This window comes from Candidatus Cloacimonas sp., from assembly GCA_039680785.1.
GTDB lineage: Bacteria > Cloacimonadota > Cloacimonadia > Cloacimonadales > Cloacimonadaceae > Cloacimonas.
In genome coordinates, this window is the sequence record JBDKSF010000099.1 from 1 (window position 1) to 41138 (window position 41138).

35 protein-coding genes, 1 tRNA gene and 1 other RNA gene are annotated in these 41138 nt (G+C 39.9%); 24 read left to right on the plus strand and 13 right to left on the minus strand.

Translation table 11 applies throughout. The annotated features are described in order from the left end of the window. From ABFC98_07240 to ABFC98_07255, 4 genes are all read right to left on the minus strand, one after another. On the minus strand, window positions 1–423 hold a 423-nt coding region (locus ABFC98_07240; protein MEN6445821.1), incomplete at its 3' end, for a DUF362 domain-containing protein. Continuing rightward, window positions 416–1582 carry a hypothetical protein gene (locus tag ABFC98_07245; protein ID MEN6445822.1) on the minus strand — a complete coding sequence of 389 codons (1167 nt, stop codon included), beginning with the start codon at window positions 1580–1582 and terminating at the stop codon, window positions 416–418. The genes ABFC98_07245 and ABFC98_07240, both read right to left, overlap by 8 nt. 6 nt (window positions 1583–1588) lie before the next feature. Continuing rightward, entirely contained in the window at window positions 1589–2857 is a 1269-nt protein-coding gene (locus ABFC98_07250) for an adenylosuccinate synthase (GenBank protein MEN6445823.1), read from the minus strand. Between the two features lie 424 nt (window positions 2858–3281). Next, window positions 3282–8075 carry a S8 family serine peptidase gene (locus ABFC98_07255; GenBank protein ID MEN6445824.1) on the minus strand — a complete coding sequence of 1598 codons (4794 nt, stop codon included), beginning with the start codon at window positions 8073–8075 and terminating at the stop codon, window positions 3282–3284. A gap of 703 nt (window positions 8076–8778) precedes the next feature. On the opposite strand from ABFC98_07255, the gene rpmF reads away from it, so the two are divergent. The 11 genes from rpmF to ABFC98_07310 all read left to right on the plus strand — a co-directional run bounded on the left by rpmF (window position 8779) and on the right by ABFC98_07310 (window position 20411). Further along, window positions 8779–8958 carry a 50S ribosomal protein L32 gene (gene rpmF, locus ABFC98_07260; protein MEN6445825.1) on the plus strand — a complete coding sequence of 60 codons (180 nt, stop codon included), beginning with the start codon at window positions 8779–8781 and terminating at the stop codon, window positions 8956–8958. Window position 8959: 1 nt separating this feature from the next. Next, window positions 8960–9955, plus strand: coding sequence for a phosphate acyltransferase PlsX (gene plsX, locus ABFC98_07265; protein MEN6445826.1), 996 nt, complete (start codon window positions 8960–8962; stop codon window positions 9953–9955). A gap of 2 nt (window positions 9956–9957) precedes the next feature. Next, complete coding sequence (locus ABFC98_07270; protein MEN6445827.1) at window positions 9958–10950, plus strand: beta-ketoacyl-ACP synthase III; 993 nt, start codon at window positions 9958–9960, stop codon at window positions 10948–10950. A 79-nt stretch (window positions 10951–11029) separates the two neighbouring features. Then, window positions 11030–11962, plus strand: a complete 933-nt coding sequence (fabD, locus tag ABFC98_07275) for an ACP S-malonyltransferase (GenBank protein MEN6445828.1) — start codon at window positions 11030–11032, stop codon at window positions 11960–11962. 35 nt (window positions 11963–11997) lie between these two features. Beyond that, window positions 11998–12747 (plus strand): 3-oxoacyl-[acyl-carrier-protein] reductase, encoded by a 750-nt coding sequence (fabG, locus tag ABFC98_07280; protein MEN6445829.1) that lies wholly within the window; start codon window positions 11998–12000, stop codon window positions 12745–12747. A gap of 45 nt (window positions 12748–12792) precedes the next feature. Then, the gene (locus ABFC98_07285) at window positions 12793–13026 is read left to right on the plus strand and encodes an acyl carrier protein (GenBank protein MEN6445830.1); all 234 of its coding nucleotides are present in this window, start codon (window positions 12793–12795) and stop codon (window positions 13024–13026) included. A 164-nt stretch (window positions 13027–13190) separates the two neighbouring features. After that, on the plus strand, window positions 13191–14432 hold the full coding sequence (fabF, locus tag ABFC98_07290) for a beta-ketoacyl-ACP synthase II (GenBank protein ID MEN6445831.1): 1242 nt from the start codon (window positions 13191–13193) through the stop codon (window positions 14430–14432). Window positions 14433–14466: 34 nt separating this feature from the next. Next, a complete protein-coding gene (rnc, locus tag ABFC98_07295; GenBank protein ID MEN6445832.1) occupies window positions 14467–15234 on the plus strand; it encodes a ribonuclease III in 768 nt (255 codons plus the stop codon). Window positions 15235–15659: 425 nt separating this feature from the next. Beyond that, the gene (locus ABFC98_07300) at window positions 15660–17162 is read left to right on the plus strand and encodes a hypothetical protein (GenBank protein ID MEN6445833.1); all 1503 of its coding nucleotides are present in this window, start codon (window positions 15660–15662) and stop codon (window positions 17160–17162) included. 1 nt (window position 17163) lies between these two features. Continuing rightward, window positions 17164–18414, plus strand: a complete 1251-nt coding sequence (locus ABFC98_07305; GenBank protein MEN6445834.1) for a DUF5723 family protein — start codon at window positions 17164–17166, stop codon at window positions 18412–18414. Beyond that, entirely contained in the window at window positions 18414–20411 is a 1998-nt protein-coding gene (locus ABFC98_07310) for a hypothetical protein (protein ID MEN6445835.1), read from the plus strand. Before ABFC98_07305 ends, ABFC98_07310 begins: the two co-directional genes overlap by 1 nt. 194 nt (window positions 20412–20605) lie before the next feature. On the opposite strand, the gene ABFC98_07315 is transcribed toward ABFC98_07310, so the two are convergent. The 4 genes from ABFC98_07315 to ABFC98_07330 all read right to left on the minus strand — a co-directional run bounded on the left by ABFC98_07315 (window position 20606) and on the right by ABFC98_07330 (window position 23939). Beyond that, the gene (locus tag ABFC98_07315) at window positions 20606–20779 is read right to left on the minus strand and encodes a zinc-ribbon domain-containing protein (GenBank protein ID MEN6445836.1); all 174 of its coding nucleotides are present in this window, start codon (window positions 20777–20779) and stop codon (window positions 20606–20608) included. Between the two features lie 141 nt (window positions 20780–20920). Next, window positions 20921–22195: a metallopeptidase TldD-related protein gene (locus ABFC98_07320; protein MEN6445837.1), complete on the minus strand. Its 1275-nt coding sequence runs from the start codon at window positions 22193–22195 to the stop codon at window positions 20921–20923. After that, on the minus strand, window positions 22192–23634 hold the full coding sequence (locus ABFC98_07325) for a TldD/PmbA family protein (GenBank protein ID MEN6445838.1): 1443 nt from the start codon (window positions 23632–23634) through the stop codon (window positions 22192–22194). Before ABFC98_07325 ends, ABFC98_07320 begins: the two co-directional genes overlap by 4 nt. 14 nt (window positions 23635–23648) lie before the next feature. Beyond that, window positions 23649–23939, minus strand: a complete 291-nt coding sequence (locus ABFC98_07330) for a hypothetical protein (GenBank protein MEN6445839.1) — start codon at window positions 23937–23939, stop codon at window positions 23649–23651. Between the two features lie 514 nt (window positions 23940–24453). Between ABFC98_07330 and ABFC98_07335 the strand changes: the two genes are divergently transcribed. Together ABFC98_07335 and ABFC98_07340 are read left to right on the plus strand one after the other, a co-directional pair. Further along, the gene (locus ABFC98_07335) at window positions 24454–25788 is read left to right on the plus strand and encodes a DUF4139 domain-containing protein (GenBank protein MEN6445840.1); all 1335 of its coding nucleotides are present in this window, start codon (window positions 24454–24456) and stop codon (window positions 25786–25788) included. A gap of 18 nt (window positions 25789–25806) precedes the next feature. Then, the gene (locus ABFC98_07340) at window positions 25807–26247 is read left to right on the plus strand and encodes an Hsp20/alpha crystallin family protein (GenBank protein ID MEN6445841.1); all 441 of its coding nucleotides are present in this window, start codon (window positions 25807–25809) and stop codon (window positions 26245–26247) included. 934 nt (window positions 26248–27181) lie between these two features. Here ABFC98_07340 and ABFC98_07345 read toward each other — a convergent pair. The 5 genes from ABFC98_07345 to ABFC98_07365 all read right to left on the minus strand — a co-directional run bounded on the left by ABFC98_07345 (window position 27182) and on the right by ABFC98_07365 (window position 31985). Further along, window positions 27182–27712, minus strand: coding sequence for a DUF4411 family protein (locus tag ABFC98_07345; GenBank protein ID MEN6445842.1), 531 nt, complete (start codon window positions 27710–27712; stop codon window positions 27182–27184). Continuing rightward, window positions 27709–28866, minus strand: coding sequence for an ImmA/IrrE family metallo-endopeptidase (locus ABFC98_07350; protein ID MEN6445843.1), 1158 nt, complete (start codon window positions 28864–28866; stop codon window positions 27709–27711). Before ABFC98_07350 ends, ABFC98_07345 begins: the two co-directional genes overlap by 4 nt. Window positions 28867–29757: 891 nt before the next feature. Next, on the minus strand, window positions 29758–30903 hold the full coding sequence (dxr, locus tag ABFC98_07355) for a 1-deoxy-D-xylulose-5-phosphate reductoisomerase (protein MEN6445844.1): 1146 nt from the start codon (window positions 30901–30903) through the stop codon (window positions 29758–29760). Next, on the minus strand, window positions 30897–31841 hold the full coding sequence (locus tag ABFC98_07360) for a hypothetical protein (GenBank protein ID MEN6445845.1): 945 nt from the start codon (window positions 31839–31841) through the stop codon (window positions 30897–30899). The genes dxr and ABFC98_07360 overlap by 7 nt, the downstream gene beginning before the upstream one ends. Window positions 31842–31909: 68 nt before the next feature. Further along, window positions 31910–31985: transfer RNA gene (locus tag ABFC98_07365), tRNA-Ile, on the minus strand. 245 nt (window positions 31986–32230) lie between these two features. Here ABFC98_07365 and nadC point away from each other — a divergent pair. The 11 genes from nadC to ABFC98_07420 all read left to right on the plus strand — a co-directional run bounded on the left by nadC (window position 32231) and on the right by ABFC98_07420 (window position 40712). Beyond that, window positions 32231–33052, plus strand: a complete 822-nt coding sequence (gene nadC / locus ABFC98_07370; protein MEN6445846.1) for a carboxylating nicotinate-nucleotide diphosphorylase — start codon at window positions 32231–32233, stop codon at window positions 33050–33052. A gap of 3 nt (window positions 33053–33055) precedes the next feature. Then, window positions 33056–33787, plus strand: a complete 732-nt coding sequence (locus tag ABFC98_07375; GenBank protein ID MEN6445847.1) for a C4-type zinc ribbon domain-containing protein — start codon at window positions 33056–33058, stop codon at window positions 33785–33787. Window positions 33788–33842: 55 nt separating this feature from the next. Continuing rightward, window positions 33843–34204, plus strand: an RNA gene (rnpB, locus tag ABFC98_07380) — RNase P RNA component class A. 92 nt (window positions 34205–34296) lie between these two features. After that, window positions 34297–35148: a hypothetical protein gene (locus ABFC98_07385; protein ID MEN6445848.1), complete on the plus strand. Its 852-nt coding sequence runs from the start codon at window positions 34297–34299 to the stop codon at window positions 35146–35148. A 238-nt stretch (window positions 35149–35386) separates the two neighbouring features. Beyond that, window positions 35387–36379: a serine protease gene (locus tag ABFC98_07390; protein ID MEN6445849.1), complete on the plus strand. Its 993-nt coding sequence runs from the start codon at window positions 35387–35389 to the stop codon at window positions 36377–36379. Continuing rightward, complete coding sequence (locus tag ABFC98_07395; protein ID MEN6445850.1) at window positions 36369–36626, plus strand: hypothetical protein; 258 nt, start codon at window positions 36369–36371, stop codon at window positions 36624–36626. Before ABFC98_07390 ends, ABFC98_07395 begins: the two co-directional genes overlap by 11 nt. 1 nt (window position 36627) lies before the next feature. Next, window positions 36628–36897, plus strand: a complete 270-nt coding sequence (locus ABFC98_07400; GenBank protein ID MEN6445851.1) for a type II toxin-antitoxin system YafQ family toxin — start codon at window positions 36628–36630, stop codon at window positions 36895–36897. A 42-nt stretch (window positions 36898–36939) separates the two neighbouring features. After that, the gene (ygeW, locus tag ABFC98_07405) at window positions 36940–38112 is read left to right on the plus strand and encodes a knotted carbamoyltransferase YgeW (GenBank protein MEN6445852.1); all 1173 of its coding nucleotides are present in this window, start codon (window positions 36940–36942) and stop codon (window positions 38110–38112) included. Window positions 38113–38180: 68 nt separating this feature from the next. Further along, the gene (locus tag ABFC98_07410; protein MEN6445853.1) at window positions 38181–39626 is read left to right on the plus strand and encodes a pyridoxal-phosphate dependent enzyme; all 1446 of its coding nucleotides are present in this window, start codon (window positions 38181–38183) and stop codon (window positions 39624–39626) included. A 31-nt stretch (window positions 39627–39657) separates the two neighbouring features. Next, window positions 39658–40182: an NTP transferase domain-containing protein gene (locus ABFC98_07415; GenBank protein ID MEN6445854.1), complete on the plus strand. Its 525-nt coding sequence runs from the start codon at window positions 39658–39660 to the stop codon at window positions 40180–40182. Beyond that, window positions 40164–40712 (plus strand): nitroreductase family protein, encoded by a 549-nt coding sequence (locus ABFC98_07420; GenBank protein ID MEN6445855.1) that lies wholly within the window; start codon window positions 40164–40166, stop codon window positions 40710–40712. The genes ABFC98_07415 and ABFC98_07420 overlap by 19 nt, the downstream gene beginning before the upstream one ends. Window positions 40713–41138 lie beyond the last annotated feature (426 nt).

Below are 41138 nucleotides of genomic sequence, written 5' to 3' on the forward strand. Positions count from 1 at the left end.
AATGACTATTCCGCATTGAAACAATGCTTCACTTACTTTGTAGGTTCGCTTTCCGAAAGTAACTTCCCGAAAACCTGCAGTGGAGAAATTTACCATTTTCACAGGATATTTTTCCGCCAAAGAAGAATATCCACAGCTCTGCCAAACTGTTTCAAAACCTAAAGAGCCACCGGGGCTGTCTCCAATCCAGATCTCTTTTTTCTTATTCAGAAAATAGCGTATAACTGCTTCCAAAACAACTGGATGAGTGGTTACGGCTCTTTCCGGAGCATAAGCGCCCAGAGCATTGGGTTTTATCAATACCCTTTTACTGTGGCTAAGTTTATGGCTATTGATAGCAGAGAAATAAGCAGCCACTGCCTCTTCTATTTCGGGCAAATTGTAACTGTCAATTTTCCGAATTTGAACCTCGGGACTAATCATACAGATAGAGTTCCTTTTTACTGAAAATATACTTCAAATACAAACTGAGCGAAAGGTTTAACTGCGTTTTAGTTACTTTTCCGGAAATAACTTGCATAATGGCAAGATTTAGAACTCCATATTTATGATAATAGCTCAAACCCGCGGTGAGAGAATGCTGAGCGTTATCATCAATATAAACGGTTTCCGGCACCGAATCCCAAGCATTGGAAGTATCAGGAAGAGCGTAATTCTTAGCCAAATAGATATTTCCACTATAGACATTGGATGCGTAATGATAACCCAAACGGTAAATTAGATTGTCTTTTTTCTTTTCCAGCCCTGCTTTGAAGGTGTAACGATCATCAAAACTATCGGATATATCACTACATTGTTCCCACTCGGCATCAAAGGCAAATCTTAAATCTGGTTTGCCAAATTGCACCCCAGCAGTCATCCACATAGGCAAAACTGCCTCGTAAACGGCATATTTCAAATCCCAATCAAAATTAGATGCGGGCATCATACTGAAGCCAATATTGGTGGAACCAAGCTGATAAATTATACCGGGTTGAATGCGCCAATTATATTGATAGTCATTTATTCTTTCGTAAGTCCGTAAAAATATGGGATCATCAATATAGTGGATTTGATTGTGCAGATTCAATCCCAAATGCAGTGGTCCATTATGATAAGAAAGCATAGCCGTAGCTTGATGTAGATTATAAGTGGGAAAGCGTTGCAAAATACTTTGTCCTTGATTGGTGTAAAAAGAAAAGTCCTTTAGAGTTATGGATTTGGGATTATTATATAGCAAGGCCCAAGATAATTTATCACCCATTTTTGCACTCAGGACAAACATACCCAAAGGGGCGGATGATACATAATTAGCATACATAGGATATCCTACTGCTTCCAGAGATGGTTTCACATTCATTTCCAGATAAACCAATGCAGAGTCCGGAATTACCGAAGCAGGATTTAGCAACGCATTTTCAGCTGAACCTAAAATTGCTGCGCCAGTATAACCTCTTCCGGCAGCAGTTGTTCCATTATAATTTCTGCTGAAGGAATCATAATAGGGGCTGGCAAATTGAGGTAGATATAATGAATCCGCTTGAGCCAGTAAAAAACCAAACATCAGGCAGAAAATAAGGGTGGATAATATGCGTCGTAGCATTTGCAGTTACCTCTTTTTTCCTTTTATGATAAATGTTTGTTCTCTCTCTCTGCCAACCGAAACAAGAGAAACAGGCGTGGCTAAAAAGTCCTCGATTGCTTCCAGATAAATCCTGGTTGACTGAGGTAATTGATTTTTACTTTTGCAATTGCCAAGTTCCACATCCCATCCTGCGAAATTTTCATAAACAGGTTCAATTTTTCCTTGCAGGAAAGGAGGCAAGTTTAAGCTTTTGTATAATTTGCCATCATATTCATAAGCGACACAGATTTTAACTTGTTCTATGCCTTTCAGCACATCCAAACAGGTTATTACGGCAGAATCCAAAGCATTTATCCGAGCGGAATATTTCGCCGCCACACCATCAAACCAACCAATTCTTCTGGGTCTTCCTGTCGTGGAACCATATTCATTTCCGGTGGTTCTGATTTTTTCAGCCGTTTCATTCTTAATTTCCGTTGGGAAAGGACCTTCTCCCACCCTTGTAGTATATGCCTTAAAAACTCCGTAAACATTATTTATACGCCGCGCGGAAAAACCAGTGCCAATGCCAACGGCATCGGTCATCACCCGCGAAGATGTTACATAAGGATAGGTTCCGAAATTTAAATCCAAAAGAGTTCCCTGCGCCCCTTCAAAGAGAATGTTTTTAGCGTCATCCATTTCGTTCAAGAGGGTTTCCACATCACCGGCATATTGTTTTAAATATTTCCAAGCAGTTTGCAGTTCAGCAATTTGTTCGTTCAGTTCCACTGAGTTGATTTTTTGATGATGATAAGCATAAATATGTTTTAAGCGTTCAGCCAAATAATCTGGGTATGCAAGGTCTTCCAATCGAATTCCAATTCTGGCAGTGAGATCACTATAAGCGGGACCTATGCCTTTGCCGGTGGTGCCAATTTTGGCTTTTTTCAGCTTTTGTTCCGTTACCCTGTCCAGTTGTTTGTGCAAAGGAATTATTATCCCGGCGCGTAAATCAATGAGCAAGCGATTTTTAAAACTGATACCCGCTTTTTGTAAGTTGGCAATTTCTGCCAAGACCGCCTCCGGATCTATCAAAACACCCGCCCCGATTAAACATTTAGCTTTGGGATATAATATTCCGGAAGGTATGGTGTGCAAGATATATTTCTGTTTTTCATAAACAATGGTATGACCGGCATTGCTGCCACCCTGAAAGCGGACAACATAATCTGCCTGGGAAGCTAAGTAGTCAACTATTTTAGCTTTGCCTTCATCACCCCACATACATCCTAAAACAAGTGTTGACGCCATTCTAAACTCCTTTTATTCATAGAATCATACTTCTTCTTTAGGGTCAATTCTGTCAATCGATTTATTTTACGGAAGTGCCTCAATTTTGGGTGGCTATCATATTAAAAATGTTTGGTTTTGGCTCTTTTCCTTGCCTCAATTTCGCCAGCAAAGAGCGAAGCGGAAAGTATTTCACTACTTCCTCAGGTTTTGTTTAATGCCAAGATGCAAGCGGTTTAAACAATATTCAGCCCAAGCACTATTCTTTTGTGCCAAAGTAACGCATCAGTTACATTTCCGTAGCGGCATAACGGCAGTGTTACGGATGCGTTACTGGGTCGTTAATGATTCCTCTGTGTCACAAGCATTTAACTACGCTCCAATAAGGGTGTGTTGAGGAGGTAGTTAATAGCCCTTGGGAAGATTTTTAACTTCCTCGTTGCCTTTACTTTGTCTTCACCATTTTGTGCACGAAGGTCTTATTGCCAACTTTCATATAAAGGATATAAAGTCCGCTGGCTAAGTCCCTGCCTTTGCTGTTATGGCCGTTAAATTCGTAAGTATAGATGCCGGGAGCTGAATGTGACTGGGAAAAGCTATTTACCAGCTGGCCTTTATAGTTATAGATTTTAAATTCTACTTTTCCTGCTGCTTTGATGGAATACTCAATCTTAGCAAGCGGTTTGAAAGGATTGGGATAAATGCCAATTAAAGCTGTTTCCGGAGGGGGTGGAAGAGGTGGATCATTTGAAGTGGTAATTAAAACCGAACCCCAAAAAGCGGCTGATTCGTCTATATTGGTAATTTTCAGCCAATAATAATAACGAGTGTAAGCCACTGTGGTTGAATCCGTATAAGTATAATAATTTTCTTGGGTTTCACTCTCCGGAATAAAATCGCTTACCTGAACGGCTGAACTGAGGAGATGAGAGCTTCCACGCCAGATTTGATACGAAGAAATGCCCCCTCCGAAGTTATTTTTCCAGGAGAGAACAACTTTATTTCTATCATTCAGAGCCGCAGTAAAATCGGGTTGATAGGGCGACACCAAATTATTTTGTTGCGGAAAACAGAAAGAAATCTGAGTGGTGTTTCCATAATAAACGGGAATGGTAAAATGAGCGGTAGAAGTAGTCCAATCAGGATCCGCACTATGAGTCATCCATATACCTTTTCCGTCAATTTTATAGCCAAGATAACTTGGAATATAGCCCCAATCATAATTAAAGGTTATTTCCGCTCCGCTAAAATTGGCTCCGCTAATGGTAAAATCCAATCCCGTATCGGAAAAGGGTTCATTGAGAGAGGCAAAACCGGAAGTAATCCACAAATGCTCTGAGGGATTGGTAATGCCAGAAATAATTAAATTGGTGTGAAATGTATGCCCCAAAGTATCGGAAACGGCTGGAATATTAACTGTAGCTAAACTATCGGAAACGAAAGCATAATCAGTATAGCTATTTAAAAGCACGCGCATATTATCAATTGCGGCTGGAGGTTGATTTCCTCCCGAGGAATCATTTCTCCAAGCAAAAACGATTCTTTTGGCTCCTCCGGAGATTGTTTGGGGAAGATCAACATCGGCTTCCTTCCAAACATTGGAAAGATTCAAAGTTCCTCCGAGGTGTTCATTGCCAAGCATAATTCCCGCTTGCGGAATTACATTGGGATCCACACAAAAAACCCTAAGGAAATCAAAATAGGGTCCTGTTCCTTCTCCCACGCATTTCCAAGAGAAACGCAGTTTGGCATTTTCGGTTCCTTCCGGAATTTGAATGTCTCTATAAGCATAACTGATGGATGCTCTGTTGGTAAGATAAGTATTATTATTGCCTCCGTCGCCGCTAATGAAAAGTCCATTGGTTCCCGCTTGCGGAGCAGTTGAGCCAAAAAACCATTTATTCGTTTGCTCTTCATTGGCAAAACACCAATTGCTGAAGCCGTTTTCAAAGCCATCAATGAACGGAGTGGTTTGAGCAATGAGTGAAACAGCGTTCAACATAATATATCTTGTTTCACTTTCTGCATTATGAGAAATTTCTATGTTACCATCATAAACCCCGGGAGAATCGGGCGCGAAAAGAACGGTAAAAACAGAGGTGCTATCGGCATTAATGGCATAGGTCATTGAATTTAATTGTTCGCCATTGACGGAAAGATAAAATCCATTCGGCATTGTAATTTCGCCACTCAAATAACCCGTTCCGCTATTGGTGATATTGAATGTTTTGCTTGTTTGAAATCCAGCAAGAACATTGCCAAAAGAAAGAGAAGTGGTGTTTAGGGTTATTTCCGGCTGAGTTAAAATGGATAACTTCAAGTTAGGCCGAGCTGTCACTAAAACTCCGTCCGTGAATTCATCTGTCTGATCGGCTGTATTACTGCGAGTATAAAGATATCCGTTTGCAACTTCAGAATAGAAAACCGTTCCGGAGGCAGAAGTCGCCGGAGTTAAATTAAAAGCCGTGTCTATAACAATATTATCAATTCCATTCCAGAGAAAAGGAGTTGATAAAGTAAGCATATCATAATTGCCGGCTACGGGTCTGTAATTATCTGTCTGATAGCAAACAACCAGATTTTCCGAATGCCATTGCGCTGCATTTTCCGCAGTTGTATGTGCTATCCTAATTTTGAAATTGGGCAGTGCATACAGCGGTGCTGAATCTACATAAAAACCCAAACGCGTAATGTTTGTGGGACCAAAAACGCCCTGCAAATTTAGTTCTCTGGCAGTATAAACCATCTGACCATGCAAACTTTTGCGATAATTATTGATGGGACAACCTCCATTATTGGATGTAGCAGTTGTTCCAACGCCAATTATTGTTTCAGTTATAACTTCAGAAGTTGGCGTGGCAGTTTGACTTTCCGTGGATTCCGATTCGCCATTGGCAAATACAGCTACAATTCTATATGTATAAGAGGTTCCGTTAACAACATCGGTATCCGTATATCTGTTGGAGGGATAATTAGTTAGCAGCACATCATTGCGGTAAATATTATAACTGATGGGATTTCCAGCTTCCGGCGCTTGCCAATAAATCAACACAAATCCATAACCACCTGCAGCCGTAAGATTTTGGGGGGGCCAAAAATAAGGTGTGTTGGCAGGCAGTATAATATGATCTATCCAGCAGCAATCATCGCCTCCTGCTCCATTGGCATTTTTTTCATATTTCCAAGAGAAAGTTCGTAAAACAATTTCCACCGGTAAACTAATCAAAGACCAGTCCTTTTCTCCACTCCATTCACCTTGAAGTTCTCCATCTATATAAAAACGCAAAAAACCGCCATTCGTCAGAGAAGACACCTTCCGATAAAAATTGATGTCTCCCTCTTGCGTTATATTAACTTTTAGCTTTAGTTCCGTTATGCTGCCTATGTCTATGGAACCAGAACGCGCTGAATAAGACCCTGAAAAATAAGCATCGTTTTGCACAGTCCAAGGTGAAGAGCTTTGATTATGCCAGTTCAGACCGGAAAAATCACCACTCTCAAAACCATCATTTGCCGGATTTAACAGAGAAACGATAACTTGATGTTGGCGATGATTATTGTCATTATCTATGGCCACGGCTTTGATAATGTGCATACCTAAAGCATAACCAGCTGTATTCCAAGTCCATTCATAGGGAGCTACCAAGTCCGTAAATTCAGCTTCTGTATTATCATCCAGATAAAAACCCACTTGCATTACACTGCGTTCAACCGAATCAGCAGCCGCAACCTGAACATTGATGATGGAGTTCAGATCAAAACCAGTATTATTAAAAGGATATACAATATGGCATTGAGGCATACCCGGATTAGCTAAAAGGAGTGCTTGTTCGGCATTGACCAATCCATAACCGGTCCATCTGTCCCAACCTTCTGCCGTGTCTTCTGTCATATCCGTAGCTGTGGTTGTAAGTATTGTTCTCACTTCCGCGGGAGTTAAATCGGGATTCATTGATAAAACCAAAGCAGCCACCCCTGCCGCATAAGGACTGGAACAAGAAGTTCCATTGAACCACATATAATAATCATCATTGGAATAACCATTTTCTCCGCTGATATCTGTGCTGGGAAGAATTGTAGGAGCCATTATATCAATGGCATCGGCTGCATCTTGTTGATTTGCACCATAGGTAGAACCCCACCAAAATTCTCCATCGGAAGAAGCAGGATTTTTTCTTTCTCCGGAAGGACTTGCCGCACCCACTGCTATTATATCTGGATGTTTAGCCGGGTATTGCATATCGGAACCATTGGTATTTCCCGCACTGGCAAATATCACTACTCCATTATCATAAGCATATTCGATGGCATTATCCATATCAGGATTTTCTCCCACTTCCGAAGACGAACCAAAACTCATACTAACTACATTGGCATTATGATCGGCAGCATAAATAAGTGCATTGGCAGCGGCAGTATAAGTTAAATTTCCTTCGCTGTCGGCAACTTTTAAAGGCATAACACTACAGCCACCAGCAATGCCAGCTACCCCTAAATTATTATTGGCTATGGCAGCAGCAATTCCCGAAGTGCAAGTTCCATGTCCCGCTTCCCAACTATCATCCATTGGGTCGTCGTCATTATCACCAAAATCATAACCAGTTATCAGTCGCAAATCAGGATGTGCGGTATCCACGCCTGTATCCAGAATAGCAATGATTATAGTGGAATCTCCATAGACCTGAGAATAATCCCAAGCAAGTTCCGCATCACTATCAAAACCAACAATTCCCACGCCGGGTCCGCTATGAGAATCGCCTTCATAAGCAGGTAACTGAGCTGTATTATTGTGTCCCCAGTTATTTGGATACAAAGGATCGTTGGGGGCAATGTCCAAAGAGAAATAGTATTCCGGAATTGCCTTTTCTATATAGCGATTTTTTTTCAGGTTAGATAATACTTGTTCCACCTTTTTGCTGCCATCCAAACGGAGTAAAAACCAGCGATCAAAACCCGTTCTGGCAACCCAGTTTTTATCTTTGGCAGAAATATGAGCCCGGACAATGGAAGTAACCCCATTCAGAGCAAAAAGCTGATCCAGCTCGTTAAGGTTGGTTTTTTCACTTTCAGCGTAAGCTGTTAAAGGCAATTGGGAGCGAAGCACCGCTTCTGAACTAAGCTTAATTTTTACAAGGTCATTGGCATAAAGAGGATGCTTGGAAGCATCGTTTTGCCTTGCTATGGCATAAAATTCACTCATCAGAAACAGACAAATAAGGATAACAAAAATTTTCTTCATAATACTTTAAAAATAATGCAATATCCATTCCAAACAGATTGGTTTGATCTACTCATTTATTGTCTGATTCATTACTATTATCTTGTCAGTATGGAAGTTAGAGGCAATTATAGTCCTGTTTGCCAAAAGATAGAATATTGCTTATCTGCCATTATCTTATGCACTTCTCCTCTTCCCCGCCTCTCTCGCTCATCGTTTAGGATGAGGGCGGGAGGAGAGAAGGAGGAGTGGATGAGGAGAGGTTGATAAGAGAATAGTAAGAAAAAAGGGATAAGCGACAGAAGTTTTCAACGCCAAAATAGACAAAGGGAGAGCTAAAATAGGTGCGGCAATTATGCTGGAAGGCACAGGTCTAAAAAGGGTCATTTAACCGTGCAAGCCATCCAAACGGATAAAGATAATTGAGCTATGCAGCAAGAGACACATTTTGTCTTTGATTCCTGCCAGAACTGTTTTCAAAATTGTCAGCCGCCGGAATAAGTTTTTTTCACAGACCAGACAGCGTATCCTATCCGCATAAAAGACAATAAGATAAATAGGTAAGCAGATATTTTGATTGACAAAAATGGTATTATTTAAGTTTATCCTCAAAACTTGGATAATGCTATGGCGCTTAATGTTAAAAAAGGAAAGTGAGATAATGCTGCCCTTGGTTGAGCGCTTTTTTGTAATATTTACAAGATGAAAATCAAGGAGAATAAAAATGGCAGTTCCTAAAAGAAGAACCTCCAAAAGCCGTAGAGATAAACGCAGAACCCATGATGCTTTAACTCCTCCGCAATTTAGCACTTGTGGTAAATGTGGAGAGCCGGTTCGTTCGCATCATATCTGTGAAAAATGCGGCACTTACAATGGCAAAAAGATATTGACCGTAAAGGAGTAAAGTGCGCATTGCCGTAGATGCTTTCGGAAGTGATAATGCCCCTTTTCCGGAAATTGAAGGCGCAGTTCTTGCTATCAAAGAAGACCTCTGTGATGAAGTTATCTTGGTGGGAAATGAAGAGATAATCAAAACTGAACTGGGCAAGTTCTTTTATCCTCCCAACCGGATAAGCATCGTTAACGCCAGTCAGAGAATTGAAATGGGAGATAGTTCTGCTTTAGCGGTTAGAACTAAAAAGGATTCCTCCCTGGTGAAAACGATTGAATTGCATCAACAAGGTCTTGCCGATGCTGCGGTAAGTGCAGGAAACACAGGTGCAGTTATGGCTGCTTCGCTACTAATATATGGAAGAATAAAAAATGTGCAAAGACCGGCTATAGCAGTTGTTTTTCCTACTCAGGTAGGGCATCAAATATTACTTGATATGGGTGCCAATGTAGATTGCACGGCTGAAAATTTGGTGCAATTTGCCAAACTGGGAAGTATGTATTTTGAATATTTTTTTAAAGAAGCAAAGCCGCGCATTTCGCTACTCAATATTGGGGAAGAAAGCGCCAAAGGTAATGCCACTACAAAAGAGGCATATCAACTGTTAAGCAGCGATAAAGACCTAAATTTCACAGGCAACATTGAAGGGAAAGATATAATGCGCGGGATCACGGATGTGGTTGTCTGCGATGGATTTGTAGGTAATATTGTGTTAAAAACGGTTGAGGGCGTGGGCTTTTCTATTTTTGAAATACTGAAAGAACAGATAAATAAGGACTGGATAGCCAAAATCGGTTCGCTGCTATCCTATCCCGTTTATTCGTATATGAAAAATAAACTGGACCATACTGAATACGGCGGTGCTTTATTGGTTGGATTAAACGGTATTTCCGTTGTGGCACATGGACGCAGTAATGCCAAAGCGATTAAAAATGCCGTTCGCTTTGCGGATAGAATTGCCGAATCCGACTTTTTAAAACACGCTCGCGATTATTTTGAGAGGAGTTAATTATGCCCAATTACTATGCTAAATTTTCTTCCTTCGGTAGCTATGTTCCCCAGAAAGTTTTGAATAACTTCGATCTGGAAAAAATCGTGGAAACAAGCGATGAATGGATTAGAACACGCACTGGAATGTTTGAAAGACATATTGCCGATAAAAATCAAGCTGCCAGCGATCTGGCTATTGAAGCGGCTACCAGAGCCATTGAAAGTTCATCGGTAAAATATAAAGATATAGACCAAATAATTGTAGCCACCATATCTGGCGATCATCCTTTTCCTTCCACTGCCTGTATTTTGCAAAAAAGATTGGGTTTGAAAGACATACCTGCTTTTGATGTTTCCGCTGGATGCACAGGTTTCATTTACGCTACTGATGTTGCCCGCCAATATATCCAAAGCGGAACAGTGCAAAATATTTTAGTTGTCGGAGTGGAAATCCTCACCAAAATCACCAACTGGAAAGATCGTAATACTTGTGTTCTTTTTGGTGACGGTGCAGGCGCTGCCATTGTTAGTAGAGCCGAATCCAGTGAAATTTCCCGGATTATAGACAGTAAAATATATGCCGATGGCAGCCAGGGAGAAAATTTAATCCAATATGCCGGTGGCTCTCGTATGCCTGCCAGCAAGGAAACAGTGGAAAAAAACCTCCATACTGTCTATATGGAAGGCAACCGAATTTTTAAAAGTGCCATTAAAAGTATGTATGCCGTTACCGATGAAGTGCTAAAACGCAATAACCTTACTGCCGAAGATATTGATTGGATAATACCTCATCAGGCAAATCTGCGCATTATTGAAAATTTGGCGGATAAGCTGAAAGTGCCGATGAGCAAAGTAATCGTTAATATAGAAAAATACGGAAATACTTCCTCTGCCACCATTCCCATAGCTTTGGATGAGGCAATTCGCAATCAAAAAATCCGACGCGGCGATTTAATCTTGTTAACTTCTTTCGGAGCTGGCTTAACCTGGGGTAGTATTTTAGCACGCTATTAAGCATCCGGAGGAGGCAAATCTTCCGGAAAATAAAATAGGGGACTTTGGCAAGTTCCAACTATACTAAAGAGGTAAAATTATGAAGACAGCTTTCGTTTTCCCCGGTCAGGGCGCTCAGTATGTAGGAATGGCAAATGATTTTGTGCAGAAGTATCCTGCCTTGGAAGAAGCGTTGGATAATTTTGACGATAAGCATAATACGACTTTAAAGGATGTAATGTTTTCCGGACCGGAAGAAATCCTAAAATTAACCAGCTATACTCAGCCCGCTATTTTATTTCATAGTATAGCCGCCTTAAAGGCATTTCGGGAAGCAAGTAACCTAAAACCGGATTTTACGGCAGGTCATTCTTTGGGAGAATTCAGCGCTTTGGTCGCTTGTGGAATGATTACTCTTTCTGAGGCATTGCATTTAGTGCACAAAAGAGGCGAATTTATGATCAAAGCCAATGCGGATGTTCCTTTTGGAATGAGTGCAGTTATTGGCTTGGACCCGGAACAAGTTATTCAGATCTGTAATCAGGCATCGGTGGTGGGATTAGTTCAGGCGGTAAATTTCAATACTCCTTCCCAAACAGTGATATCCGGAACGGAAGAAGGAGTGGCAAGAGCCGGTGAATTAGCCAAAATGAATGGCGCCAAAAGAGTCATTCCTTTGGTGGTGGGAGGTCCATTTCACACTCCTTTAATAGCTAAAGCCAGCGACTGGTTAAAAGAAGAAATGCAGCAATTTGACTTTTTAGACATCAGTATTCCGGTAATTTCCAATGTGACGGCAATCCCCGTTACCAAGGGAGAAGAAGAAAGAGAATTACTGGCGCGTCAAATTGTTTCTCCCGTTCTTTGGGTGCAAAGTGTTCAATATATGATTTCGCAGGGAGTTCAGCGTTTTATAGAATTTGGTCCCCAGAGGGTTTTGAGCGGAATGATCAGAAATATAAATAAAGAGGTGGAAGTTTTTTCCATTGACAAATATGAAGACATAGATGCCGTTGTGTCTGTGACAGGTTAATATGTTTTTATGCAAAACAACTTAATGAGGAAATAATGAAACTGGATTTTACCGATAAAGTTATAGTTATTACTGGCGCTGCTCGCGGCATTGGTTTTGCCATAGCTACCGCTTTTGCAAAAGCAAACGCCAAAGTAATTATTATAGACATTGCCGCCGATGCAGTGGAACAAGCAATATCCGAATTGAATAAAGAAGGTTCTCGTTCTTTCGGTTATGTAGGAAATGTAACCGACGGCAAAAATATAGAAAGTATCTTTGCCGACATTGCCGATAAAAATGGAACTATTGACTGCCTGATCAACAATGCAGGCATTACGCGTGATAATCTCCTTATTCGTATGAAAGAAGAGGACTGGCAATCAGTTATGGATATAAACCTGAAAGGCAGTTTTCTCTGTACACAAAAGGTGTTCAAATATATGATGCGAGAACGGAGCGGCTCTATTATCAATATTGCCAGCGTAATCGGAATCATGGGAAATAGTGGTCAGGCAAATTATGCCGCTTCCAAAGGCGGACTTATTGCCTTCACCAAAAGTTGCGCTAAAGAATTTGGCAGTAGAAATATTCGAGTTAATGCCGTTGCCCCTGGCTTTATAGAGACAGATATGACTGCCTCTTTAAGCCCAGAAATCAGAGCTGAATATGCAAAAGTTATCCCTCTGCAAAAAATGGGAACTCCTTCTGATGTGGCTAATATATGTCTCTTCCTTGCTTCACAGGCAGGAAGTTATATAACAGGACAAACAATCGCCGTAGATGGCGGTTTAACAATGCACTAAATACCCAAGAGTGTAAACAGAACTTCAATAACAATAGGAGGAATAATGGATATTGAAGAAAAAGTGAAAAAGATCGTAATGGATAAACTGGGAGTGGAAGAATCCCAGGTAGTTCCTTCCGCCAATTTCATTGATGACCTGCGAGCTGATTCTCTGGATACAGTTGAGCTCGTTATGGCTTTTGAAACAGAATTCGGTCTCAGTATTCCGGAAGAAGATCAGGATAAACTGAAGACCGTTGGCCAAGCTATTGACTATCTGAAGGAAAAACTGGAGTAAAAAATACCCATTCTCCTGTTGTGGAGCAATCCTGATCAGTTAAATTGGATCAGGATTGTATCCACCCTTTCTAAGATTATTATTATACCTTGATAAAAGGTAGAGATAGAATTGTATGAATGATCCATTTAACATATCAACTATAAATTAGCAATGAGGTTTATATGTCCAAGAGAAGAGTTGTTATAACTGGTATGGGTGCCATCACCCCTGTTGGCAATAATGTTTCCCAAACCTGGCAGTCACTGATTGACGGTGTTTCTGGAGTGGAATTGATTACCAGATTTGATTCCAGTAACTTATCGGTTAAGATAGCTGCCGAAGTGAAGAATTATGATCCCGAAGAGCATTTTGACCATAAAGAGATCAAAAAGCTGGATTTATATGCTCAATATGCAATGATAGCCGCCAGAGAAGCAATTGCGGATGCAGGTTTAATTCCTGGTTCATTTGATCCGGATAGAACAGGGGTTATTACCGGTGCAGGTATTGGCGGAATAATGACTTTTGAAGAAGAATGCATAAAGAATTACACTCAAGGTCCGCGTAGAATAAGCCCTTTCTTTATTCCCAAAATGATTGGTAACATTGCGGCTGCTCATATCAGCATAGAACATAATTTTAAGGGCATAAATTTTAATATTGTAAGTGCCTGTGCCAGTGCCAATCATGCTTTGGGAACTGCGCTCAGAGCTATTCAATATGGAGATGCGGACATTATTATTAGCGGGGGAGCTGAAGCAGCTGTAACTCCTTTGGCGATGGGTGGATTTTCAGCAATGCGAGCCCTTTCCACTCATAATGAAGAGCCCCATGTAGCATCCCGTCCATTTGATGCTGAGCGCGATGGTTTTATTATGAGCGAAGGAGCCGCTCTGCTTGTTTTGGAAGAACTTGAACATGCATTGGCAAGAGGAGCAAAAATTTATGCGGAATTAGTTGGCTATGGCGCTTCAGAAGATGCGTATCATATTACAGCTCCCACAGAAAACGGTGAAGGCAGTGCCAGAGCGATGTTAATGGCCATAAAAGATGCCGGCATTAACCCTGAAGACATTGATTATATCAATGCGCATGGAACTTCCACGCCTTTAAACGACAAAGGTGAAACTCAATCCATCAAAACCGTCTTTGGTGATTATGCCTACAAAGTGAAGATTAATTCCACCAAAAGTATGGTTGGGCATATGTTAGGTGCCGCGGCAGGAATTGAAGCCATCGTTTGCATTAAGACAATCCAAACGGGTATCATCCACCCTACCATAAATTTGATGCATCCTGATCCTGAATGTAATCTGGATTACACTCCCAATAAAGCAGTTAATCATAAAGTGAATATAGCCCTTTCCAATTCGCTCGGTTTTGGAGGTCATAATTCTGCAATTATAATTAGAAGTTATAATTAGCCAAACGGGGTGGGTGATTGTGAGAGAGAAAAGGATGAAATCAATCATATCACTGATTGTGGATTATGTTAACAGTAAAAAAATAACTGAACAGTATCCAAAATGGGAAAAATCCCTTTCTCAGCTGCAAAAGAAAATTAATTATACATTTCATGACCCCACTTTATTGAAAGCTGCCTTAACGCATAAGTCCTATTTGCATCGTCATCTGGATGAACATAAAACACCCTCTCCCTTTGAACGCATGGAATTTTTAGGCGATTCCATTCTTGGATTCATTGTCAGCAAAGAACTGTTTACCCAAAATCCGGACGAACAGGAAGGCAAGCTTTCCAAGTTGAAATCAAAAATCGTTTCTGAGACATATCTAACTTTAAAAGCCAATGCCATCGATTTGGGTAAATATCTCCTTTTAAGTCCAGAAGAGCAACAAGCCGGAGGCGCATCCAAATCTTCCATTCTTTCAGATACTATGGAAGCTTTGATTTGTGCCATATATTTGGATAATGGAATAACCGCCGCCGGCAAATTCATTCATCGCTTCATCTTGGAAAATTATCAGGAGATTGTTAACCGAGATGAGCTAATTAACTATAAAAGTATTTTGCAAGAATATATGCAAAGCAGAAATCAGGAACCACCCACTTATGTAACCGTAGCGGAACAAGGTCCTGAACACAAAAAGGTCTTTGTAGTGGAAGTGCGTTGGGGAACTAAGCTTTTAGGAGTCGGTAAAGGAACTACCAAGAAAAATGCTCATCAGGAAGCAGCCCGGATGGCTTGTCAAAAAATGGGCATATAACCGGGAGAAGAAGAATTTCCCTATAGTTTGAATTTCCCCAGCCAAAGGAGCTTTTGGGAGCGCTGATTCTGCATTATATATAAGCGGAGCGTTTTAAAAAAGCGTAGCATATTTGTTTGGATACTAAAACATCCTTATCGCCTTCCTATCATCAAGTTATAAAGTTACCATATTTCAATTGCAGCGATAAGGTGTTTGAGAGAAGTTTGATAAGGACATTTTGCCTTCCCAGAACGGTTATGGGGAAAAAACTTGCCAAAGGGTAACAATCGCTTATCATATCTATAGAAATTATAAAGCAGAAATGGCAAAACGGCTTGATTTTTGCTTTAAGAAAGAGTATATTATTTGGCAGACAGAGATATTTTTCTATCCATCTGGCAAAAAGACATAAGGAAAAGACATAATAAGCAAAGGATATTGATATGAAGAAGTTTTACCTCATTCTCATCACCGCTTTAATTCTCCTAAGTGCCTGTGAAGTTAAAAAACCCACGCTTCCAAGCTGGGTTGTTGACTTGAAGGTTCCGCTCATCAATGAACTATTTTATGTATCCGATTTGGTGGATTCAGTAAACATTGTTTTAGGCGAAAATGATGTATTAACGGTAACTGCCAATGGTGAAGCAACCACTAACGAATTTGGTAATTTACCTTTTAACCCCAATGTTAATGTCCCCGGCATTCCCATTTTTGGTTCCAGTTATGCTTTTGATGTCCCCTTCTTTGATCAAACGGGAACATTGGAAATTGCTTATGCAGAAATTGCCGAAGGTATTTTTGAAAGCCGCTTACGAGATATTGATCCTGGAGTTCAGCAAATAGCAATTGTATTCTCCGATATTTATTATCCGGATGGCCAAAATCTGACCATCTATTCCGATAACTCCGGAAACTGGAATTCCACCAATCTGCAAGGAATGCATTTGGGCTTGGCAAATTCCACTGAAATTATTTCGCAGCTTCATATCTCCCTTCAGGTTACTCCTTCAATGCCAGCGGGAATGCAGGTGGCAACTTTGGATTTTAAAGCGGATTCAATGATCAGTTTAGGGAAATTCAAAGGTCGCTTGCATAATTATCCTGTCTCTTTAGAGGACTCAGATTCTTTTCTGAACATTGATTATCCTTATGGGTTAAATAATGCGATCAATCTGCAGGAGGCATCGCTGCAACTTACTTTGCAGAATTATATTGGGTTTGGGGCAACCTTTTCTGGGCAGCTGAAAGCCATTAACGCAGAGGGTGAAAGCTGCGTTATTGATATTTTGGATGAAAACGGAGAAGAGTTCCAAATAGACCCTGCCACCGAAGATGGACCTATAGTTATGACTATGCTTTTATCGGATAATATCCAAGAACTTTTGCAAATTATGCCTACCTCCATTCAGGTTATCGGAGGAGAGTTTTTGATAGACAGCGGCGATAACGTAGGCAGCGTGAAACCAACTGATAATATGCATTTAGATTATCTAATTAGAGCGCCGCTTACTTTTACTTTGCATAATTATGAGATTGTTATAAACGAAGAGCAGGAATTCCTTATCCCTGAAGATAATCGAGAAGCTATCAGGGATAATGCAAGGAGCGCTTCCTTAAATCTGGATATTCAAAATACTCTTCCCATTGGAGCAACTGCTAAGTTATATTTCAGCAATACTCCCAATATCGATATCCATAATCCCGATACTTATTCTATTATGAAAGAAGCCACCATTCACAGCGGTGATCAGGTTCCCGGTTTTCAGAATGTGGGGCTGGAAATAGATAAAGCAGAGCTAAATGTATTTACGGCAGAGCAGGTATATATGCGTTGGTCTTTTAGTTTTGAAGAGACAGGAGCGCCTGTAAGCATTTATGCCAGCAGTGGGGATTATATTCATATCAAAGGAATGCTTTCTGCCAATATTATGATTGAGGGGGACTAAAATGCGAAAATATAGTTTGATCCTGCTTTTCTGCCTGCTTGCTTTGACTGCTCTAAATGGTTTTAACACAGGTAAATCTATCTTTTTTGCTGATAGCTATATGCTCCGTGCGAAAGGAATAGAAGCCGCTTACTGGAATCCTGCCAATATCAAACCGGAGAAAGGAATAGATTTTTGGATTCCTCTGGCAAATTTGGGTTTGTGTGTAAATAACAACGCTTTGGATTTGGATACTTATAACTATGTGGTAAGTAAAGATGTATTGGAGGAAGCGGATAAGGAGAAGATTCTAAATAAAATAGATGGTTCTCTGCGTTCTTTGGTAGAAGGCAATGTCAGCATCCTGGGTTTTGCCTTTGATAATATTGTCCTTTCCAGTTCCTTACATATAACCGGCAAACTGAATCTTTCGGAACGATATCTGGATTTGCTTCTTTATGGTAATAGTGACTCTTTGTATGTATTTGATAAAAGCACTACGGATATGAATGTATTAAGCTATGTTGATCTTACTTTTGGGATGGGAAATTATACGCTTCCTTTTCTGCCAGAATCCGTTCCTGATATTCGTGCCGGTTTTTCACTAAGTGCGTTAGTAGGAGTAGGAAATGCGAAAATGGATGAATTTTATGGCTATTTCAATACCTCAATGGAAGGAGTGGATTTACAGCAGGATATTTCTCTAAAAACAGGCATTGGTGGTTTTGGGCAAAAAGCGATGCTCGGATTGGCAAGTGATGTTACTCCCAATTTGGAAGTGGGTTTCACGCTGGATAATCTTTTCGGTAAAATTACCTGGCCCCTTACCGCCGAAGAAAGAAATATCCACATTACCGCCAATGATGTTTATGTAGCCAATATCGATGATGAATTCTACGACGCGTCAACTGAAACGGTAGATATTGATTCCTATTCTACGGAACTTCCTTTGGAGATGCGTTTAAGTGCGCTTTATACATATAAGAAGGCAAATTTTTCCGTGGATTATTTACAGGGTATGAAAAGTTCCATCACGAATAGCAATATTGGGCGTCTTTCCCTTGCGGCACAGGTTTCGCCCGTTAAAGTTTTACCTCTCGGCATTGGCATTGGATTTGGAAATAAGAATTACCCTTGGCGCATAAGTTACTCTATTGGCCTCCATACAAATACCGGTGAAATTGGCTTAGGAGTGCAAAGTTACAAACAGCTTATTCCAGGTTATAAATCCAAAGGACTGGCTATCGGAAGCTATATCAGGGTCAGTATTTAATGCTGAAATACATTCTAATCGTCCTATTTTCTCTGTTAATTTCCGGATATATGAATTATCAGACCAATCCGGAGATAGCAAAAAAGCGGAGAGGCGTATTATTCCTCCTCAGATTTATCTCTCTCTCGCTATTGCTGATGCTTTTGCTTAGCCCGATACTATATTACACGCAGCATAAAAATATCTCACCTCGAATTCTGGTGCTGGAAGATAATTCTAAAAGTATGGAATTAAAGCATAATTCCGTTACCAAAGCACAGCACTTGAAGCCATTGATGCAAAACATAGAGAATAAGTTCTCCGACAGCAAATATGAGGTCATCCACAAGACCTTCGCCAATGGCTTAGAAGGTGATGCCAACACTACTTTGCTTGCTCCTACCTTAAAAGAACTGAGCAAGCAAAAAAATTTGCAAAATCTGGAAGGAATAGTTCTGGCTTCCGATGGATGGTTGCGAGATGAATCCTTAAGCTCTGTTCAACAATTAGGATGTCCATTTTATGTTTTGGCAGATAGCACTGTGAATCCCACTCCGGATATTGCCATTGCCAATGTGCGTTATAATCGCTATGCTTACAGAAATGAACCCAATACAATTAGGGCAGAGATTTCTGCGCAAAATTACAGTGGTAATGCAGAAATCCGTTTTAGTTTGGCAGATAAAATCATCTCCCGGCAAAAAGTAAAGCTGGAAAACGGCGTTACTACCAGTATAGATTTTACGCATCGCTTCAATAGCATCGGTTTTTTCCCTTGGAAAGTAGAAGTTCTTCCTCTGCAAGGTGAAAGCCAAATTAATAACAACATTTTTCCGGGGGCTATGGAAGTGCTATCGGAAAAACAGCGAATAGTGCTCATTTCCGATAAACCTGCCTGGGATAATAAATTTACTTTGGATGCCATTGCCACAAATGCGCGCTGGACGGCAGAAAGTTATCTGAACAGAAATGGGCATCTTTTTAGCGGTGAGACCTTAGTAAATAAACTGGATACCAATAACTTGGCTGCCATCATTATCATCAATAACGGTATGCTTAACCTAAATACGGCAACGGCTGCTTTTATCCATAATGCCTTTATGAAAGGAATTGGAATTCTTTACCAGGGCTTTCCGGTAAGCGAATTGGCAGATATTTTGCCTATTCAAAAATCCAATATTACCGCTACTTACCAAGGTTTTTTGGTTCCTACTCCTGCCGCAGCCAATTATCCTATGATCAACAGCTTAACCTTAAACGCCAAAGAAATTCCCCCCTTGGATTATTATTATGTAACCGCCAGCCCGGGAACTGAGATTTTAGCGACCATCAATAATCCGCAAAATTCGCCTGCCATCGTTGTGCAAACGATAGGAACAGCTCATTCAATCGCCTTTGCCACCTTAAACCTTTGGCGTTGGCAAATGCAAAGTGGCGAAGAGGGCTATACAAAACTCATCAGCAATTGTTTAACTTGGCTTAGTAATAAAAGCACGGGTGCCTATACCGCCATTTATAACAATAGCTATTTTCAGGGAGAGGAAATCAGGATCCGTTTGCGCAATGAAAATGAGATTCGGCAAAGTCGTCTCAATGCAAATCCGCAAATTCGCATTATGGATAAAGATAAAAAAGAGGTCTTTTCCGATTTTCTCAAACGCGAAAAAGATGATTATATCATTAATCTGCAACTTTCAGAACCGGGAACTTATAGCTTTGAAATAGCGGATAAAGAAAGTGGGAACAGCACCAAAGGCAAATTTATGGTCTCCGATACCTCCATTGAAACCAGGGATTATGGCTATAACCTATCACTGCTTTCTTGGTTGGCAAATGAAACGGGGGGAAAACTGCTGTTCAATACAAACCTTGAATCCTTCCACCCTGTGCCTGCAAAAACTATCGCACAAATCTCCCGCAAAGAAATTCCCCTCTATAAAAGATGGTATGTTATCGCTCTCTTCATTTTTACTTTTTGTTTGGAACTATTTTTCAGAAGAAGATGGGGATTGCTATAACCTTCAAAGGGAAAAAAGATAGCAAGAGTTTGAAGCAATAAATTGAATCTGGGCAGCTTAAGGATTTCTTTATTGGCTGAATTCTCTTTTCTCAAAAATCTGTGCAATCTGCGTGAAATCTATTTTTATCTGGAAAAGGCATACAAAAACGCCACCGCAGATTAGCAGTGGCGTTAACAGATTAATAAACTTTCTTAGTTAGATTGTCTGCGTCTGTTGCGGTTAAACTGTGCCTTTTTTGCTTTACGGCAATCAGGGCAGCGTTTGGGCTCGTTTTGAAGGCCTTTTTCCTTATAGAATTCTTGTTCACCTTCGGTGAAGACAAATTCTTTGGAGCAGTCCTGGCAAATAAGTGTTCTGTCTGGCATTTGGTATCTCCTTTTATTAACGGGATAGAACATTCTGGTCCAAAGGCACTCCCGAAACAAAAGGAACTGGCTTAGGGTGAATGTTGAATCGCATTTGAAACACTCTTTTTTAATTTTGTATTTTCTGTCAAATCATTTCTTTCAAAAAGATGTTTTATCCACAAAATTAAAGTTATCTATCAACATAGCCGGAAGCATTGAAGTCGGCAATGCAAGCTCACTTTTGCCTGTGGAAATAATTCTACACGTGGCATCGTGAGGGATTTCATTAAAGCGTAAATTGTTTACTGCATACTTAATTTTACCATCTTCAAAATACCAAACTCCATCCCGCGTTGTTCCGGTAAATTCACCTGCTTTTACATCCACGCTACGAATATACCAAAAAGTGTTTACAATTAGCCCGCGCGGAACCATTTTCATCATTTCTTCTTCCGTGTATCCCTCGCCCGGAATATACATATTATATGCGTTGCTGGGTTTGCTGTTTATTTTTTTTGCCCAGTAGCGGCTGACCGGAAGATTTTTTAACACACCCTTTTCCACCCAGGGAATTTCTTCGGAGATAATACCATCGGAAGAATAGGGCAAAGCTAAAAGTTTTGGCTGTTGCATAGTTGAAAACCAGCTGAATTTTTCCCCGAAAAAGGGTTTACCTATTTTATCCGTAAAGGGTGTAAAGCCCTCGTCTGACTGGCGGCGGTCCATCATCCAACCCATAAACCACAATAATTCTTGTAAAGCAACGGGACGCAAAATAACGGCTATTTTTTGTGGTTCAAACTCTTGTTTAACGGCAAGGGTAGTTGCCTGATGTTGCAATTTTTCCCAAAGGTCATTTAGCTTAAAATCGGCGAATTTTTTGGCCTCATACGAAACCTTTGTTTCCACTTCTTCTTTTTTTAGGGTCATAGAATGGCCAAAATCGCTATATTCATATTCACCGGCAAAACCATTTTTCGTAAATAGGCAATTCGAATTTATATGTTTTTCCGTTAAGCCGGAAACGGTTGCTCCGAATTTTTTGGCTTCATTGATGCTATTTTGCACAATATCCACCAATTGTTTTGGCTGCAGAGCTCTGGTTTCAGGATCGCAATTAACGACTGCCGGGATATTCTTTTTCCCTTCCGAAGGGACGAATTCCGGATCTACCGGTGCCAATTTTGCAATGTCTTCAGCTGTTTTCAGCAAATATGCCAAACTTTCTTCATCATCCTGATTAATTGAGCAGCTACCTTTTTTGCCATCGAAAGAAACGCTTAAAGATATTTCTTTCGTGGCGCCGGCAATGTGTTGAGTAATGCAATTTTGGGCAAAACGCGTTTCGTGGCTGTCATCCTCAAAAATATTTAGGGACCAATCATCCGCTTGGCAGTTTGTTTGGATATATTTTACTATTTTTTCGCTATTCATTGTGAACCTCCTACCCGGATATTGCGAAATCTTGCAGGCGCAGAACCATGGGTCATTCTGGCAGTTTGAGGTGGTTGACCTTTTCCACAATTTACCACTCCGAAAGGACGCCAAAATCTTTCATCACAGATAGCGTCGCAGCTATTCCAAAATTCTGGATTATAGGACTTGTAGATTACTTTTTTTAAGGGACGCAGCAGTTTTCCGTTCTTTATCTCCCAAAAGAAATCACCGCCAAACTGGAAGTTAATTCTATGATGATCGATAGAATAACTACCTCTCCCTTGAATATAGACCCCGTCTTCCGTATCGGCAATAAGCTCGCCCGGAGTTAAGGGTTTGGTTCCAGGCAGCATATATAAATTGGGAATCCGATTTATGGGCTGATTAAAATAGTAAGTGGCACGATTACAGCCACGGGAAGCATCTAAACCAATTTCCAAAGCTGTGTCTCTTGTGCTGCCATATTCTTTCAAAATACCATCTTTAATAATATACCATTTCTGTCCAGGAACACCATCATCGTCAAAACCGAGAGTGGCAAGACCACCCTCCAAAGTGTTATCTCCCACAAAATTAACCAGCTCACTGGCGTATCTATAGTTGTTCAATTTTTCCGGAGTGGCAAAAGAAACACCGGCATAATCAGCTTCCCAACCCAAAACTCTATCCAATTCGGTAGCGTGGCCAACACTTTCATGCATCGTCAAACCCAGATGATTGGGATCAAGAATTAAAGTTCGGCGCTGTTCTTCACCCAAGGTATCGGCTTTAACTTTGATTAGCGCTTCTTCGGCAGTTTGTTTGGCTATATTAATTAAATCCAGTTCCAAAATCCATTCCCAACCAATCGCCTTTCCACCTTCATCAAAAGTGCGGCTTTGGCTGTCATTTTCCGTAACGGCAATAGCCGTAATCATCGGATTGATAAACTGAGTGGAAAGGTCTAACTTTGTTCCTAAAGTATTGGCAAAAAGTTTTTCATCCTTATGCATTATCAATAAAGAACGGGCTTGCTTGATTCCTTCGTAAGCAAGCATTGTTCTGTTCACTTCCATCAACAGGTCTATCTTTTCCGTTAGTGGCACTTTAAAAGGATCGATTTTCACGGGTGTCTGATAAGTGGCAAGATAACTGCGTTCCGGAGCTAAACGCAATTTTTTGTCTTTATTCACTTCCGCAGAAAGAATTGCGGTTTCGTATGCCTTTTTTACCGTGGCTAAAACCGCCTCATCACTAAAAACATTGCTATGCGCAAAACCCCAGGCGCCATTTTTAAAAACCCGGATGCCATATCCTTGTTGCACATCATTACTGGTATGTTTTAGGGATAGGTTTTGCAGATATATCACCTGATCAAATGTTTTCTGAATGCGGATATCGGCATATTCAGCTCCCAGTGCTTCTGCCGCATTCATTGCCAGATCGAGATACTTCATACTTACTCCTTTAGTTATAACTCATTTATTATCTTTAAATACCACCCTGTCATCTGACCGAAATAAAATCCGGAAAGCACAATCAAGGCAGCCATCAAAATTAATATCGCTATCGCAAAAGTTCGCCTGCTTGGATTACCTTTTTTATCCAAAGACCAGATAATCAGCATTATAATATTGACCACTGGAAGACAAATTAAAATCAAAACTAACAGCCAATCACCAATCTTCATGGGAGGAGCCAAGGGCTCATCATCAAGACGATTACTTCCTGAAATATAAGGGGATTCATAATATTTAGCCATATTTGTCACCTGCTTTTTTAGTTTTGTCATCCCTATATATATGGACACTGTTTTCGCTTATTTAATAACCTACTAATTTCGTCAAGTTTTATCGTCGGGGGGTCGGGGGGTCGAGAGGTCGGGAGGTCGGGGGGTCAAGAAGTCGGGAGGTCAAGGGGTCAAGGGGTCGGGAGGGGACAAAGTAAAACACGGGGATAGTTTTAGGTACCGGCGGACGCCGTTCCGCCGAAAAAAGTGGAAAAGTGGAAGGGTGGAAAAGTGGAAAAGTGGAAAAGTGAAAAGGTGAAACCCAGTGATAATTTTGGGTGTAATTCTATTTTGGGTTAGAAGGGTAGATATGGCTTTTTTAGTACCCGGCGGACGCCGTTCCGCCGCCCAGCATTTTGTAAACAACGCTTCCCAACTAAATTCCCGCCAAATTTTTCACCTTTTCCCTTGACATCATAGGTAAAAGGATTAGTTTGTATTATAAGGTTGGAACATAAAAAAATTCGTCATTTTAAAAGGAGATACAATGAAAAACATACTCATCACTATAACCCTTTTGCTGTTCCTCATTCCGCTTTGTGCGGAAGATTGGCTAACGATATACAATAACGATCTATCTTTAGTCCGTTCGAGTTTTAATTTGGAACTGAAAGAAAACAGACAAGATATCAATTTTAACGATATAACCAGCAGAATAGACCCCACCTCCGTAATTGTCAGCGGCGGAGGAATTCGCATAGCGGAGCAGAATTACGAATACGATTTAGCCGACAAAGGGCAAATTATGTCTAAATATCTGGATAGAGAAGTTGTGGTTATAACCAAAGACCAATCCAAATTAACCGGCACGCTCAAATTTTACAACCAAGGTAGCATTGGCATCCTTGAAAAAACGACCAATCGCTTACTCGTTATTGCAGAAGGTGAAACCCAATGGATTCAGCTGGCAGAACTACCGGAAAATTTTTACACCAAACCAACCCTGCACTGGAGCATCATTGCTCCCAAAAAAGCCAAATACCCTGTTCAGATGACTTATTTAACGGGTGGCTTTAGCTGGAATGTAACATACAACACGGTTTGGGACGAAAAGACCTTACAATTTAATTCCTGGGTTACCATCAACAACACTTCCGGCAAAGCATTCAACAATGTAAATTTGAAGCTTATCGCGGGTGATGTGAATCGTGTTTATGCTGCTTATTATGGAAAAAGAAGGGACTTGATAAATTATGATGAAGCCACGGCTGCAGGATCCGCAGCTCCTTCTTTTGAAGAAAAGGCCTTTCACGATTTTCATATGTATTCCTTGGATCAAAAAATCTCCTTTGCCAATAACCAAACCAAACAGCTGGAATTGTATCCACCCAAAAACATTAAAGCATACGCCGAATATGAATATATTACTTATGGCAGCGGCGTGAACAGTATGATCAAGTTCAAAAATACCAAAGAAAACGGTGCCGGAATACCACTTCCCCAAGGCATTATCAGGGTATATAAACAAGATACCGACGGCAATCAGGAATTTATCGGCGAAGACAGCATCAAACACACTTCCAAAAATGAAGAGGTCTCCATCAACACCGGAACTGCTTTTGACTTGGTTGCCTCCACTCGTGTGAAAGAACAGACACAAATTTCCAAAAAAGTTTCCGAACGCCTTATCCAAATCACCTTAAGGAATAATTCGGAAGCTAAAAAAACCATCAAAGTAACTCACCAGCTCTCCTCCAATACCAGCATTGTGGAAGCAGATTATAAATACACTAAAGATGATAACGATAAAGTCACTTTCAGCTTTGATATCGCTCCCGATAAAGAAGTGGTGTGGACATTTAGAGAACGCAGCGAGTATTAAAACAAACGGAGTTTTATTATGCGCGAAAGAATTTTTTCCAACATCGTAGGAATCCAAAGGGAAATGCTTAAACTGATCGGTGAGGTATCTGCCTTAACTGACAGCCCGTTGGCTATTGAAGACGCCATAGATGATGTTTGGCACCCCAAATGCGATGTCTTTCAAACCGATTCCAGCTGGGTAGTCATTGCCGAATTGGCTGGCATGGAAAAAGAAGAAATCAACATCTCCATTTCTCCGGAATACATTAGAATCAGCGGAACCAGAAGCTTTCCTAATTGCAATTCTATCCTCTGCTACTATAATATGGAAATTGAAACGGGCAGATTTGACCGCAAAATTTACTTTCCCGAAATCAGCATCGATAAGGAGAATCCCAAAATCAGCTACATCAACGGTATTTTGAGAATCGCTTTTAACCTGGCGCCAGTGGTGGAAAGAATCATCCCCGTTCAGTAACTGCATATCTTCTTGCCCCTCACTGCCTTACTGCTGGTTACCTGCTTTTTCCTCTTACGCCTCTCCTCTTCCTCCCGTCCTCAACTCATCGTTAAGGAGGAGAGGAGGAGGTGTGGATGAGGACAAAACGATGAGTGGCTTGCAAGGGGGGGCTCGTTTGCTTTTGACTCTAAACCGATCCTTTCGTTCAGGCCTCGTTTGCTTTTGACTCTAAACCGATCCTTTTTGTATTGAAACGAGATTTGTATAGCAACAGTATTTTTTTCCTTTGCCTTTTACTATCAAAGCTGAAGCATCTCTCGTTTGCTTTTGACTCTAAACCGATTCTTTCGAACACTGAAACGAGATTTACAGAGCAACAGTATATTTTTTTCCTTTGCCTTATACTATCAAAGCTGAAGCATCTCTCGTTTGCTTTTGACTTTAAACCGATCCTTTCGAACACTGAAACGAGATTTACAAAGCAACAAAATATTTTGTTCCCTGCCTTTTACTGTTAAAGCTGAAGCTCGGTTTAGAGTTAAAAACAAACTTCTTTTTCCAATGGTAGATGCTTTTTTGTTCTTATTTTACAGCAAAAGTCGTTCTTGCTTTAACTCTCAATTTTGAAGTTGGGAGAATGTTTATAATGCGGTTGCCAGAAACATAATGAGTGGAAACTGCTAATTGGGCTGTCAGTGGCAAAATTGAAAGTCAAAACAAGCATTGTGTTACAGAGAAGTCGTTCTTATTTTAACTCTCAATTTTGAAGTTGGTAAAATAGCTACAATGCAGTTGTCAGAAAAATAATGAGTGGAAACTGATAGTTGGGCTGGCAGGGGCAAAATTGAAAGTCAAAACAAGCATCGTGTTACTTGGTAAAAAATCAGTGTTGTCTTTAATATCAAATCTATTTATTTATGAAGTAAAGCTCAGAATTTTCTCTCAACTTGTTTCAATTTAGAATAATGCCCAAATTGCGTAACATTTGAAAAGTGTTTACATAATGCACATCAAATTCCTTACATACATTTGGAATAGGAATTTTCTTTTTAGTATTGCTATATATTTCATCCGTAACCAGGGTTTTATTATAAGCTTTCGCATAAGCAATAACCCAACAATCGGCTTTTTTATAATCAGCAAATTTATATTTCACTGCCGGGCCGTAATAATCATTATTAAGAGCCCAAATAATCATTTTGCTATATTCTTGTAGAACTTCCTCTGTTTTTGTAGTCATAAAATATGGTTGGAATTGTTCCGTAGCCCAAATTGCTAAATCATCAGGTTCATTGGGATTTTTAAGGTCATAACCATCATTTATTTCATCTTGAACTTTGTCTATACTAATTATTTCTCCCTGTTTAGCATACTTAAGCAGTGCTGCCCAAAATCCTGGAGCAATATCAAAAGAGTAATATCTTTTATGTGCTTCTATAAAAACATCGGCATCTAAAACATAAACTGGCCTTTCAATTGTCATATATTTTCCAAAACCCTATCAACATAATTATCAAAGGTCTTTCTATTAAGTCCCGTAAGTTGATAAGCATCAGTATATAGTAAAACGCCCTCATTTAGAGCTTGTACTACATATTGGAGAAAATGCTTGCTTACTCTTACACTTTGGGTTTGGTAATAATCTCCACCACCTTTATCTTTGGTCTTTTCTTTCTGTCTTTCAAAAGATTTGTTATAAACTGTGAAGAACTGCTCTTTATTTATTCTTTTGCAATCCAACAATCTACGGGCTATAACAATTTCGCTTACTTTAAATTCCCTGCTTAACCTGCTTATTAAAGTAAATATATCCGGTGAAGGTATATCTTTTATCTTTTCTTTCAGTATCTTGGCAGGGACTAAAAACTCAGCAGCCACTTTATCACAAAATACTTCTTTAGCGTTTTGGGCAGGTTGCATTCCTCTTAAATCAAAAGCGGCACTTTCTCCAATCCATAAATGAGCTAATTCATGAGCTATGGTAAACATCTGTGCTGCTTTACAATCGGCATTATTTACAAATATTAAAGGTGCATAGTTATCTACTAACACAAAACCTCTAAATTCATTAACATTTAGCGGGCGATGGGTATTATTTTTAACAATTCCGTTTGCCACAAAAAATATTCTTGCTTGTTCAACTTTTTCTCTTAAAGATAGTAAAGCATCGTTCCAGGTAGTAAATTTTTTTGCCCATTCATCATTTATTTTAAGCTCGTTCCTAATTTTATCAGCCGTTTGAACAGGGTCATCATTTAAAGTGCAAGAGCTTATAAAAGGTAATGGTTCATAATGACTCTCTATTAGATATTCTTTCAACCAAATCTGTCTGCGTTGCATTTCATATAAGGTGTCAATGAACTCAGTGCTGAATTGACTATTTTGAGTTTCATTTTTAGTCCGGAATAAGGGAATGGGAATTCGTTCTAAAGGAGGATTTTCCAAAAAGAAATAACCAAAAGGAATATGTAAAGTGTTGGATAAATCTTCCAGCTGCTTTAAAGTAGGTCTATCTTGTTTTGCTATCCATAGATTAATTTTGGGAAGCTTTTTTTCCAATTTTTCCCTTGGGATACCTGATCTGAGAATACCCCACTCTAAGATAGCTGGATTAATAGAAACTTTGAGCGTATTCATTTTAACATATCCTTTCTTATCAATATAATCGACTCTAATTCTATATTAATCATCCTTATGTTTATGTCAAATACATTTTTTCCTAAATCAATATCTCTGTATTCATGAACTAAAGTTTGATGACTCTATGTTCTCGTTTGCTTTTGACTCTAAACCGATCCTTTTTGTATTGAAACGAGATTTGTGAGGCAACAAGATATGTAGTTCCCTGCCTTTTTCTGTTAAAGCTGAAGCTCGGTTTAGAGTTAAAAACAAACTTCTTTTTCCATTGGTAGATGCTTTTTTGTTCTTATTTTACAGCAAAAGTCGTTCTTATTTTAACTCTCAATTTTGAAGTTGGGAGAATGTTTAAAATGCGGTTGTCAGAAAAATAATGAGAGGAAACTGATAGTTGGGCTGTCAGTGGCAAAATTGAAAGTCAAAACAAGCATTGTGTTACAGAGAAGTCGTTCTTGCTTTAACTCTCAATTTTGAAGTTAGTAAAATAGCTATAATGCGGTTGGCAGAAAAATAATGAGAGGAAACTGGTAATTGGGCTGGCAGTGGCAAAATTGAAAGTCAAAACAAGCATTGTGTTACAGAGAAGTCGTTCTTATTTTAACTCTCAATTTTGAAGTTGGGAAAATGTTTATAATGCGGTTGGCAGAAACATAATGAGTGGAAACTGGTAATTGGGCTGGCAGGGGCAAAATTGAAAGTCAAAACAAGCATTGTGTTACAACAGAAGTCGTTCTTGCTTTAACTCTCAATTTTGAAGTTGGGAGAATGTCTAAAATGCGGTTGCCAGAAAAATAATGAGAGGAAACTGGCAATTGGGTTGGCAGTGGCAAAATTGAAAGTCAAAACAAGCATTGTGTTACCGCAAAAGGATCTTGTTATTTTGTCGTCTGACTATTTTATTTGTTGCAGCACTTTTTGATAGGTCTGCTGGTTAATCTCCATAATGGTTTCCAGCTCGGGTTCAGAAATTTGTGCTTGGTCATCCAGCGCTTTTTTTACAAGCTCGCACATCTTTAAATAAGGTATCTTATTTTGCAGAAAAAGAAAAGATGCCGCTTCCACCGCAGAATTGATAACGGTGGGGTAAATTCCTCCGGTTTTGGCTACTTCCAACCCTAAATAAAATAAAGGATAGCGTTGTGGATCAATTTCTTTAAAAGTTAAAGGCGCAAGAGAGGTTAAATCCGTTTGCACAAGTTGCGATTGAACTCTTTGGGGCCAGGAAAGGGCATATAAAATTGGTAGTTTCATATCCGGATTGCTTATTTGAGCTAAAAAAGAGCCATCAATAAATTCCACCAGCGAATGGATAAGGGATTGAGGATGAATCACCGCTTGGATATTAGAATAGGGCTGATTAAACAGCCAATGCGTTTCCATAACTTCCAAGGCCTTATTAAACATAGTTGCCGAATCCAGTGTAACTTTGGCTCCCATTGTCCAATTGGGATTTTTCAGCGCTTGCTGAGGAGTGATTTTAGCAAAATCCTCCAAAGGCAGGTCACGAAAAATACCTCCGGAGGCAGTAAGATGCAGTTGCCGAATTTCGTGGGCGGGATGTTTTCCGATTGCTTGAAAAAGTGCGCTAAGTTCGCTATCCACAGGTAAAATTGGTTTATCAGAAAGCATTTTGGTTAAAATGTGCCCACCCATAACGAGGGATTCTTTATTTGCCAAAGCTAAGTATTTGTGGCGTTTTAAGATGGCAAAACTATAACGCAATCCTGCCGAACCGGCTATGGCATTTAACGCAATTTCATAATTTTCATTAGCCAATGCTTTAATGAGTTCGTTTTCGCCAAAGTATATTTTAAACGCTGAATTTTCTGTTTTCAGTTTTGATTGAAGTACCGGGTCTTCAATTCCCGTAAAGATAAGACAGGGAATCTTGTGTTTTTGGGCAAGATTTAGCAATAATGGATAATTTTTATGGGCAGAAGCCAGAACGATAGGAATATTTTGTTCTTCCGCAACAGCCAAAGTGGAGGTTCCGATGGAACCCGTCGCCCCTAAAAGAGCGATTGACTTTTTTACCATTGATACGAAGCGGAAATTCTTTGAGAATAGCCCAAATCGTCTTCCGCACCGTTACGAAAGGCATAATTTAAGCCCAATTGTTTATAAGCTAAACTAATTCCAGCCGTGAAACAATCAATGTCGTAACCGGCAAGCAAACGCAAATTGGAAATTGGTTGAATGGCAATGCCAGCATGAAAATCGGCGCTCATATCTCCCGTTTCGATAGTTGCTTCTCTATTTTCCATTAAAATTTCACTGCGTAGGGAAAGATGAACCGGAATTTTGGCAACTGGAGAAAAATTATAGCCCATTTCCAGATCCAGATTGGGAATCACGGTTTCGTGCTCGCCTCCTTCCCAAAGAACTTGAGTGCTGAAAAAATCACGCAGATTAACCCCTAAGCGAGCTTTTTGATTGATCTGCCAAAGCATTCCAATATCCGCTCCAAAAGCATATCCGCTATTTTCAGCCAAAGATCTGTAAGCCACCTTGGGAGAAAGCCCTAAATACAATTTACTGTTAACCTGCCTTGCCAAACCCGCATAAAGAATGAAATCCTCGTTGCTGATGGTTTTCCAAACAAACGGACGATTATCGTTACCTAAACTGTCATTAGGATTTTCCAGCTGTGTAAGCTTAATTTTATCGATGCTTAAATGATTGAGATTAAAAGAGGTCTTGGTAGAGGAACCGATGATTAAACCCAGCTGATTTTGAGCCATTAAGCCCTCAAAATGTTCACAACGCATAAGTTCAATTCCGTTATCGGAAATCAGACCTAAAAGAGCAGGATTCCACCAACCGGCGGAAAAACTATCCTCATAAGTAAGCCCGGTAGAGCCCATGGCGGAAGAAAGAACGCCGGGACTAATGGCAAAAATCTCTCCCGCATATTTTGTGGCAGCAAGTGGTAAAGCTATCAGCAACAAACAGATAGCCAGAACTTGGAGTTTCATTGAACTTCCTCTCTTGTGTTATTCCTGCCTGCGCAGGAACTTGAAATTATAAAAAACGGGAGAAAAAATGGTGGGCCCAGAGGGACTCGAACCCCCGACCAACCGGTTATGAGCCGGTAGCTCTACCAACTGAGCTATAGGCCCCCAGAAATTTCATAATAAAGCAAAAAATCTTTATGCCCCAATTTCGTCAAGGCAAAAAAAACGGGAGCGGTTTATATTTTGTCTTGACAGATGGAAAGATTGCCAAAAAATGTCTCTTAATCGTAAGGAAGAATATTATATGTGTTATCAAAACAAGAAGTTATATGAATTAAACATAAATGAAGAAATAGTCGTCGAAAAGCATTTGCCCCTCGCAAATGCTTTTTTTTTACCTGGGAGGAAGGGTGTTTTTAGATGAAATAATCAGAAAAAGCTTGGAAGAAGATATAGGGACGGGCGATATAACTACCCGCTATCTGGATTTGGAACCTCAAACCTCTCTTGCCTATATTATTGCTAAAGCACCGGGAATTTTAGCCGGCGTGGATATAGCAAGACAAGTTTTCAAGATGGTGGATGCCGATCTTAAAATTACTTTATACAGTAAAGACGGAGATAAAGTAGTTCCTCAGGAAGAAATTATGCGCTTGGAAGGCAGACCTTCTTCCATTTTACAAGGAGAAAGAACTGCCCTAAATTTTATGCAGCGACTTTCCGGAATTGCCACTAAAACGGCTGAATATGTTGCTCTTCTGGAAGGAACGGAAGTGAAACTTTTAGATACCCGAAAAACAACTCCCCTGCTGCGTTCTCTGGAAAAATATGCCGTTCGGGTTGGGGGTGGCTATAATCATCGTTTTGGGTTATTTGATATGGTATTGATCAAAGAAAATCATATTCGCGCTTGCGGATCGATAACGGAATCGGTAAAGCGCATTCGGAAACATAACATCAGCTACAAAATTGAAGTGGAAGTTACTAATATGAAAGAAGTTGATGAAGCGGCAAAAATTGGCGTGGATAGAGTTATGCTGGATAATATGACTCCCGAACAAATAAGAAAAGCCGTCAAAAAATATAAAGAAGTATTGGAATTTGAGGTCTCGGGCGGAATTACGGAAGATAATATCCGTACTTATGCCGAAACGGGAGTTCAGTTTATTTCTTCCGGAGCCCTCACACATTCATATAAATCACTGGATCTAAGTATGTTATTTAAGGAGTAAGCAATGGAAGAAGAATTAAGAACACTTGCCAAAATGCAAATCCTGGACGATCAAATCGGACGCTATCGGGTTTTGCAAAAAGAACTGCCCAAAGAATTAAACGAAATTATAGAAAGCGTAGAACAAGCAACTGCCAACCTGCTTGCCATCGAAACCGAACATGCCGAACTAAACAAAAAACAGCGCGCCTTGGAATTGGATATTAAACAGATGCAGGAACAAAGCAAGAAATATGCCGCCCAACTTTCGGAAATTAAAAATAACAAGGAATATAAGGCATTAAACAGCGAAATCACCTATATTAAAGAGAAAATTTCCAATATTGAATCTACCCTGCTGGAATTGATGGAAAAGGAAAACGAAATTAAAGAAAAAGTAGCCGCTGCCAAAAATGAATTGCAAAAAGCCGAAACTCGCCAAAAAGAAAAAGAAAGCGATTTGAGAGAACAAATTGCCTCCCTGGAAACCAAAATTGAAGAAATTCGCAATCAAAGAAATGAACTGGCACGCACTTTACCCGTTCCAATCGTTAAACATTACGGAAATATGATAAAACATAAAAACAATCAGGCAGTCGCTTATAATCGTGATGGCTCTTGCGGTGCCTGCGGTTTTGTGATTCGTCAACAAATGCGCATTGAATTGCAATTGCGAAAAAAGATTATCTATTGCGAAAATTGCGGACGCATTTTGATGAATCATTTTGAAGAAAACGCTGACAATGTATCCATCTAATCCCGCAAAGTGAAGTTCAATTTGCTTTGAGGGCATTTTGAATTATATTTTAAAAAGGGAAGATTAGATGTTCGCTGCACATTCAATGCAGAGGAAAGTCCGGACACCAAAGGGCAGAATACTTCCTAACGGGAAGCTGTAGTAATACAGAGATAGCTCCACAGAAAATAAACCGCCCTTCAGTTTTTCTGAATCGGCAAGGGTGAAATGGCGGTGTAAGAGACCACCGGTATCTTTGGTGACAAAGATAGCCAGGAATGCCTTATTCGGTGCAATGCCAAATAGAAAAGCTATGATGTTGCCCGCATCGCTTTCGGGTAGGCAGCTTAAGGTGTTTTGTAAAAAACATCTCAGATGGATGAACATCACTTTCGGGAAACCGAAAGCACAGAATCCGGCTTATAATCTTCCCCAATTGTTTCTAATGGTGACCTGGAAATAATGTAACAATCAGATTTTGGGAAGGAGGGTTGACAAGATGTCACTCTTCCGTAAACATAGAGGTATGAATGCTGAAAAGAATTGTTTTCTTTCTCCTGTTGGCTACAGCCATAGCTTTATTTGCGTTGGTAAACCATCCTCCGAAGGAATATATTTTACGCACAGAGGCGCTGAACGAAGCATCTGGAATTGACTTGGGCAAAAGGAACGAAAAAGTGCTCTGGAGTCATAACGATTCCGGTAATAAAGCTGAAATTTATGCCCTTAAAACAGATGGTAGTTTACTGGATACTTTAAGGATAAATAATGTAGTAAACCGTGATTGGGAAGATATTGCCGTTGCCCAAGACCCTTATAGCGGAGAAAGTTATATTTACATAGCCGATATTGGCGATAATAACGCAAAATACAAATCCGTGTATATTTATCGCATAAAAGAACCACAAATTGTGCCGCAAGAAGATCTTATCCAAATTGGCAAAGTGGATACCATTGAGGTTTGCTATGCAGATGGACCTCGCGATGCCGAAGCCCTATTTTGGGAACCTAAAACCGGTGACCTTTACATTATCAGCAAAAGAGAAGAACAGGTAGGCATATATCGCATTGCTTATCCTTTCAATTTTAAGGACAGTAACCAGGCAGAAAGAATTTGCTCTTTACCCATATCCTGGGTTACGGCAGCCGATTTAAGTGATAATGGAAAACGATTGTTGATTAAGACCTATACCGGAATCTACAAATATAAAGTTAAGATGGGTAATAACCACATAATAGCCCTCTCTCAGAATCCCAAATCTCTGCCGTATCTAACTGAACCACAAGGTGAAGCCATTTGCTGGGATGCCAAAAATAAGGGCTATTTTACTCTTTCCGAATCCGCTAAGGGAGTAAAACAGGCATTATATCATTATAAATGACCTGGATATGAAGAAAAAGTGTGAAATAGTGAGAGTTCAAAGTGCGGGAGTTCAAAGTGCGGGAGTTCAAAGTGCGGGAGTTCAAAGTTGATTTTTGAAGGTATCGGTGATAAAAATAAATCTGCTGTATTTGAGTGAAATACTCATTCATTCGCTTCTGCAAAATTTGAGCTTGACATAAACAAAGAAGTGAAACAAAGGAAATAAATTAATTCTTATCTAAAATAAGGAAATAAAAATGGAACCAAAACAAAAGCGGGAAGAACTTCTGCAACAGTTGGAGACCTTGCGCAAAACAAAAGTCCTGATTTATGTAACAGGAGACAGACCTGGCTGGGAAACGCAGATTCATCAGGAGGTCCATAGTTTTTTTGCTCAACATCTGGAAAAAATGTCTAAGGGCTCCAAGCTAAATAAACTTTCTTTATTTCTTTATACCAGAGGTGGAAATACTCTGGCAGCTTGGAGTTTGGTTAATTTATTGCGTCAGTATTGTGAAGAACTGGAAATAATTGTTCCTTCCAAAGCTCATAGTGCGGGAACTTTAATGTGCTTAGGTTCAAATCTCATTGTAATGACCAGGCAGTCAACTTTAGGACCGATTGATCCCAATATCAATACACCATTAAATCCTGCCATCCCCAATATGCCTGGACATACTATCCCTGTTAGTGTTGAAGCTATTAATGGCTACATAGAATTAGTAAAAAAAGAATTCGGAATTAAAAACGATCAGGCACTGGCAGAGGTGGTAAAAGTGCTTTCAGAAAAAATTCATCCTTTGGTTTTGGGAGAGGTCTATAGAGCCAGAGCTCAGATAAAAATGCTTGCTAATAAGTTATTGGATTTTCATATTCCGGAAGGCCATAAAGAAAAGATTGTCAATTTCCTATGTACAGATTCCGGAAGTCACGATTATACAATTAATATTAAAGATGCCAGGGATTTAGGATTAGTAGTGGAAGAAGCGGATCAACAAAATGCAGAACTGATCAATGCCATTTTGGAAACTATTGCCAGGGAACTGGAACTTGATATCCCTTTTGATCCCAAAAAACTGTTGAAAAAAAAGGAGTTTACTGATTACTGGTGTAAAAGAGCTCTTATTCAAAGTATTGAGGGCGGTAAACACTTATTTATTTCGGAAGGGACGCTTTCTTTACATCATAACGAGGATAAGGTAATTTTTCAGAATACACCTACTTTTGAGGGATGGAGATATGCTAAATAAATCAATTAGTTTTGGAATAATAACCAATACAGCCAATCAAATCGGTTATCTTGATTATACAAATACTTCCTGCCGATTTTCTGGTTTCTTTTCCTATAATCAGGAAACATTATTTAACCTGCTTTTAATACAGGAACCAACGAAACCTAATAAAGAAACTCTGCAGGCAATTGAAGAATCCAAACATCCGGAAAAACTGCCGGTTTATAGTAATATTGATGACTTCCTGAATTCTTTAGAGAGTTGATTTGCTCAAAATCAGCCATACTTCTCAATTTAAGAGAGATTACAAGAAATATCGGACAAATCAAGACCTTAAAGAAGCATTAAAAGAGGCATTAGCTTATTTAGTGTCAGGAAAACCTCTACCCTCCCATTTTAAAGATCATCCATTGAAAGGTGATAAAAGTGAATGCCGGGAATGTCATTTATCTCCTAACATTCTGTTGCTTTATAGAATACAAGATGAGGTCTTAATCCTGATTAGGATTGGCTCGCATTCCAATTTGTTTGATTAAATATTTTCTGATCCTTTTTAGTAAAGGGAAAATGAGGTAAATATGGATAATCGCGCAAGAGCAAGCGCTCTGATTAAAGAGCTGGAAACCCTGCAGCCGGATTTGTCTGGCAAGGACTTTTTATTAACTTGGGAAAATAGCGTGGATAACCTGAAAGCAGTGATGCTAACGGCTGAAATACTACAATGTCTGCATAAGGAAAAGAAGCCCTGGCGTATTTTTGATTATGGCTTGGCAATTTCCATTTTCAGAGATAACAGCACGCGCACTCGTTTCAGTTTTGCTTCTGCCGTAAATGGTTTAGGGCTTGCCTTGGCAGAATTGGATGAAGTGAAAAGTCAGATTGCTCACGGAGAAACAGTGCGTGAAACGGCAAATATGATATCTTTTTTAGCGGAAGTAATTGGCATCCGTGATGATATGTATCCCGGCGAGGGACACAGCTATATGCTGGAAGTGGCGCAGGCAGTTTCCGATGGCTATCTTCACGGTATTTTAGCCCAAAGACCAACTATAGTGAATTTACAATGTGACTTGGATCATCCTACTCAGGCGCTTTCCGATTTGCTGAAACTAAAGGATTATTTTGGTGGCTGGGAAAACCTGAAAGGCAAGAAACTGGCTATGAGCTGGGCATATTCTCCATCTTATGGAAAACCGCTTTCCGTCCCTCAGGGAGTGATAAATCTGATGACTCGCTTCGGAATGAATGTAGTTTTGGCTCATCCTGAGGGCTATGATTTACTTCCTGAGACCTTAAACAGTGCTTCTCTTTTTGCTAAAGAAAACGGTGGTTCCTTTGCCGTAACTAACTATATGGAAGAAGCATTTAAAGAGGCCGATGTGGTTTATCCTAAAAGTTGGGCTCCGATGGCTGTGATGCAGGAAAGAACAAATTTGCTCAAAGCTGGTAACAGACAAGGTCTGCACGAACTGGAACAAATGTGTTTGGCAAATAATGAGCAGTTTATTGATTGGGAATGTGATGAAGAGATGATGAAATTGACCAAAAACGGTAAAGCCCTTTATGAACACTGTCTGCCAGCCGATATAAGCGAAATTAGTTGTGCCCAGGGAGAGGTCTCTAAAAGCGTGTTTGAAAGATACCGTTATCATACTTATCAGGAAGCGGGTTACAAGCCCTTCGTGATTGCCGCGATGATATTGAACAGTAAAGTGCAAGACCCAGTTGCCAAATTAAAAGGATTTCTCTAAAAACCAAATAACTTTACAAAAAAGTCCAATCCTTTTTTTGGTCTTATTGGACATTGAAGGAGATATATATGCCAAAATTGATTACTAAAATAGACCCCGTTGTTGCTAAAAAGAATGCCCAGCGCTGTAAAGAACGGGGAATAATTCTGCCGACAATTCGCCAACAGATGTTTCCAGATACTATTCCGGAGGCAATTAAAGAGCAACTAAAATCCGTGGGACTTTGGGACATAAACCCTTTAAACTTGTTTCGGATCACTTGGAAAAATGATATAAATACCGGACTTTTCGGCAAGCCCAACTTTGTGGAAATTCCTTCTGAACTAACAGGTGTGAAAGCCAGAATTATAGGTATGGTGGGTAAATATTTTCCTACGGGAGCACATAAAGTGGGTGCCGCTTACGGTTGTTTGATTCCGCGTTTAATTTCCGGCACTTTTGATCCTGAAATTCACAAAGCCGTTTGGCCCTCTACAGGCAATTATTGTAGAGGAGGCGCTTTTGATTGTGCCCTATTGGCTTGTCCAGCTGTAGCCATTTTACCGGAAGAAATGAGTAAAGAGCGTTTTGACTGGTTACGGGAAATTGGAGCCGAGGTTTTTGCCACTCCGGGTTGCGAATCCAATGTTAAAGAAATTTACGATAAATGCGACGAATTGCGCAATGATCCTGCTTATGTTATCTTAAATCAGTTTGATGAATTTGGCAACTCTTTTTGGCATTATCAAATAACCGGTAATGCCATTTATGAGGCATTTGAACTGGTTAAAAAACAGGGTGATCGTTTTAGTGGATATGTTAGCGCCACGGGCAGCGCTGGAACCATTGCCGCCGGTGATTACTTAAAAAAACATTTTCCCTCGCTCATAATCAATGCCAGCGAAGCTTTGGAATGCCCCACTCTGTTGATGAATGGTTTTGGTGGACATCGCATTGAAGGCATCGGCGACAAACATATACCTTGGATTCATAATGTGCGTAATACAGATATGGTTAGCGCCATTCACGATGAGGACTGTTTACGGCTTTTGCGTTTGTTTAATGAACCGGAAGGAATAAAATATCTGAAGCAAAGCGGAATTGATCCCATTTTGGTTGATAAACTGAATCTTTTGGGCATTTCTTCTCTTTGCAATCTTTTGGCTGCCGTCAAAATGGCGAAATATTATGAATATAACGAGCAGGATATTATCTTTACCGTGTTTACGGATAGCGCTGAAATGTATCGTTCTCGCTTACAAGAACAGACAGCGTTAAAAGGTGAATATACTGATTGGCAGGCAGCTCTGGATAGAGAGGGAGCCCTAAATAAGCAAAGTTACGATAACCTGCTGGAATTGAATTATCGGGATAAAAAACGCATACATAACCTCAAATATTATACTTGGGTGGAACAACAGGGAAAGACCTATACGGAAATTTTACAACAGTGGGAACCGGAATATTGGGCTGAGACCTTTGAAAATAATCTATCCGAACTGGATAAAGCAATTGAGGAATTTAATAATAGCTGAGGGCAGAGAGCTGAGAGCTTAGGGCAAAGGGATGAAAGTTACTGCCATCATTCTGGCTTCCGGAAAAGGAAGTCGAATTGGTTTACCCAAAGCAGAAATTAGCATTATGGGGATAAGCTTTATAGAACAGATAAGGAACATTTTAACGGAAGCGGGCATACAAGATATTTTTGTAGCAAAGTATAAAAATACTCCTGATATGTTAGCTACTTTACGATTAGCTGTAAGCGAACTGAAAAGTAAACAGCAAAATAGTGGCTATCTTGTTTTTCCGGTAGATTTTCCATTTGTTCATTCTGAAACTGTTCAAAGCATAATGGATGCGCATATTTTGAGCCCATTGGCTGTTATCCGTCCCGTTTTCAATCGGCAAAAAGGTCACCCGATTATTATCCCTTCAGAGCTTAATCTGGAAGCGGAAGATAAGAACCGGGGCTTACAATATATCATTCAGACCTGTGGTTTGCCGGTTGTGGATATCCCCGTAAAGGACTCCGGAATATTAAAAAATGTTAATACTAAAGAGGATATGGAGCTATGGATGCCAAAGAAATGATTTGGGAAAGACACAGTGTGCGCGATTTTTTACCTACTCCCATTCCTGCCGAAATAATCCAAGATATATTGGAAGCGGGACATTTAGCGCCTTCCACGCAAAACCGTCAGCCCTGGCGATATCTGGTTTGGACGGAAAATGCCAAAATTCAAAAACTGGCTTTGCACTGTGGATTGATCGGGTTATCCAATTTTTTTATCCGCCAAGCGCCTTGTTTGATTATTGCCTGCGCCGATTTGAAAGATAACATCAAAATTAACGGCCAGGACTATTATTTGGTGGATACAGCCATTTCGTTTCATCAGTTGTTGTTATATGCACGCAGTTACGGAATTGAAAGTTGTTGGCTGGCTGCTTTTTCGGAAAAGAAACTGAAGGCATATTTGGAACTTCCTGATAGTTGGAGAATTGTGGCTATGGCTCCTTTGGGTTATCCGAAAGATAAAAAAGCTCTTTATTCCAAGGCAGTAAGCAGTTTTGCCAATAGCAGTGAGAGAAAACCGCTGGAAAGCATTGTCCGTTTTTTGTAAATAGGCAACTGGCTTTGATTTTCCATTTTGCCGTAACACAATGCTTGCTTTTGACTTTCAATTTTGCCTTTGCCAGCCCAATTAGCAGTTTCCTCTCACTATTTTTCTGGCAACGGCATTTTAAACATTTTACCAACTTCAAAATTGAGAGTTAAAACAAGAACAACTTTTGCTGTAAGACAAGAATAAAAAAAGCATCTCCCATTGAAAAGAAGTTTTGTTTTAACTCTAAACCGAGCTTCAGCTTTAACAGTAAAAGGCAATGAACTACATATAATGTTGCTATGTAAATCTCGTTTCAACACAAAAAGGATCGGTTTAGAGTCAAAGCCAAAACACTTCAGCTTTAACAGTAAAAGGCAGGGAACTAATTTTACTGTTGCTATACAAATCTCGTTGCAATGTTCGAAAGAATCGGTTTAGAGT

Coding starts and splice junctions, on each gene's coding strand:
- ABFC98_07340 (MEN6445841.1), top strand. CDS start 25,807: ATGCGCGAAAGAATTTTTTCCAACATCGTAGGAATCCAAAGGGAAATG.
- ABFC98_07250 (MEN6445823.1), bottom strand. CDS start 2,857: ATGGCGTCAACACTTGTTTTAGGATGTATGTGGGGTGATGAAGGCAAA.
- ygeW (MEN6445852.1), top strand. CDS start 36,940: ATGGATAATCGCGCAAGAGCAAGCGCTCTGATTAAAGAGCTGGAAACC.
- ABFC98_07410 (MEN6445853.1), top strand. CDS start 38,181: ATGCCAAAATTGATTACTAAAATAGACCCCGTTGTTGCTAAAAAGAAT.
- fabG (MEN6445829.1), top strand. CDS start 11,998: ATGAAACTGGATTTTACCGATAAAGTTATAGTTATTACTGGCGCTGCT.
- ABFC98_07325 (MEN6445838.1), bottom strand. CDS start 23,634: ATGAAGTATCTCGATCTGGCAATGAATGCGGCAGAAGCACTGGGAGCT.
- ABFC98_07255 (MEN6445824.1), bottom strand. CDS start 8,075: ATGAAGAAAATTTTTGTTATCCTTATTTGTCTGTTTCTGATGAGTGAA.
- dxr (MEN6445844.1), bottom strand. CDS start 30,903: ATGGTAAAAAAGTCAATCGCTCTTTTAGGGGCGACGGGTTCCATCGGA.
- ABFC98_07415 (MEN6445854.1), top strand. CDS start 39,658: ATGAAAGTTACTGCCATCATTCTGGCTTCCGGAAAAGGAAGTCGAATT.
- fabF (MEN6445831.1), top strand. CDS start 13,191: ATGTCCAAGAGAAGAGTTGTTATAACTGGTATGGGTGCCATCACCCCT.
- ABFC98_07270 (MEN6445827.1), top strand. CDS start 9,958: ATGCCCAATTACTATGCTAAATTTTCTTCCTTCGGTAGCTATGTTCCC.
- ABFC98_07345 (MEN6445842.1), bottom strand. CDS start 27,712: ATGACAATTGAAAGGCCAGTTTATGTTTTAGATGCCGATGTTTTTATA.
- ABFC98_07320 (MEN6445837.1), bottom strand. CDS start 22,195: ATGAATAGCGAAAAAATAGTAAAATATATCCAAACAAACTGCCAAGCG.
- ABFC98_07305 (MEN6445834.1), top strand. CDS start 17,164: ATGCGAAAATATAGTTTGATCCTGCTTTTCTGCCTGCTTGCTTTGACT.
- rpmF (MEN6445825.1), top strand. CDS start 8,779: ATGGCAGTTCCTAAAAGAAGAACCTCCAAAAGCCGTAGAGATAAACGC.
- rnc (MEN6445832.1), top strand. CDS start 14,467: ATGAAATCAATCATATCACTGATTGTGGATTATGTTAACAGTAAAAAA.
- ABFC98_07300 (MEN6445833.1), top strand. CDS start 15,660: ATGAAGAAGTTTTACCTCATTCTCATCACCGCTTTAATTCTCCTAAGT.
- ABFC98_07285 (MEN6445830.1), top strand. CDS start 12,793: ATGGATATTGAAGAAAAAGTGAAAAAGATCGTAATGGATAAACTGGGA.
- ABFC98_07395 (MEN6445850.1), top strand. CDS start 36,369: ATGCTAAATAAATCAATTAGTTTTGGAATAATAACCAATACAGCCAAT.
- fabD (MEN6445828.1), top strand. CDS start 11,030: ATGAAGACAGCTTTCGTTTTCCCCGGTCAGGGCGCTCAGTATGTAGGA.
- ABFC98_07385 (MEN6445848.1), top strand. CDS start 34,297: ATGCTGAAAAGAATTGTTTTCTTTCTCCTGTTGGCTACAGCCATAGCT.
- ABFC98_07375 (MEN6445847.1), top strand. CDS start 33,056: ATGGAAGAAGAATTAAGAACACTTGCCAAAATGCAAATCCTGGACGAT.
- ABFC98_07330 (MEN6445839.1), bottom strand. CDS start 23,939: ATGGCTAAATATTATGAATCCCCTTATATTTCAGGAAGTAATCGTCTT.
- ABFC98_07335 (MEN6445840.1), top strand. CDS start 24,454: ATGAAAAACATACTCATCACTATAACCCTTTTGCTGTTCCTCATTCCG.
- ABFC98_07420 (MEN6445855.1), top strand. CDS start 40,164: ATGGATGCCAAAGAAATGATTTGGGAAAGACACAGTGTGCGCGATTTT.
- ABFC98_07315 (MEN6445836.1), bottom strand. CDS start 20,779: ATGCCAGACAGAACACTTATTTGCCAGGACTGCTCCAAAGAATTTGTC.
- ABFC98_07390 (MEN6445849.1), top strand. CDS start 35,387: ATGGAACCAAAACAAAAGCGGGAAGAACTTCTGCAACAGTTGGAGACC.
- ABFC98_07360 (MEN6445845.1), bottom strand. CDS start 31,841: ATGAAACTCCAAGTTCTGGCTATCTGTTTGTTGCTGATAGCTTTACCA.
- ABFC98_07310 (MEN6445835.1), top strand. CDS start 18,414: ATGCTGAAATACATTCTAATCGTCCTATTTTCTCTGTTAATTTCCGGA.
- ABFC98_07350 (MEN6445843.1), bottom strand. CDS start 28,866: ATGAATACGCTCAAAGTTTCTATTAATCCAGCTATCTTAGAGTGGGGT.
- ABFC98_07245 (MEN6445822.1), bottom strand. CDS start 1,582: ATGCTACGACGCATATTATCCACCCTTATTTTCTGCCTGATGTTTGGT.